This window comes from Brevundimonas albigilva (genome assembly GCF_023503965.1).
GTDB lineage: Bacteria > Pseudomonadota > Alphaproteobacteria > Caulobacterales > Caulobacteraceae > Brevundimonas > Brevundimonas albigilva.
This window is the reverse complement of record NZ_CP097298.1, coordinates 1,276,062-1,332,661: the sequence shown is the minus strand read 5'-3', so window position 1 is coordinate 1,332,661 and position 56,600 is coordinate 1,276,062. Positions and strand designations below refer to the sequence as shown.

Annotated in this window: 48 protein-coding genes and 8 pseudogenes (1 of these 56 only partly in view); 23 read left to right on the top strand and 33 right to left on the bottom strand. The window is 69.9% G+C overall.

Features of this window, described 5'->3' with window-relative positions; genetic code table 11:
• Positions 1-338 carry the 5' end (the start) of a sugar phosphate nucleotidyltransferase gene (locus MU852_RS06920; RefSeq protein WP_249751570.1) on the bottom strand. The gene continues 1,564 nt to the left of window position 1, outside the view, so only the first 338 of its 1,902 coding nucleotides appear in the window; it begins with the start codon at positions 336-338; its stop codon lies off the left edge, out of view.
• Between the two features lie 95 nt (positions 339-433).
• Here MU852_RS06920 and MU852_RS06915 point away from each other — a divergent pair, with 95 nt between their 5' ends.
• The 6 genes and pseudogenes from MU852_RS06915 (at position 434) to MU852_RS06895 (ending at position 5,350) form a co-directional block, all read left to right on the top strand.
• Positions 434-1,153, top strand: a complete 720-nt coding sequence (locus tag MU852_RS06915; protein ID WP_249751569.1) for a sulfotransferase family protein — start codon at positions 434-436, stop codon at positions 1,151-1,153.
• A 150-nt stretch (positions 1,154-1,303) separates the two neighbouring features.
• Positions 1,304-2,232, top strand: a pseudogene (gene argB / locus MU852_RS06910) (acetylglutamate kinase).
• Positions 2,229-2,888, top strand: coding sequence for a pyrimidine 5'-nucleotidase (locus MU852_RS06905; protein WP_249751568.1), 660 nt, complete (start codon positions 2,229-2,231; stop codon positions 2,886-2,888). Before argB ends, MU852_RS06905 begins: the two are co-directional and overlap by 4 nt.
• Positions 2,885-3,758 (top strand): annotated as a pseudogene (dapD, locus tag MU852_RS06900) (2,3,4,5-tetrahydropyridine-2,6-dicarboxylate N-succinyltransferase). The gene MU852_RS06905 and the pseudogene dapD overlap by 4 nt, the downstream one beginning before the upstream one ends.
• Positions 3,759-3,896: 138 nt before the next feature.
• Positions 3,897-4,091: pseudogene (locus MU852_RS17800) on the top strand (tryptophan 7-halogenase); the annotation flags it as partial.
• A gap of 92 nt (positions 4,092-4,183) precedes the next feature.
• A complete protein-coding gene (locus MU852_RS06895; protein ID WP_347342375.1) occupies positions 4,184-5,350 on the top strand; it encodes a tryptophan halogenase family protein in 1,167 nt (388 codons plus the stop codon).
• On the opposite strand, the gene MU852_RS17325 is transcribed toward MU852_RS06895, so the two are convergent.
• The 7 genes and pseudogenes from MU852_RS17325 to MU852_RS06870 form a co-directional block, all read right to left on the bottom strand.
• A complete protein-coding gene (locus MU852_RS17325; protein WP_283843813.1) occupies positions 5,326-5,757 on the bottom strand; it encodes a glycoside hydrolase family 9 protein in 432 nt (143 codons plus the stop codon). The genes MU852_RS06895 and MU852_RS17325 overlap by 25 nt on opposite strands.
• A complete protein-coding gene (locus tag MU852_RS06890) occupies positions 5,754-7,175 on the bottom strand; it encodes a glycoside hydrolase family 9 protein (RefSeq protein ID WP_283843812.1) in 1,422 nt (473 codons plus the stop codon). Before MU852_RS06890 ends, MU852_RS17325 begins: the two co-directional genes overlap by 4 nt.
• Positions 7,172-7,756, bottom strand: coding sequence for a hypothetical protein (locus MU852_RS06885; protein WP_249751567.1), 585 nt, complete (start codon positions 7,754-7,756; stop codon positions 7,172-7,174). The genes MU852_RS06890 and MU852_RS06885 overlap by 4 nt, the downstream gene beginning before the upstream one ends.
• Positions 7,757-8,112: 356 nt before the next feature.
• Positions 8,113-8,538, bottom strand: a pseudogene (locus MU852_RS18195) (cupin-like domain-containing protein); the annotation flags it as partial.
• A gap of 5 nt (positions 8,539-8,543) precedes the next feature.
• Positions 8,544-8,843: a cupin-like domain-containing protein gene (locus MU852_RS06880; RefSeq protein WP_249751566.1), complete on the bottom strand. Its 300-nt coding sequence runs from the start codon at positions 8,841-8,843 to the stop codon at positions 8,544-8,546.
• Positions 8,840-10,288 carry a tryptophan halogenase family protein gene (locus tag MU852_RS06875; RefSeq protein ID WP_249751565.1) on the bottom strand — a complete coding sequence of 483 codons (1,449 nt, stop codon included), beginning with the start codon at positions 10,286-10,288 and terminating at the stop codon, positions 8,840-8,842. Before MU852_RS06875 ends, MU852_RS06880 begins: the two co-directional genes overlap by 4 nt.
• Positions 10,289-10,342: 54 nt before the next feature.
• On the bottom strand, positions 10,343-11,857 hold the full coding sequence (locus MU852_RS06870) for a tryptophan halogenase family protein (RefSeq protein WP_249751564.1): 1,515 nt from the start codon (positions 11,855-11,857) through the stop codon (positions 10,343-10,345).
• 182 nt (positions 11,858-12,039) lie between these two features.
• Between MU852_RS06870 and MU852_RS06865 the strand changes: the two genes are divergently transcribed.
• Positions 12,040-14,442, top strand: a complete 2,403-nt coding sequence (locus tag MU852_RS06865) for a TonB-dependent receptor (RefSeq protein WP_283843811.1) — start codon at positions 12,040-12,042, stop codon at positions 14,440-14,442.
• Positions 14,331-15,260: a TonB-dependent receptor gene (locus MU852_RS17320; RefSeq protein ID WP_283843856.1), complete on the top strand. Its 930-nt coding sequence runs from the start codon at positions 14,331-14,333 to the stop codon at positions 15,258-15,260. The genes MU852_RS06865 and MU852_RS17320 overlap by 112 nt, the downstream gene beginning before the upstream one ends.
• 67 nt (positions 15,261-15,327) lie before the next feature.
• On the opposite strand, the gene MU852_RS06860 is transcribed toward MU852_RS17320, so the two are convergent.
• The 10 genes and pseudogenes from MU852_RS06860 to MU852_RS06820 all read right to left on the bottom strand — a co-directional run bounded on the left by MU852_RS06860 (position 15,328) and on the right by MU852_RS06820 (position 25,270).
• A complete protein-coding gene (locus tag MU852_RS06860) occupies positions 15,328-16,341 on the bottom strand; it encodes a cupin-like domain-containing protein (protein ID WP_249751563.1) in 1,014 nt (337 codons plus the stop codon).
• Positions 16,338-17,161: pseudogene (locus MU852_RS06855) on the bottom strand (substrate-binding domain-containing protein). Before MU852_RS06855 ends, MU852_RS06860 begins: the two are co-directional and overlap by 4 nt.
• A 154-nt stretch (positions 17,162-17,315) precedes the next feature.
• Positions 17,316-17,375, bottom strand: a pseudogene (locus MU852_RS17795) (LacI family DNA-binding transcriptional regulator); the annotation flags it as partial.
• A 337-nt stretch (positions 17,376-17,712) separates the two neighbouring features.
• Complete coding sequence (locus tag MU852_RS06850; RefSeq protein ID WP_249751562.1) at positions 17,713-18,378, bottom strand: aldose epimerase family protein; 666 nt, start codon at positions 18,376-18,378, stop codon at positions 17,713-17,715.
• Complete coding sequence (locus MU852_RS06845) at positions 18,375-19,229, bottom strand: SMP-30/gluconolactonase/LRE family protein (RefSeq protein WP_249751561.1); 855 nt, start codon at positions 19,227-19,229, stop codon at positions 18,375-18,377. The genes MU852_RS06850 and MU852_RS06845 overlap by 4 nt, the downstream gene beginning before the upstream one ends.
• Before the next feature lie 2 nt (positions 19,230-19,231).
• Entirely contained in the window at positions 19,232-20,674 is a 1,443-nt protein-coding gene (locus MU852_RS06840) for an aldehyde dehydrogenase family protein (RefSeq protein WP_249751560.1), read from the bottom strand.
• Between the two features lie 75 nt (positions 20,675-20,749).
• Positions 20,750-22,126, bottom strand: a complete 1,377-nt coding sequence (locus MU852_RS06835) for a sugar porter family MFS transporter (RefSeq protein WP_249751559.1) — start codon at positions 22,124-22,126, stop codon at positions 20,750-20,752.
• Positions 22,127-22,234: 108 nt separating this feature from the next.
• Positions 22,235-22,993 carry a D-xylose 1-dehydrogenase gene (gene xylB / locus MU852_RS06830; RefSeq protein WP_249751558.1) on the bottom strand — a complete coding sequence of 253 codons (759 nt, stop codon included), beginning with the start codon at positions 22,991-22,993 and terminating at the stop codon, positions 22,235-22,237.
• Positions 22,990-24,150, bottom strand: a complete 1,161-nt coding sequence (locus MU852_RS06825) for a fumarylacetoacetate hydrolase family protein (RefSeq protein WP_249751557.1) — start codon at positions 24,148-24,150, stop codon at positions 22,990-22,992. The genes xylB and MU852_RS06825 overlap by 4 nt, the downstream gene beginning before the upstream one ends.
• Positions 24,151-24,235: 85 nt before the next feature.
• A complete protein-coding gene (locus MU852_RS06820; RefSeq protein WP_347342374.1) occupies positions 24,236-25,270 on the bottom strand; it encodes an endo-1,4-beta-xylanase in 1,035 nt (344 codons plus the stop codon).
• A gap of 187 nt (positions 25,271-25,457) precedes the next feature.
• On the opposite strand from MU852_RS06820, the pseudogene MU852_RS17790 reads away from it, so the two are divergent.
• Together MU852_RS17790 and MU852_RS17785 are read left to right on the top strand one after the other, a co-directional pair.
• Positions 25,458-26,252: pseudogene (locus MU852_RS17790) on the top strand (glycoside hydrolase family 43 protein); the annotation flags it as partial.
• 113 nt (positions 26,253-26,365) lie between these two features.
• Positions 26,366-27,148, top strand: a complete 783-nt coding sequence (locus MU852_RS17785) for a beta-xylosidase family glycoside hydrolase (RefSeq protein ID WP_347342355.1) — start codon at positions 26,366-26,368, stop codon at positions 27,146-27,148.
• Between the two features lie 74 nt (positions 27,149-27,222).
• Here the strand turns inward: MU852_RS17785 and MU852_RS06810 are convergent, their stop codons facing one another.
• From MU852_RS06810 to MU852_RS18185, 5 genes are read right to left on the bottom strand one after another with little or no spacing between them, the layout of a single operon-like run.
• Positions 27,223-30,060 (bottom strand): glycosyl hydrolase 115 family protein, encoded by a 2,838-nt coding sequence (locus MU852_RS06810; protein ID WP_249751556.1) that lies wholly within the window; start codon positions 30,058-30,060, stop codon positions 27,223-27,225.
• Positions 30,060-31,988 (bottom strand): sialate O-acetylesterase, encoded by a 1,929-nt coding sequence (locus tag MU852_RS06805; RefSeq protein WP_249751555.1) that lies wholly within the window; start codon positions 31,986-31,988, stop codon positions 30,060-30,062. Before MU852_RS06805 ends, MU852_RS06810 begins: the two co-directional genes overlap by 1 nt.
• A gap of 5 nt (positions 31,989-31,993) precedes the next feature.
• Positions 31,994-32,284 carry a fibronectin type III-like domain-contianing protein gene (locus MU852_RS18190; protein WP_430641205.1) on the bottom strand — a complete coding sequence of 97 codons (291 nt, stop codon included), beginning with the start codon at positions 32,282-32,284 and terminating at the stop codon, positions 31,994-31,996.
• Positions 32,251-34,266 (bottom strand): glycoside hydrolase family 3 N-terminal domain-containing protein, encoded by a 2,016-nt coding sequence (locus MU852_RS06800; RefSeq protein WP_430641204.1) that lies wholly within the window; start codon positions 34,264-34,266, stop codon positions 32,251-32,253. The genes MU852_RS18190 and MU852_RS06800 overlap by 34 nt, the downstream gene beginning before the upstream one ends.
• Complete coding sequence (locus MU852_RS18185) at positions 34,230-34,421, bottom strand: hypothetical protein (protein ID WP_430641203.1); 192 nt, start codon at positions 34,419-34,421, stop codon at positions 34,230-34,232. Before MU852_RS18185 ends, MU852_RS06800 begins: the two co-directional genes overlap by 37 nt.
• 146 nt (positions 34,422-34,567) lie before the next feature.
• Here MU852_RS18185 and MU852_RS06795 point away from each other — a divergent pair, with 146 nt between their 5' ends.
• A complete protein-coding gene (locus tag MU852_RS06795; RefSeq protein ID WP_249751554.1) occupies positions 34,568-35,308 on the top strand; it encodes a FadR/GntR family transcriptional regulator in 741 nt (246 codons plus the stop codon).
• 66 nt (positions 35,309-35,374) lie between these two features.
• A complete protein-coding gene (locus MU852_RS06790; RefSeq protein WP_249751553.1) occupies positions 35,375-37,159 on the top strand; it encodes an IlvD/Edd family dehydratase in 1,785 nt (594 codons plus the stop codon).
• Between the two features lie 18 nt (positions 37,160-37,177).
• Here MU852_RS06790 and MU852_RS06785 read toward each other — a convergent pair whose 3' ends face one another.
• Positions 37,178-38,281 carry a hypothetical protein gene (locus tag MU852_RS06785; RefSeq protein ID WP_249751552.1) on the bottom strand — a complete coding sequence of 368 codons (1,104 nt, stop codon included), beginning with the start codon at positions 38,279-38,281 and terminating at the stop codon, positions 37,178-37,180.
• A gap of 86 nt (positions 38,282-38,367) precedes the next feature.
• Positions 38,368-39,306 carry a ribose-phosphate pyrophosphokinase gene (locus tag MU852_RS06780; protein WP_249751551.1) on the bottom strand — a complete coding sequence of 313 codons (939 nt, stop codon included), beginning with the start codon at positions 39,304-39,306 and terminating at the stop codon, positions 38,368-38,370.
• Between the two features lie 187 nt (positions 39,307-39,493).
• On the opposite strand from MU852_RS06780, the gene MU852_RS06775 reads away from it, so the two are divergent.
• The 4 genes and pseudogenes from MU852_RS06775 to MU852_RS06760 all read left to right on the top strand — a co-directional run bounded on the left by MU852_RS06775 (position 39,494) and on the right by MU852_RS06760 (position 42,993).
• Positions 39,494-40,348 carry an outer membrane protein assembly factor BamD gene (locus tag MU852_RS06775; RefSeq protein ID WP_249751550.1) on the top strand — a complete coding sequence of 285 codons (855 nt, stop codon included), beginning with the start codon at positions 39,494-39,496 and terminating at the stop codon, positions 40,346-40,348.
• A gap of 52 nt (positions 40,349-40,400) precedes the next feature.
• Positions 40,401-42,097, top strand: a pseudogene (gene recN / locus MU852_RS06770) (DNA repair protein RecN).
• Between the two features lie 163 nt (positions 42,098-42,260).
• Positions 42,261-42,461 (top strand): hypothetical protein, encoded by a 201-nt coding sequence (locus tag MU852_RS06765; protein ID WP_249751549.1) that lies wholly within the window; start codon positions 42,261-42,263, stop codon positions 42,459-42,461.
• Positions 42,462-42,618: 157 nt separating this feature from the next.
• On the top strand, positions 42,619-42,993 hold the full coding sequence (locus tag MU852_RS06760; RefSeq protein WP_249751548.1) for a host attachment family protein: 375 nt from the start codon (positions 42,619-42,621) through the stop codon (positions 42,991-42,993).
• Positions 42,994-43,059: 66 nt separating this feature from the next.
• Here the strand turns inward: MU852_RS06760 and MU852_RS06755 are convergent, their stop codons facing one another.
• The 5 genes from MU852_RS06755 to MU852_RS06730 are packed head-to-tail and all read right to left on the bottom strand — an operon-like array spanning position 43,060 to position 49,076.
• On the bottom strand, positions 43,060-44,187 hold the full coding sequence (locus tag MU852_RS06755) for an HlyD family secretion protein (RefSeq protein WP_283843809.1): 1,128 nt from the start codon (positions 44,185-44,187) through the stop codon (positions 43,060-43,062).
• A gap of 19 nt (positions 44,188-44,206) precedes the next feature.
• Positions 44,207-45,898 carry an MFS transporter gene (locus MU852_RS06745; RefSeq protein ID WP_249751547.1) on the bottom strand — a complete coding sequence of 564 codons (1,692 nt, stop codon included), beginning with the start codon at positions 45,896-45,898 and terminating at the stop codon, positions 44,207-44,209.
• Positions 45,898-46,449: a TetR/AcrR family transcriptional regulator gene (locus tag MU852_RS06740; protein WP_249751546.1), complete on the bottom strand. Its 552-nt coding sequence runs from the start codon at positions 46,447-46,449 to the stop codon at positions 45,898-45,900. The genes MU852_RS06745 and MU852_RS06740 overlap by 1 nt, the downstream gene beginning before the upstream one ends.
• Before the next feature lie 42 nt (positions 46,450-46,491).
• Complete coding sequence (locus MU852_RS06735) at positions 46,492-47,004, bottom strand: GNAT family N-acetyltransferase (RefSeq protein WP_249751545.1); 513 nt, start codon at positions 47,002-47,004, stop codon at positions 46,492-46,494.
• Positions 47,001-49,076: a S46 family peptidase gene (locus MU852_RS06730; protein WP_249751544.1), complete on the bottom strand. Its 2,076-nt coding sequence runs from the start codon at positions 49,074-49,076 to the stop codon at positions 47,001-47,003. Before MU852_RS06730 ends, MU852_RS06735 begins: the two co-directional genes overlap by 4 nt.
• 304 nt (positions 49,077-49,380) lie before the next feature.
• On the opposite strand from MU852_RS06730, the gene MU852_RS06725 reads away from it, so the two are divergent.
• Together MU852_RS06725 and MU852_RS06720 are read left to right on the top strand one after the other, a co-directional pair.
• Positions 49,381-49,569, top strand: a complete 189-nt coding sequence (locus MU852_RS06725) for a hypothetical protein (RefSeq protein WP_003168750.1) — start codon at positions 49,381-49,383, stop codon at positions 49,567-49,569.
• Positions 49,570-49,635: 66 nt separating this feature from the next.
• The gene (locus MU852_RS06720) at positions 49,636-49,833 is read left to right on the top strand and encodes a hypothetical protein (RefSeq protein WP_003168749.1); all 198 of its coding nucleotides are present in this window, start codon (positions 49,636-49,638) and stop codon (positions 49,831-49,833) included.
• Here the strand turns inward: MU852_RS06720 and MU852_RS17315 are convergent.
• The 3 genes from MU852_RS17315 to MU852_RS06710 form a co-directional block, all read right to left on the bottom strand.
• Positions 49,824-49,946: a hypothetical protein gene (locus tag MU852_RS17315; protein WP_003168748.1), complete on the bottom strand. Its 123-nt coding sequence runs from the start codon at positions 49,944-49,946 to the stop codon at positions 49,824-49,826. The genes MU852_RS06720 and MU852_RS17315 overlap by 10 nt on opposite strands.
• Complete coding sequence (locus tag MU852_RS06715) at positions 49,946-50,905, bottom strand: IS481 family transposase (RefSeq protein WP_026108399.1); 960 nt, start codon at positions 50,903-50,905, stop codon at positions 49,946-49,948. Before MU852_RS06715 ends, MU852_RS17315 begins: the two co-directional genes overlap by 1 nt.
• 283 nt (positions 50,906-51,188) lie before the next feature.
• Positions 51,189-51,746 carry a TetR/AcrR family transcriptional regulator gene (locus tag MU852_RS06710; RefSeq protein WP_249751543.1) on the bottom strand — a complete coding sequence of 186 codons (558 nt, stop codon included), beginning with the start codon at positions 51,744-51,746 and terminating at the stop codon, positions 51,189-51,191.
• Positions 51,747-51,833: 87 nt separating this feature from the next.
• On the opposite strand from MU852_RS06710, the gene MU852_RS06705 reads away from it, so the two are divergent.
• Genes MU852_RS06705 through MU852_RS17305 form a run of 5 tightly spaced genes read left to right on the top strand, consistent with a single transcriptional unit; the run spans position 51,834 to position 56,578 of the window.
• A complete protein-coding gene (locus MU852_RS06705; RefSeq protein ID WP_249751542.1) occupies positions 51,834-53,249 on the top strand; it encodes a TolC family protein in 1,416 nt (471 codons plus the stop codon).
• Positions 53,246-54,301 carry an HlyD family secretion protein gene (locus MU852_RS06700; RefSeq protein ID WP_249751541.1) on the top strand — a complete coding sequence of 352 codons (1,056 nt, stop codon included), beginning with the start codon at positions 53,246-53,248 and terminating at the stop codon, positions 54,299-54,301. The genes MU852_RS06705 and MU852_RS06700 overlap by 4 nt, the downstream gene beginning before the upstream one ends.
• Positions 54,298-55,461: an ABC transporter permease gene (locus MU852_RS06695; protein ID WP_249751540.1), complete on the top strand. Its 1,164-nt coding sequence runs from the start codon at positions 54,298-54,300 to the stop codon at positions 55,459-55,461. The genes MU852_RS06700 and MU852_RS06695 overlap by 4 nt, the downstream gene beginning before the upstream one ends.
• A complete protein-coding gene (locus MU852_RS17310; protein ID WP_283843808.1) occupies positions 55,458-56,222 on the top strand; it encodes an ABC transporter permease in 765 nt (254 codons plus the stop codon). Before MU852_RS06695 ends, MU852_RS17310 begins: the two co-directional genes overlap by 4 nt.
• Entirely contained in the window at positions 56,135-56,578 is a 444-nt protein-coding gene (locus MU852_RS17305; RefSeq protein WP_283843855.1) for an ABC transporter permease, read from the top strand. The genes MU852_RS17310 and MU852_RS17305 overlap by 88 nt, the downstream gene beginning before the upstream one ends.
• Positions 56,579-56,600: the final 22 nt, after the last annotated feature.

Here is a 56,600-nt window from a genome sequence, read left to right as displayed (position 1 = left end):
AAGATGTTGACGCCCATCGGGTCGCGGGCGTGGGTCCACAAGGCGGCGGCGGCCATGGCGGCGGCGGAATCGCGCGCCTGGGGCTCCAGCAGGATCTCCACCCGGTCCTCGACCCCGATCTCGGCCAGCTGGTCCATGATCCAGCCGCGATGGCCCACCCCGCCGACCACGATCAGCCGGCCGTCCTCCTGGGCCAGGGGGGCGACCCGAAGCGCGGTCTCCTGGAACAGCGAGCGGTTCCCGGCCAGGGGAATGAACTGCTTGGGGCGCGACGGACGGGAGGCGGGCCAGAGCCGCGTTCCGGCCCCGCCGCACATGATCACGGGATAGAGCGCCATGGACACTGTCTAGCCGCAGGTTGAGCGCCATTAAAGACTGTGATTTGCACGCCTGACGGCCTATGCGCGACCGACACGCCCCAACGGAGGTTCTCATGGGTCGCAGCGCCATCGTGGTCCTGGGCATGCATCGCAGCGGCACGTCGTCCGTCGCCGGCGCGCTGTCCATGCTGGGCGCCGCGCCGCCGCGAACCCTGATGTCCCCGGCCCAGGACAATCCGCGCGGCTTTTGGGAAAGCGTCGTCCTGGCGGATTTCAACGACCGTCTTCTGACCGCCGGCGGCTCGCGCTGGGACGATCCTCGGCCGTTCGACCTGGCGGCGGTTTCCGGCGTGGACGGCTTCGCCCAGGAGGCGGCGCATCTGCTGCGGGCGGAATTCGACGACCAGTCCCTGATCGTGATGAAGGACCCCCGCGTCTGCCGGCTGTTCCCGTTCTGGGGCGAAGTCCTGGAGGCGACCGGCCACGACGTCGCCGTGGTCAGCCCGCTGCGCGACCCGGCGGAGGTCGCCGCCTCCCTGACCCGTCGCAACGGGTTCCCGCCGCGCCAGGGACTTGGCCTGTGGTTGCGGCACGTGCTGGACGCCGAGGCGGCCAGCCGGGGGCGACCGCGGGTCTTCCTGCCCTGGTCCGATTTCCTGGCCGACTGGAGGGGGCTGCGGACACGCTCAGGACGCGGCTGGCCCTGCCGCTGGACGCGCCGCCCAGGGATCAGCCCCACGCGGTGGATGACTTCCTGTCGCGCGACCTGCGCCATCAGGCGGCGTGCGCGCCCGGCGACGATCCGCTGGCGGTCCGCGCCTGGCAAGCCCTGACGCATCTGGCGCGTCATGGCGAGGAGCCGGCGATCCACGGGGAACTGGACGCCGTGCGCGCCGAGTTCGACCGAAGGATCGCGGCGGACGTCTGACGCTTTCTCCCGGTTTCGCCGTGACAGCGCCCCGCGCGCCCGCTATGCGCGCGCCATGAACGAAACCGAACGCCAGTCCGAGGAACGCAGCTGGGAGACGGCGAAGACGCTCGCCGAGGCGCTGCCCTATATCCAGGTCTATGACCGCGAGAACGTGGTCATCAAATACGGCGGCCACGCCATGGGCGAGAGCGCGGTGGCCAAGCAGTTCGCCGCCGACGTGGTGCTGCTGAAGCTGATGGGGGTGAACCCGGTCGTGGTGCACGGCGGCGGGCCGCAGATCAGCGCCATGCTGGACAAGGCGGGGGTGAAGTCCAGCTTCGTGGACGGCCTGCGCGTCACCGACCCGGCGACGATGGAAGTGGCCGAGATGGTCCTGTCCGGCGCGGTCAACAAGGAGATCGCCCACTGGATCACCATGGCCGGCAAGGAGGCCGACGTGCGCGGCGTGGGCCTGTCGGGCAAGGACGCCGGCTTGCTGACGGTCGAGAAGACGCGCCGGACCAAGCGCGACCCCGACAGCATGATCGAGCACGAGGTGGACCTAGCTTCGTCGGCGAACCGACCAAGGTGGACCCCAAGCTGATCGCCGGCCTGATCGCCTCCGAGACCGAGGACTGGGTGCCGGTCATCGCCCCCATCGGCGTGGCCGAGGATGGCCAGACCTACAACGTCAACGCCGACACGGTGGCGGGCGCGGTCGCCGGATCGCTGAACGCCAAGCGGATGCTGCTGCTGACCGACGTGGCGGGGGTCAAGGGCGCCGACGGCGAGATCATCCGCCAGATGACCGTGCCCGAGGCGAAGCAGCTGATCCGCGACGGCGTCGCCACCGGCGGCATGATCCCCAAGCTGGAGACCGCCATGGCCGCGGTCGAGGCTGGGGTCGAGGCCGTGGTGATCCTGGACGGCCGCCGCCCGCACGCCATGCTGGTCGAGCTGTTCACCGAATTCGGCGCCGGCACCCTGGTGAAGGCGTCTTGAACGACCTGTCGCACGTGACCGCCTGGGTGTTCGACATGGACGACACCCTGTATCCGCCCGACCAGGGCCTGCTGGGCCTCGTCCAGGCGCGGATCAACGCCTATGTCGTCGAGGCCGTGGGGCTGGAGCCGCAGGAAGCCGGCGTGCTGCAGCGCCAGTTCCTGGACGAGCACGGCACGACCCTGGCTGGGCTGATGGCCAACTACACCATCGAGCCGGAGCATTTCCTGGAGATGGTGCACGACGTGCCGATGGACGGGCTGGAGCCCAATCCGCGGCTGGCCGAACAGCTGATGCGCCTGCCGGGGCGTCGGTTCGTCTTCACCAACGGCGCGCGCGACTACGCCGGTCGGGTGCTGGACCGGCTGGGGGTGGCCCACTGTTTCGAGGGCGTCTTCGCCATCGAGGACGGGGACCTGACGCCCAAGCCGGCGCCGTCGGCCTTCCGACGCATGATCGAGCGCTTCGACTTCGAGCCGCGCAGCGCCGCCTTCTTCGAGGACACGCCGCGCAATCTGGAGCCGGCCAAGGCGCTGGGCATGGCCACGGTGCTGATCGGCGACGGGCGCGGCAAGCCGCTTGGCGACCACATCGACCACCAGGCGCCCGACCTGCTCGACTTCCTTTCCGACCTGACCTTCAAGGACGCCGCATGACCGACCTGTCGCATCTGGAAACCGTCATCGAGGCCGCCTGGGACGACCGCGCCGACGTCTCGCCCGCCACGCACGGCGAGGTGCGCGACGCCGTCGAGACGGCGCTGGAACTGCTGGATTCGGGCCAGGCCCGCGTCGCCTCGCGCGGCGCCGACGGCGTGTGGACGACGCATCAGTGGCTGAAGAAGGCGGTGCTGCTGTCCTTCCGCCTGAACGAGAACCGCATCATGCGCGCGGGCGACCACGGCCCCGCCAGCCTGGGGTCCTTCTCCGGCGCGCCCGGCGTCGGGCCCTTCTGGGACAAGGTGCCCAACAAGTTCGGCGATTGGGCGGCCGCGGATTATCAGGCCGCCGGCTTCCGCTCGGTCCCCGGCGCCATCGTGCGTCAGGGCGCCTTCATCGGCCGCAACGTGGGTGCTGATGCCATCCTTCGTGAACATCGGCGCCTATGTCGACGAGGGCGCGATGGTCGACGCCTGGGCCACGGTCGGCTCCTGCGCCCAGATCGGCAAGAACGTGCACCTGTCGGGCGGCGCCGGCATCGGCGGCGTGCTGGAGCCGCTGCAGGCCAATCCGACCATCATCGAGGATGGCTGCTTCATCGGCGCCCGCGCTGAGGTGGCCGAGGGCGTGATCGTGCGCGAGGGCGCGGTCCTGGCGATGGGCGTCTATCTGTCGGCCTCGACCAAGATCGTGGATCGCGCGACCGGCGAAGTCTTCCGGGGCGAGGTGCCGGCGTACTCGGTCGTGGTGCCGGGATCCCTGCCGGACGCCAATGGCGGTCCGTCGCTGTATTGCGCCGTCATCGTCAAGCGCGTCGACGCCCAGACCCGCGCCAAGACCGGGGTCAACGAACTTCTGCGCGACTGATGCTTTCCGCCCCGACTTGGCCCCGCCGCGAAGCTGGGTCATAGATCGGAAAAAGGTCGGACAAATGGGGCGGGCGTGACGGGCGACAGGACGCGGATCGAGGACGTCGTCATCGTCGGCGGCGGGACCGCCGGCTGGATGAGCGCGGCGGCGCTGGCCGCCCTGGTCGCTCCGACGGGCGTGCGGGTGACGCTGGTCGAATCCAGCGAGATCGGCACGGTGGGGGTGGGCGAATCCACCCTGCCGCACATCCGCGATTTCAACCAGAAGCTCGGCATCGACGAAGCCGACTTCATGCGGGCGACCCAGGCGACCTTCAAGCTGGCCATCCGCTTCGACGACTGGGGCCGGATCGGCGATAGCTATTATCACCCCTTCGGCGACTACGGCGCGCTGGGCGGCGCGCGCCCTTCCATCACTACTGGCTGCACGGCGGCGGCGCGGATCGGGTCGGATCGATCGATGACTACGCCCTGCCGATCGTCGCGGCGCGGGAAGGGCGGTTCGCCCCGCCCGTCGACGACAGGCGCTCGGTCCTGTCGACGTACGACTACGCCTATCATTTCGACGCGGGCCTCTACGCCGCCTATCTGCGGCGGTTCGCCGAGGCGCGGGGGGTGACCCGGATCGACGGCCGGATCGCCTCGGTGGCGCAGTCGCCGGAGGACGGGACGATCCGGTCCGTGACCCTGGAGGACGGGCGAGAGATCGCCGGAGACTTCTTCATCGACTGCTCCGGCTTTCGGGGCCTGCTGATCGAGCAGACGCTGAAGGCGGGCTACACCGACTGGTCGCGCTGGCTGCCTTGCGACCGCGCCGTGGCCCTGCCGTGCGCCTCCGACGCGCCGAAGCGGGCCTATACCCAGGCCGTGGCGCTGGAGGCCGGCTGGCGGTTCCGCATCCCGCTGCAGCACCGGATCGGCAACGGCTATGTCTATTCCAGCGCCTTCCTGGACGCGGACAATGCCGAGACGCGGCTGAGGGGTCTGCTGGAAGGCGAGGCGCTGAAGGAGGCCAACCACCTACGCTTCCTGGCGGGACACGGGACCCGCAACTGGGCGGCCAACTGCGTCTCGGTGGGGCTGGCCTCGGGCTTCATCGAGCCGCTGGAATCAACCAGCATCTATCTGATCCAGGCCGCGATCACCAAGCTGACCGAGCTGTGGCCCGCCCACGCCCGCGACGCGCCGGCCGCGCGCGCGTTCAACCGGCAGATGGACCTGCAGTACGAACGGATCCGCGACTTCATCATCCTGCACTACCAGGCGACCCAGCGGGACGATTCTCCGCTGTGGCGGGCCGTGCGCGAGACGCCGCCGCCCGACAGCCTGGCCGAGAGGATCGCGCTGTTCCGCGAGAAGGGCGTGGTCCAGGACTATCGCGAAGGCCTGTTCCAGCACCCGTCCTGGATCGCCGTGCTCCTGGGCCAGCACGTGACGCCGGCGCGGGCGCACCCCCTCGTGGCCGCCGAGGATCCGGTCCGCCTGCGGGCGGGGCTGCAGCGGATGCGCGACGCCATCCGCCGGGCCGCCGACAGCCTGCCGACGCAGGACGCCTACATCGCCCGCTACTGCGCGGCCGAAGCCGTCTGAGCCTCCGCAGGGACAGGGTCGGGGTCGACGAAGGCCGCGACCCAGACCAGGGGCGCGTTCCAGTTGATGGCGACCTCGTTCAGCGCATACGCGTCGATGTGGTCGGCCCAGCAGGCCAGCGGGGCGCAATGGCCGCGCATCGGCCTGGCGATCTCGTCCGACATGGCGGTGTTGTTGGGGCCGCCCGACAGGGCGCCGGCCGGCGGTTCGGGCCAGCCGGGACCGGATCCGGCCGCCCAGAAGCGATGGTGCGGATGACGCATCGGCCGCTCGCCCCAGCCCGAGACATAGGACTGATCCAGCGGATTGCGGCCCAGCAGATAGTCCAGACTGTCCACGACGCCCTGGCGGAATGCGGGCTCGCCGGTGAAGTCATGAGCCAGGCCCAGGATCATGGCGCGGTTCATAAGGGCGCCGTTGGATCCCCATCCGAACCGGTCGCCGCCGCGCGCAGGGCGTAGCCCTGGGTTTCGCCCTCGGCCAGATAGGCGCGTGCCGCGGCCGTCAGAGCGTCGCGCGCGGCGCGCCGCTCGGCCTCCGGGAGCGCCGGTGCGGAGGCCAGGGCGATGGTCCCCAGCGCGCCGACCTGGCCCCAGGAGATGTCGCCGGTCGACGACGCGCCCGCGCCCGGCGCGCCCAGCCAATAGGCCGAGGCGCGCGCGTCGGCCGCATAGGCCGCCTCTCCGGTCGCAGCCCACAGCTCGGCCGCCGCCCAATAGAATTCGTCCGCGACCTGGTCGTCGCCATAGGCGCCGCTGCCGTCGAACCGGTTGTCGGCGAGCAGGCCGGGGCGGGCCTTGGCGGCGGCGTAGGCGCGCCGTGCGGCGGTCAGGCAGCGATCGGCGAAGGCGGGGTCGACGTCCCGCCACACCCGCGCGCACTGGCCGGCGACGGCGGCCAGGTTCAACGTCGCGGCGGTGCTGGGCGGATAGAGCAAGCGCGGCTGGGGATCGTCGGCCGGCGCCATCGGCAGGGCCGTCCAGGCGCGGTCGGCGACCTTGTGATGGACCAGGCCGCCCGCGTCGATCACGCGGGGCGCGCCGTCGACCAGCACCGCTGTCCGCGCGCCGTCCGGAACCTGCATCGCCAGCAGGAACTCCAGCTCGTAGCGCGCCTCGTTCAGCAGATCGTCGACGCCGTCGCCGGCCTCGGGAATGTCGGCGGCGCCATCCGCGAAGGGCGCAAGGTCCCGCCGGCGTCCGCGCTCATAGGCGTCGACCAGGGTCCAGACGGCGATGCCGCCGTTGACCACGTACTTGCCGTGGTCGCCGGCGTCGTACCAGCCGCCGGTGACGTTCAGCCGATAGTCGCAGCCCGGCCAGTCGGCGCCCCGCTGGTCGCGTCCGGAGAAGCAGGTCACCACCTCTTCGGGATGGCCGGCGGCGCGCGCCAGGTCGGGACGTTCGACATGCCGGGCCAGGATCGGGACCCCGGCGCGGTTCTGATAGAAATAGGCCAGGGCGTCGCGCTTCAGCGTCGCGAACGGGCGCGGCGCGACGCGGAAGGCGCGCCGGCGGCCATCGACGGCCACGCTGTAGTCGCCCGCCGGCAGGGCGTCGATCCGGACCTGGTGGACACGCTCGCCGGACGCCGCATCGGCGCCGAACGGCCGGGTCAGACCCTCGGCCCGGACCGTGCCGGCCTCATCCGTCACCCGCCACGGAAGCGGCGTCGCGTCGTCGGCCGCGATCGTCATGCCGATGCGCCCGCCCGCCTCGTAACCCGCCTGGTTCAGGCGGATGGCGGGGCGGTCCTCCGCCTGGACGGGCGACGCGGCGGCGATCAGGGCCGCGGCGGCGACACAGGCGGACAGGGCGGTCTTCATGGCGTGTTCCGGGGCAGTTTGGACGCGTCGTAGTCCTGGCCGAAGTTCAGCAGCAGCGCCGGCCCAAGCTCCACGGTCTGGTCGGCGCCCGCCAGGTGGACCGCCAGGTTGGCCGCGCCCGGCGCATAGTCCTTCGTGGCGACGCCCGAGGCGTAGATCATGGTCCATGTCGATCCCACCGTCCCGGCGTCCTCGGCCAGGGCGGCGTAGGGCGGCGTGCTTTCCTGCACCCGCAGCGGCAGGCGGCTGGTCTCGGCGCCGGGCGGGGCGACGGCCAGGCGGGCCCAGACGGCCAGCAGCACGGTGTCGCCCTGTTTGACGGCGCCGGTGACGGGCATCTGCGCGGCCACGGTCCAGGGCTGGTCAGAACGCCGCGCCGCGATGCGGATCGCCCGCTCGCCCAGAACGCCCTCGGCATGCTGGGGCCGGGGCGGGCGGTTGACGCCCAGCACCTGCCAACTGGCGACGTTGGGGTTGTTGATGAGGTTCTTGAGGATGTCGTCGTCCTGCGCCCGCGGCGCGGTCGAGGGAACGATCGCAAGCAGGACGGCCGCCGCCGCCCCGAGGATTCTGTTGAGCATGTCGCCTCCCGATCGGCGTCTGCGCGCCGTCCGCGAATACTCAGACAATAATCGGGCGTTTGGCAAGGCCTCAGCGACGCGCCAGCCCGTTCATCACGAACCGCTTGATGCGCTCCAGCATCACCGGGGTCGATTCGCCCAGGACGCCGCGCCGCTCGGGCGGCAGGTGGGCGTGGGTGCGCGCGTCCGTCTCGAAGACATAATGGTCGAAGGCGGCCCCAGGCGCGTCGGCGTTCCGGCGGCAGATCGCCCAGGGCGCCGATGGCCAGCACCAGGGCGTCGAAGGGCGACGGGGCGCCGGGACGGCCCACGGTCCACCAATAGTTGACCAGCATGCTCAGCGGCGCCGTGGCCTGGACGTGATGCCACCAGAGCGACGGGATATAGATGGCGTCGCCCGGCTCCAGCACCGCGTGGCGGGCGGCCTCGGCGGCGGCGTCGAACCTCGGCCAGTCCTCTCGCCAGTCGCCGCGATCGAACGGCACCAGACTGATGGGCTGGCCGGCCGGGGTGAAGTCCAGCGGGCCGACATAGAGGTTCGCCACCTGCTCGGGCGGGAACAGGGTGAAGACCCGCTGTCCGCCGACGGCGCAGGCGACGTTGTCCGACTGGTCATAGTGGGTCTGGATGGTGGTGGCGTTGCCGATCCACAGCCGGGGCTCGACGCCGGCGGGCGTGCCGGGCGCCGGGTTGGCGGCGGAAAAGTCGGGCGTCAGGGCCGAGGCCGGGACCGATCCCATGTACATGGTGGGCGGACGCGCCTGGTCCGCCGCCGCCTCCAGCGCCGTCAGCAGCGCGGCGAGGGGGCGCGCGCGCGTTCGAAGTTCAGCCCCGAGAGGTCCGCGTTGTAGAAGGGCCGTCCCTCGATCTCGGGGCCGCCCAGGATCACGTCGCCGCCCCCGCCCCGGTCCAGGCTGCGCAGATAGTCGGCCAGTCGGTTCTCGCGCGCCGCCCGGACCGCCGGCCAGTCGCCGACCAGGCCGCGCAGCACCGTGGGCCGCCCCTCGGCCGCGCAGGCGACGACGTCGGCGGGCGTGGCGGCCGCGACTTCCGGCAACGGGCGGCCCAGGCGGACGGGCGCGCTCATGCGGCGCAGTTCCGGCGGATGAATTCGGCGTGCGGGGGCATCTGGTCGGCGCAGGTGCGCATCACCCGCCGAACCTCGGCCAGCCGCCGCTGGGTCTCGTCCAGCGACAGCACCTCGGCGACGGGATCGAAGCGCTTGGGCCGCATCCCCTGGCCGATCATCACCGCGAACCAGCTGGTGTCGTTGAACAGTTCGTCGTTCTCGCGGAAGATCCGGCCGGTCGTCTCGAACAGGCGGTATTTCTCCTTCAGCGTTTCAGGCACGTCCATGTCGCGACAGTGGCGCCAGAAGGTCGTGTCGTCCCGTTCGCTGAGATTGTAGTGCAGGATGATGAAGTCGCGGACCTGCTCCATCTCCAGCCGGGTGGCGCGGTTGAAGCGGTCGATGTCGGCCTGGGGGAAGGTGCGGTCGGGGAACATCTGAAGCAGCTTGGCGACGCCGCTCTGGATCAGGTGGATGCTGGTCGATTCCAGCGGCTCGATGAAGCCCGACGCCAGGCCCAGGGCGACGCAGTTCTTGACCCAGGCCTGCTTGCGCCGCCCCGTGACGAACCGCAGGAAGCGGGGGTCGGCCAGGGGCCGTCCGTCCAGGTTGGACAGCAGGACGCCCGCCGCCTCGTCGTCTGAAATATAGCGGCTGGAATAGACGTGGCCGTTGCCGGTGCGGTGCTGCAGCGGGATGCGCCACTGCCAGCCGGCGTCCCGGGCGGTGGAGCGGGTGTAGGGCGTCAGCACCGGCGCGCTTTCGCACGGCGCGGCCACCGCCCGGTCGCACGGCAGCCAGTGGCTCCAGTCCTCGTAGCCGGCCTTCAGCGTCTGCTCGATCAGCAGGCCGCGGAACCCTGAGCAGTCGATGAACAGCTCGCCCTCGATCCGCTCTCCGCTTTCCAGCGCCACCGCCTCGATGAAGCCGTCGGTCGCGCGCTGGTCGACGCGGACGATCTTGCCCTCCTGGCGACGCACGCCGCGCGCCTCGGCGAACTGGCGCAGGAAGCGGGCGTACAGGCCGGCGTCGAAGTGGAAGGCGTAGGCGATCTTCGACAGCGGCGACTTGGGCCCGGCGTCGACGGCGCGCATGAAGCGGTCGTCCTCGGCCGCGACGGCCTGGAGCGAATAGTCGGTGATGGGATGCGGCGCGCCCGCCTGCGCCAGCCGCAGCCAGAAGGCGTGGAAGGAGACGCCCTCCATGTCCACGCCGAACGGGCCGAACGGGTGGAAGTAGGTCTGGCCTTTGCGGCCCCAGTCGACGAACTGGATGCCCAGCTTGAAGCTGCCCTTCGTCTTCCTGACGAAGTCGTCCTCGTCCAGGCCCAGCATCCGGTTGAACATGCCGATCTGGGGAATGGTCGCCTCGCCGACGCCGACGATGCCGATCTCGTCGGATTCGACGACGACGATTTCGGCGTAGTCCGGACCCAGCAGCTTGCCCAGGGCGGCGGCGGTCATCCAGCCGGCGGTTCCCCCCGACGATGACGATCTTGCGGATGCGCAGGTCGTCCATCACGCGGCCTCCGGCGCGGCGCAGAAGCGCGCGATCACCTCGGCCTGGGGCGGCATGGCCAGGGCGACGGCGCAGACCCGATCGCGGATCTCGCGCGCGGCGGCGTCCAGCGCGGGCAGGGGCAGGGCGTCGGCCAGGGGGTCGTGGCCCTGGGGCGTCACCGCCTGGCCCAGCAGGACGGCCAGCCAGCTCGATTCGGCGAACAGTTCGTCCTCGTGCCGGAAGAGGCGCCCCTTGTGGCGGAACAGGTTCATGCGACGCTCCAGGCTCTCGGGAACCGTCATGGCGCGACAATGGTCCCACAACGGTTCGCCGACGCGGCCGTTGGCCTTGTAATGCAGGATGATGAAATCGCGGACCTGTTCGATCTGCAGGTCGGTCAGGCGGTTGTATTCGGCGATGTCGCGCGGGTCGAAGCCGCGGTCCGGGAACAGGGCCAGCAGCTTGGTGACGCCCGCCTGGATCAGATGGATGCTGGTCGATTCCAGGGGCTCCAGGAAGCCGGAGGCCAGGCCCAGGGCGACGCAGTTCTTCACCCACGCCCGCTTTCGTCGCCCGGTGGTGAAGGTCAGGCGCCGGGGCTCGGCCAGCGGCTCGCCCTCAAGATGGTTCAGCAGCAGGGCGCGCGCGTCTTCGTCCGAGACGTGGGCGCTGGAATAGACATGGCCGTTGCCGACGCGGTGCTGCAGCGGGATGCGCCACTGCCAGCCCGCCGTCCGGGCCGTCGCGCGGGTGTAGGGGTCCAGCACGCCCGGATCCCGATGGGCGCAGGGGACGGCGACGGCGCTGTCGCAGGGCAGCCAGCGGCTCCAGTCCTCGTAGCCCGCCTTCAGGGTCTGTTCGATCAGCAGCCCGCCGAAGCCCGAGCAGTCGACGAACAGGTCGCCCTCCAGCCTCCGCCCGTCTTCCAGCATGACCGCGCTGAGGAAACCGTCCTCGGGCCGCTGCTCGACCGAGACGACCCGGCCCTCATGACGAACCACGCCGCGCGCCTGGCTGTAGCGGCGCAGATAGGCGGCGTAGAGACCGGCGTCGAAATGATAGGCCCAGGTCGTGCGCGTGACCGGATTGCGCGGGTCGCCCGGCCCGAACCGGCCGGCGCGGGCGGCCGCCTCGCAGATGTTGTAGTCGCCGAACGGCCCGGCCAGGCCCTTGTCGTGAAGGCGACGCCACGCCTGGTGGAACTTCACGCCTTCCAGGTCCGCGCCGAAGGCGCCGAACGGGTGCATGTAGGCGTGCCCGGGCCGGGTCCAGCCGACGAACTCGATCCCCAGCTTGAACGTCCCGCGCGTCTCGCGGACGAAGTCGGCCTCGTCCAGGCCCAGCATGGCGTTGAAGGTGCGGATCGGCGGAATGGTCGCCTCTCCGACCCCGACCGTGCCGATGGCGTCCGACTCGACCAGGACCACCCGGGTGACGCCGTTGCCGGACAGCCGCGACAGGGCCGCCGCCGCCATCCAGCCTGCGGTTCCCCCGCCGACGACGACGATGTCGCGGATCGGTCCGTTCGCCATTCGACTGCCTCCCCTTTGGCCCTCTCCGGGGCGATTTCCGCCCGACCTTCCGCCCGCAGACTGACGAAATCAACGGGCTTGCGCGATGCGAAAGACTGCGATATCGAGATTACTCAGACATTTCCATGCTGCCAGATGGTAGCGCTAACAAAAGAAATGCTGACTTGGGGAGGTTAAACATCATGCGTGTCGTCACGCCCGCAATTCGTCCTGCGTTCACGAGGGGGAGCTTCCTCAAGGGAGGCGTTTCCCTGATCGCCGTCGCGGCGGTCAGCGCCGCCGCGCTTCCGGCGTTGGCCCAGGAGCAGACCGACGAGACCCAGGCTTCCGAGGTCGAGGAAGTCGTCGTCACCGGCATCCGCTCCAGCCTGCGTTCCAGCCAGGCGATCAAGCAGAACTCCGACGTCTTCGTCGATTCGATCACCTCGGAAGACATCGGCGCCCTGCCGGACCGATCCGTCACCGAGGCGTTGCAACGCGTGCCCGGCGTGGCCATCGACCGTTTCGCCGCCGGCGTCGACCCCGACCACTTCTCGGTCGAAGGCTCGGGCGTGGTCGTGCGCGGCCTGACCTTCGTGCGGTCCGAACTGAACGGGCGCGACACCTTCACCGCCAACAACGGCCGCTCGCTCAGCTTCGCCGACGTGCCCGCCGAGCTGATGGGCGGCGTGGATGTGTTCAAGAACCCCTCGGCGGACCTGATCGAGGGCGGCATCGCCGGCACGGTCAACCTGCGCACCCGCGTGCCCTTCGACAGCCCCGGCCGCGTCGTCGCCTTCTCCTCGGAAGCCAGCTACGGCGACTTCGTCGAGGAGGTCACTCCGACCTTCTCGGGCCTGATCAGCGATCGCTGGGAAACCAGCTTCGGCGAGTTCGGCCTGATGCTGAACGCCGTCTATTCGCAGCTGAAGTCGCGCGGCGACGGCCAGCAGATCTCCAACTACGGCCCGCGCACCCTCTATTCGAACGGGGACGTGGTGCCGAGCGACGGCGCGACCGAGGTCGCCGACGTCTGGTTCCCGCGCGGCGCGGCCTTCCGGTCCCAGACCTTCGATCGCGAACGCCGCGGCTATGCGGCCGCGGGCCAATGGCGCAGCAACGACCGCACCATGATCGCCACGGCCCAGTTCCTGCGGTCCGACGCGACCCAGGCCTGGACCGAACACGCGATGGAGATCGCGACGGACAACGTCACCTCCAACGGCGACTCCCAGGCCCAGGGCGGCACGACCCTGGATTTCGGCGAGGACGGCCTGTTCACCAACGGCGTCATCACCGGCACCACCGGGTGGCGCGCGGACCAGAACGGCCCCGATCCCCGCACGCCGATCAACGGCCTGCAGAGCAACAACCAGCGCCGCGACGTCTATCAGCAATCGGTCACGACGGATTACGGCTTCAACTTCAAATGGACGCCGACCGATCGGCTGTCGCTGAACTTCGACTACCAGCACGTCGATTCCGAGCTGGACAATCTGGACGCGGCCCTGTGGAATTCCACCTACCAGAACGCCGCGATCGAGATCCGGGGGTCGGACGTCCCGGTCGTGACCTTCCTGCCGCCGTTCCTGAACGGCACGCCCTGCGAGGGGCCGGCGACGGCCGCCTGCCCCGGCTACTATCGCGGCGACAACGCCAATTTCTCGTCGCCCTATAACAGCTTCTCGCGCGCGGCGATGGACCACAAGGAGATGAGCGAGGGCCAGTCCGACGCCTTCCGCATCGACGCGGACTATTCGTTCGATCAGGACTGGGTCCGGTCGATCCGCTTCGGCGCGCGCTACAACAAGCGTGATCAGGTCGCGCGCTTCACCACCTACAACTGGGGCGTTCTCTCCGAGCAGTGGGGCGACAATGGTCCCGTCTGGCTGAGCGACCTGGTCGACGGCGTGCCACAGGCCGACGGGGCGCCGGGGACGACCGGCTTCAACCCCATGGACTACAACGAGGTGTTCTCGTTCGAGAACTTCATGCGCGGACAGGCGCCGGTCCCGACCGGCGACCAGCCCCGCCTGTTCTACAACCAGAACATCATCGACAACTATCAGGCCTATGCCGACTACGCCCTGGCCTATGGCGACGAGTGGCGGTCGCGCAACGCCGCCGGCGCGGCCTGTCCCCAGAACTGGGTCCCGCTGGGGCTGCGTTGCGACGCGGACGCCGACGGTTTCCTGCCGCAGGAAGTCAATCCGATCCAGGAAGACACCACGGCCTTCTACGTCATGCTCCGCTACGGCAAGGAGTTCGACAACGGCTGGAATCTGAGCGGCAACTACGGCATCCGCTATGTGAAGACCGAGCGGGCGGCGCAGGGCTTCACCGCCTTCAACCTGGGCACCTTCCCGACCGAGGAGACCTGCCTGGAGCCGGTTCCCCCGGGCAGGAGGTCAGCCCGTTCTGCGCACTGGCGCCGGACGTGCGGCAGGGCGCGCGGAACTTCGCCAACGGCGCCCGCCAGGAGACGTCGGCCGAAATCGAATACGACTACTTCCTGCCGAGCTTCAACGCCAAGCTGGAGGTGGGCAACGGCCTGCAGTTCCGCCTGGGCCTGTCGCAGGCCATCACGCCGCCGGACCTGGGTCTGACGCGCAACTACTACAACATCTCGCTGTCGGCGAACGCGCAGGACATCGTCGACGGTCGTCCGACGGGCCGCTTCTCGGTGGGCAATCCCTATCTGAAGCCGATCTTCTCGACCAACTACGACGCCTCGGTGGAATGGTACTTCGCCGATGTGGGCCAGCTGACCCTGTCGCTGTTCTACAAGGAGCTGGAAGACGTCATCACCAACGGCGTCCAGCGCCTGAGCTTCACCAACAACGGGGCCACCTTCGACTCGGTGGTGACGACGCCGGTCAACTCGGACGAGACCGGCAAGATCAAGGGCTTCGAGGTCGCCTATCAGCAGACCTACGACTTCCTGCCCGCCCCGTTCGACGGCTTCGGCGTCAACGCCAACTACACCTACATCGACTCCGAAGGCGTGGCGCAGAGCACCCTGTCGTCGACCGATCCGGACGTGGCGGCCGGCCGCGTGTCCAACGTCGACACCAGCCTGCTGCCGCTGCAGAACCTGTCGAAGCACACGGTCAATCTGGCGGGCTTCTACGAGAAGGGTCGGATCTCGGCGCGCCTGGCCTACGCCTGGCGTTCGGAGTTCCTGATCACGCCGCGTGACGTCATCGTTCCGTATGCGCCGATCATGAACGAGGACACGGGCCAGCTGGACGGCTCGATCTTCTACACCGTCAACGACAACTGGAAGGTCGGCCTGCAGGCGGTGAACCTGACCAACGAGATCACCCGCACCAGCCAGGTCCTGAACAACGACCTGCTGCGCGCGCCGCGCTCGTGGTTCATGAACGACCGTCGCTTCACCCTGATCGCCCGCGCCACCTTCTAGGCCGGCCGGTTCTCCGCCTCCCCGGGGACGTGTCGCTTGCGCGCGGCGCGTCCCCTTCTTTTTGCGCTCAGGCCTGGGACAGGGTTCGGATCAGCATGTCGCGCAGCCGCTGTTGCGCCGCGGCGTCGAGCGGGCCCTGGACGCCGCGGCGTTCGGGCGGCAGATGGCGGCCGGGCGGGGTCTCGGCGTCGAACACCAGGGCCTCGAACAGGCCGGCCCAGGCCCGGCGCTGGCGCGCGGGCAGGTCGCGGACGGCGGCGATGGCGTGGATCACGGCCGCCATCGCGCCGCGATCCGGCGTGGCGTTCCACCAGAAGTTCGCCAGCACGCTGACCCGGTCCAGCGACTGGACGTGGTGCCACCACATGAAGGGGATGAACAGGGCGTCGCCGGGCGCCAGGTCCGCGACCTGGGCCGCCGCCCAGGCCGTCGGAAAGCGCGGGAACCGCTCCAGGTCGGGGGCGTCCAGCCGCACCATGCTGACCGGCGCCCCGGCCGGCGTATGCTCCAGCGGGCCGAGGTACAGGTTCGGCGCCTGCTCGGGCGGAAACAGGATGAACCGTCGCCGCCCCGAGACCGCGCAGGCGATGTTGTCGTAGAGGTCGTAGTGGGTCTGGACCACGGCCTGGGTGCTGATCCACAGCCGGGCGGGCACGTCGTCGTCGACCAGGGGCGAGGGGTTGGCCGCGCTGAACCCGGGCAGGATGTCGGGCGCCGTCACGGCCTGGGCGGCGAAGGCGGATCCGTCGGACGGCGCCAACAACCGGGCCAGCACCTGCGACACCGTCCCCTCGTGCTTGCGGAAGTTCAGCCGAGTCAGGGCGTCGTCATAGAAGAAGCGTCCGTCCTCGGACGGGTCGGTGACGATCACCCGCACGGGCCGGCCCTGATCGAAGGCGCCGAGGTGGTCGACCAGCGCCTGGGGCGACTGGCGGGCGGCGCGGACAGCGGGCCAGTCGCCGACCAGTCCGCGCATCACCACCGGCCGTCCGGCCGGGACGATCTCGTCGAAGAACTGCGCGCGACCCACCCGCGTCAGGACGGGGCAGGCCGTCTCGGGCGTGGGGAAGCCAGGCGTCACGACGCCGCCTTGCGGCCCCTGGCCGGCGGCGCCCCCGGCTCGGCCGGCGGATGGCCGTCCGACTGGCGACGGATCAGGGCGAAGCCCATCAGCTCGCGCGCCGCCAAGGCGGGCTGGCCGTCGGCCTTGCGGCGGATCGCGTCGACCAGCACGCTGACGGCCTCGCGCGACATTTCGGCGACCGGCTGGCGGATGGTGGTCAGGGGCGGCCAGACGGTGCTGGCCAGGGCGGTGTCGTCGAAGCCGACGATGGTCAGGTCGCGCGGCACGTCCAGGCCCTGGCGGTGAGCGACGGCGATGGCGGCGGCCGCCATGTCGTCGTTGCTGGCGAAGAGGGCGGTCGGGCGGCGGCGCAGGGTCAGCAGCTGGTCGGCGGCGTCCAGTCCCGAGTGGTAGGTGAAATAGCCCTGGGCCACCAGCCGGTCGTCCACCTCGATCCCGTGGGCCTTCAGCGCCTGGGCGTAACCTTGAAGCGCAGCCCGCTGGCAGTCTGGTTCGGGTGGCCGCGCACGAAGGCGATGCGACGGTGCCCCAGGCCGATCAGATGCCGCGTCATGGCCTCGGCCGCCGCCTCGTCGTCGATCCGGATGGCCGAGACGCTGGGCATGGGTTCGCCCGAGGCCACGGCGACGGCGGGCAGGCCGGCCGCCTCCAGCCGGTCCACGACCAAGGCCGAGTCGCACAGCGGCGGCGGCAGCAGCACGCCGTCGACGCCGGCGGTCAGCATTCGTTCGATGGCGACGGTCTCGCCGGCCTCGGGTTCGCACTTCTCGACCACCAGCTGGGCGCCGGCGCGGCTGCACTGGTCCAGCCCGCCCAGCAGGAATTCGCTCAGATAGGCGGCCGAGGGGTTGCTGTAGAGCAGGCCGATCTTCAGCGTCTGGGCGCTGGCCAGGCTGCGCGCGGCCTGGTTGGGCGCGTAGCCCAGTTCCCGGATCGCCTCGGTGACGCGCAGGCGGGTGGTCGCGGACGTTGCGTTCGCCGTTGATGACGCGCGAGACGGTCATGGGCGAGACGCCGGCGTGACGCGCCACGTCGTCGATCGTCCGGCCGCCGCCCTTCCGCCTGGTCGACTTGCGTTGCACGCTGATCCTCCAATGGCGCAACCGGCGCCGCGAACCTCCTGCCTAAGGCCCTGCGGCCGACGGGGAAGGGCGGCGGCGCCAGTCATGGGCCTCAGGCATGGGCTCAGGCGCGACGCCGATCCTCATCGAAAGGGAAACGCTGTGACCCGGCTGCAGGACGACGAGCCCGGACGCTTCTCCCCCGGGGCGTTCAGCGCGTCGGGGCGATGGGTGACGGGTTCGATGCAGACGAAGTCGGCGCCCTTGGGAGCATAGACATGGACGCGGTCGACGCCCGGCGCGTCGATCACCGCGACGCCGTCCGAGGACGCCAGCCGCGCCTCTCCGGTCCAGCCGTCATAGGCGTTGTCGACGAAGGGGGCGTCGGCGACCCTGGGCCCCGGCTCCAGTCGAACAGGGCGTCGGCGGGGGCCAGCTCTTGCGGGATCAGGTCGGCGCTCAGCCAGACGCGCGGGGCGGCCAGCGTAAGCCGCGCGTCGAACGGCCGATGAAAATAGGGATGCAGGCCCACGCCCGCCGGGGCGGGACGATCGTCGCGGTTGGTCAGCGACAGCGCGATCGACAGGCCCTCGTCCGACAGGACCAGCCTCTGCTCGGCCTCGAACGCCCAGGGCCAGTCGGCGCCGGCGGCGTGGCGCAGCGTCAGGACGGCGGCGCGCGCATCGACCTGCGTCGCCGTCCAGGCCGTCCGCCAGCCGACGCCGTGCAGGGCGTGCGGCTCGAACCCCGGCGTGGCGCCGACATCGTGGGCCTGGCCTTCGAAGCGGAAGCGGCCGTGGTCGATGCGGTTCGCATAGGGAACCAGGGGGAAGCAGGCGGTCTGAAGCGGGTCGTCCGCCCCCTGGGGCGTCGGACGCAGGATCGGGCGGCCGCGGTATGTCAGGTCCAGGACCGCGCCGCCCAGCCGCAGCTCCAGTTCGGCGCGCCAGTCGCCCGCTTCCAGCCGGATCACAGTCGGATCAGGTTCTGGGGCAGTCCGGGCGTCTCGACCCGCACGCGATAAAGGCCCCCCAACGTCGGCTGATCGCCCCGCTTGTCGGCGTTCCCCAGCCAGGCGGTGGTGCAATAGAGGTCGCGAAGATCGTCGCCGCCGAAGGCCGCCTTGGTCACCGTCTGGACGGGCAGGCGGATGGCGCCGATGCGCTCGCCCTCCGGCGAGAAGCGCGCCACGCCCCAGCCGTTGAACAGGCCGACGTGCAGCACGCCCTCGGCGTCCATGCTGGGGCCGTCGGCGAAACCGTCCTCGGTCACGGCGAAGACGCGCCGGTTGGACAGGACGCCGTCGTCGTGATCGAAGGCCAGGACCGTCTTCTCCAGCGTATCGTGGTGATACAGGGTCTTGCCGTCCGGGCTGAGGCACGGGCCGTTGGTGACGCCATAGCCGTCGTCGTGCCGCGTCAGTTCGCCGTCGGCCCAGCGATACAGGGCGCCGGTCCTGACCTCTTCGCTGTCGTCCATCGAGCCGAACCACAGGGAGCCGTCGGGGGCGACGAAGCCGTCGTTCAGCCGGTTCTGCGGACGGTCGGTCTCGACCGGCAGGATCAGGGCGAAGACGCCGCTGTCCGGATCGAACCGATGCAGGCCGCCGCGCACGCCGCAGACCAGGGCGCCGTCCTCGGCGGGCAGGGCGAAGCCGATCTGGTCCGGCGCGTCCCACGACGCCTTGTCGCCGGTCGCGGGGGTGTAGCGATGCAGCCGCCGACCCTTGATGTCGACAAACCACACCGCCTTGCGGGCGGCGTCCCAGACCGGACCTTCGCCCAGCTCGGCCTGGACGTCCCAGACCAGTTCGGCCTCGCTCATGCTCACCCCGCCGAATAGCTGGTCTTGATCTGGGTGTAGAACTCGACCGCCGCGAAGCCCTGCTCGCGCGCGCCATAGGACGACTTCTTCGAGCCGCCGAACGGCACGTGGTAGTCGACGCCGGCCGTGGGCAGGTTGACCATGGTCATGCCGGCCTTGGCGCGGCGCTGGAAGTCGCGCGCATGCTTCAGCGAAGAGGTGACGATGCCGGCCGACAGGCCGAATTCGACCCCGTTGGCGACCGACAGCGCCTCCTCGTAGGACTTAACCCGGATGGTCGAGGCGACCGGGCCGAACACCTCCTCGGTGTTGATCCGCATGTCCGGCGCCGTGTCGGCGATCAGGGTCGGCTGGACGTACCAGCCGGGCTTGTCCAGCGTCAGCCGGTCGCCGCCGGTGACGATGCGGCCGCCCGACTCCCGGGCGATGTCGATGTACTTGTAGGAGGTGTCCCGCTGGGCCTCGGTCACGGCGGGGCCCATCTGGGTGTCGGGATCCAGGGCGTCGCCGACGCGAAGCGCCGCGACCTTCTCGGCCAGGGCGGCGACGAACCTGTCGTGGATGCCGTCCTGCACGATCAGGCGGCTGGAGGCGGTGCAACGCTGGCCGGTGGCGAAGAAGCTGCCGTCCAGGGCGATGTTGACCGCGCGGTCCAGGTCGGCGTCGTCCAGCACGATCAGCGGGTTCTTGCCGCCCATCTCCAGCTGCACCCGGGCCTGGCGCTTGACCGCGCCCTCGGCCACGCCGGCGCCCACGCCCTGCGAGCCGGTGAACGAAATGCCGGTGACGCCCTCGTGGGCGACGATGGCGCGGCCGACGTCGCCGTCGCCGATGATCATGTTGACCACCCCCTTGGGCAGGCCCGCCTCGTGCAACACGGCGATCAGGGCCTCGGCGGTCGCCGGGGTCGGGCCGGCGGGCTTGATGACCACGGTGTTGCCGAAGGCGATGGCCGGGGCGATCTTCCAGGCCGGAATGGCGATGGGGAAGTTCCACGGCGTGATCAGGCCGAACACGCCGACGGCCTGGCGATAGGTCTGGACCTCGACGCCCGGGCGGGTGGAGGCCAGGTTCTGGCCGTGGGCGCGCAGGGCCTCGCCGGCGAAATACTTCAGGATGCGGGCGGCGCGCACGGTCTCGCCGATGCCTTCGGGGACGGTCTTGCCCTCCTCGCGCGACAGCAGGCGGCCGATCTGCTCGCGCCGCTCCATGATCAGGCTGCCAGCCTTGTCCAGCACGTCGAAGCGGACCTCGGGCGAGGCTTCGGACCAGGCCTCGAAGGCGTCGGTCGCGGCGACGACGGCCTGGTCGACCTCGGCGGCGCCGCCCTTGGGCGTGCGGGCCACGATGTCGCGCGTGTCGGAGGGGTTGTGGCTTTCGCCCGGACGGTCGCCCGCGACCTTCTCGCCGCCGATCCAGTGGGAGAGTTCAAGCGTGTCGGTCATGGGGGCGTCCTTTCGGTGTGGAAACGGGCGGCGGGGAGCGCCGCCCGTGAGGGATAACTCAGACTATTAGATAGGTCAGCCGGTCATGTCTTCCAGTTCCCGGCCGCGGGTTTCCTTCAGCCAGGCCTGGACCAGGAAGAAGGAGATCAGGGCGCTGACGGCGTAGAAGCCGTAGGTCACCACCAGGCCCAGGCCGGCGGCCATGGCCGGGAAGCTGACCGAGATGCCGAAGTTGGCGATCCACTGGGCGAAGCCGGCGACGGCCAGGGCCGAACCGCGCATCTGGTTGGGGAACATCTCGCCCAGCATGACCCACATGACCGGGCCCCAGCTGAAGTTGAAGAAGACGACATAGGCGTTGGCCGCGATCAGGGCGATCAGGCCGGTGGTGTCGTCCAGGTGCAGCGACCCGTCGACCAGGGCGGCGCGCGAGAAGCACCAGGCCATGACCGACAGGGTCACGAACATGCCGGCCGAACCGATCAGCAGCAGCGGCTTGCGCCCGATCCTGTCGATCAGGCCGATGGCGGCCAGGCAGGCGGCGATCGACAGGACGCCGGACAGGATGTTGATCTGCAGCGCGTCGTTCTCGGAGAAGCCCACCGACTGCCACAGCACCGCGCCGTAGTAGAAGACGATGTTGATGCCGACCAGCTGCTGGAAGACGGCCAGGATCAGGCCGGCCCAGACGATGGGGCGGACCTTCTTGGTCACGGGATCCAGCAGGTCGGAGAACTTGGGCTTGTGGTCGGCGGCCAGGGAGGCGCGGATTTCCTGCACCTTGCGCCCGCCGGCGCCGGCGCCGAACAGCTTGGTCAGCACGGCCTCGGCCTGGGCGTCCTTCTTCTTGACGACCAGGTACCGCGGGCTTTCCGGGATCACCAGCAGGGCCAGCAGGTAGATGGCGGCCGGGATGACCTGCAGCCAGAACATCCAGCGCCAGGCCGGATAGCCCATCCAGAACTCGGCGGTCGATCCGCCCGCCGTCGCCGCCAGGATGTAGTTGGCCAGGAAGGCGCCGGTCAGGCCGGTGATGATCATGATCTGCTGCACCGACGACAGCCGGCCGCGGATCGAGGCCGGGGTCACTTCGGAGATGTAGGCCGGCGACAGCACCGAGGCCGCGCCGACGCCCAGGCCGCCGATGAAGCGGGCGATGATGAAGTGGGCCGAGGTGTCCGCCGCCCCGGCCCAGACGGCCGAGATGATGAACAGGACGGCGGCGATCTGCATCACCGTGCGGCGGCCGATGGCGTCCGCCAGACGGCCGGCGGCGAAGGCCCCGAAGGCGCAGCCCAGCAGGATGGCGCCGACGTTGAAGCCGGTGCCCAGCGCCGACAGGTTGAAGGCCGCCTCCAGCCCGTCCTGGGTGCCGTTGATGACGCCCGAGTCATAACCGAACATGAAGCCGCCGATGGTGGCCACCGCCACGATCAGGGCGATGAAGGCCATGTTGACGCGGTCGCTCCCCGCGATGTCGGGGCCCGAGCCCCCGTCGGTCCTGCCATTGAATACCCTCCCGAAGCCCGTCTGACGCGGGCGTGAAAATCCTAGGAAACCCTATCGCCAGCCGGCGTCCACGAAATACTCGTGGCCTGTAATCAAACGTGCGTCGTCCGAGGCCAGGAACAGGCCCAGCGCCGCGACGTCGGCGGGCTGCAGCCGTCCCTTCAGGCATTGGGCGGCGACGATCTCGGCCTCGCCCTCGGGCGTGTACCACTTCATCTGGCGCGGGGTCTGGACGTTGCCCGGCACGATGCAGACGACGCGCACGCCGTCGACGCCCAGTTCGCGCGCCAGGGCCCGGGTCATGCCCTCGATCCCGGCCTTGGCCGTCTCGTACAGCGACAGGTCCGGCAGCCCCAGGTGCCAGCTGATGGAGCCCAGGTTGATGATCACGCCCGCGCCGCGCTCGCGCATCCTCGGCGCCACGGCTTGGGCGGCGAAATAGAGATGACGCAGGTTCACCGCGACGCGGTCGTCCCAATAGGCGGGCGTGACCTCCGTCAGGCTGTGGCGGTCGTCGTTGGCGGCGTTGTTGATCAGGACGTCGACGTCGCCGTACTGGCTCGCGATCTCGGCGAAACAGGCCTGCAGGGCGGCGATGTCGATCAGGTCGCATCGCTTGAACGCCGGCGCCGGCGACAGGCCGGACAGCGATGCGGCCAGGGCCTCCGAGTCCTCGACCGCGACGTCCAGGAAGACCACCTGCGCGCCCTGCCGGGCGAATGCCTCGGTGAAGCCGGCGCCGATGCCCGATCCGCCTCCGGTGACGACGACCAGCTTGCCCTTCAGGGACGGATAGACGGCGGCGCTCAAATCGATCGCTCCTGCAGAAGGCCGCGACCGGCCAGATTGTACATCAGTTCGACCACGCCCACGGTCCACGGCGGGGCCCGGTCGGTGGTGGTCACGCGGTTGCGCAGCGTTCCCAGGCGTTCGGATGACACGGTCACCACGTCGCCCGGCTTGTGGGTGAAGCCCTGGCCCGGCGCGTCGCGATCCTTGATCGGGGCGAACATGGTGCCGAGGTAAAGGATGAAGCCGTCCGGATACTGATGGTTCTCGTTCAACGTCTGGCCGATCAGGTCCAGCGGGTCGCGGCTGATCAGCCGCATCGAGGACGAACCCTCCAGCACGAAGCCGTCGTCGCCGCGCACCTCCAGCGACACCGTCGCGTCGCGCACGTCGTCCATGCCGAAGCCGTCGTCGAACAGGCGCACGAACGGGCCCAGGGCGGCCGAGGCGTTATTGTCCTTGGCCTTGCCCAGCAGCAGGGCGGACCGGCCCTCGATGTCGCGCAGGTTGACGTCGTTGCCCAGCGCCGCGCCGACGGGACGTCCCGCCGGATCGCACAGAATGGCGACCTCGGGCTCGGGGTTGTTCCAGGCGCTGTCTGGACGCACGCCGACCAGTTCGCCCCAGCCGACCGAGGCCAGGACCGGCGCCTTGGTGAAGATCTCGGCGTCCTTGCCGATGGCGACTTCCAGGTATTGCGACCACAGGCCGTCGGCGATCAGGGCGTCCTTCAGGGCGTAAGCCTGGTCCGAGCCGGGCTTCACGGCCGAAAGGTCCGCGCCGACGCGATCCGCCAGCGCCTCGCGGATGGCCAGCGCCTTGTCGGCGTCGCCGCGCGCGCGCTCCTCGATGACGCGCTCGACGGCCGAGATCGCGAAGGTGACGCCCGAGGCCTTGATGCATTGCAGATCGACGGGGGACAGCAGGCGCGGCGCGACGTCGGCGTCGTTCCACGCGGGGCTCAGCGCCAGCGTTTCCAGGTCGCCCAAGTCCCGGCCCGGCGCGTCGGCCAGGTCGGGGCGGGCGGCCGCCTGGGCCGAGGTGGGCGCCCAGGCCGAAATGTCGTGCACCCGGCCCTTGCGGACTAGGACCGGCGTCGGTCCCTCAGGCAGCGCCAGCCGGCCGAGGAAGACGCCCTCGCGCCAATCGCCGGGCAGATCGTGGATAAGCGTCGTCATTTCCCCCGCCAGCTCCGTCAATGCGAAGCGGTTCTTGAGTGTTAGCGCTATCATCGCGGGCGGACGCCCGAGCGTCAAGGGCGGCTCATGCGGGTCTTGGCGGGGCCGCGCGGAAGGCGTCCGCGATCGCCGTGCGCAGCGGCTTGGCGCGGCCCTCGGCGTCATAGGGGGTCGGCCGTTTGGGCAGGCCGTCGGCGCGGGGCCAGTTGCCCTGAAGCCAACTGTGGGAATCCGCCATGCCCCAGGCGACCACGCCCGTCGTCTGCGGGTAGGCCAGCATCTGATCTAGGTACCGCCGGCCCAGTTCGGCGACGGCGGCGTCGCGCGAGGGGATATCGGCGGGCAGGTTCTTGTCGTGGACGTCGAACTCGGTGATCACGACCTCCAGCCCCATGCCCACGACCTCGTCCATGAAGGCGCCCCATTCGCGCTCCTGGGCGGTGTCGAAGCCGACCGAGTCGTCGCTGTTGCCCGAGCCGATGTGGCTCTGCACGCCCAGGGCGTCGATCGGGACGCCGCGCGCCTTCAAGCCCTCCAGCAGGCGCAGCACCCCGGCCCGGTGCTTCTCGTGCCCGGCCTCCCAGCTCATGTAGTCGTTATAGACCAACTGGGCCTGGGGCGCGGCCTCGCGCGCGGCGTGGAAGGCCACGTCCAGCACCGACTGCCCCATGGCGCGCGACAGCGGCGTCTCGCGCAGTTCGCCGGTCTCGGCGTCCACCGTCTCGTTGACCACGTCCCAAGAGCGGATCTGCGGATACCGACCGGCGACGCGCTGGATGTGATCGACCACCATGGCCTCGGCCGCCGTGGCGGGCTGGGGCCCGAAGTCGTGCTTCGCCACCCAGGCCGGGAACCACTGCGGATGGTGCCACAGCAGGGTGTGGCCGCGCAGGTCCATGCCGTTCTCGCGCGCGAAGTCGGCGATCCGATCGGCGCGGGAGAAGTCGAACGTCTGGGCGTCGGGCCGCAGCACGTACCACTTCATTTCGTTCTCGCAGACCAGCAGGCCGCACTCGCGCGTCAGCAGGCGGCGATAGGTCGGATCGCCCAGCGACGCCGTGACGCCCGCGTCGCCGGCGCCGACCGCGCTGCCGAAGAAGCGGCCGTTGGCGCGCGCCAGATCGTTCAGGCTGGGCTCGGCGGCGAAGGCCGGCGCGGCGGCCGGGGCGATCGCGACGCGCCGGCGGCGGCCATCAGGTCGCGACGGGTCAGGCCCTGGGTCATCGTCTTCCTCCTTGTGGTTGCGCTAACAAGAGCCGAATGCAAAAACTCAGACAAGTGAAAAATAATCGCGGGAGGACAATCGGATGAGGAGGACAGGCAGCGCGGCCCTGGCGGCCCTCGCCCTGGCGGCGGTCGCGGGCGGGGCGACGGCGCAGGAGGCGGTGTTCGACCATTTCGTCTATCGCGGAACCGACGCCGCGCATCAGGGCGCCGAACCGACGGCCGACCAGTACCGCAACCCGATCCTGCAGGGCTTCTATCCCGACCCGTCGATCACGCGCGTCGGCGACGACTATTATCTGGTCACCTCGACCTTCGCCTACTTCCCGGGCATCCCGGTCTTTCACAGCCGCGACCTGGTCAGCTGGACCCAGATCGGCAACGCCATCGACCGGCCGGATCAGCTGGATTTCGGAACCCTGGGCCTGTCGCGCGGCGTGTTCGCCCCGACGATCGAGCATAGGGACGGGACCTTCTACATCCTGAACACCTGCGTCGATTGCGGCGACAACTTCCTGATCACCGCCAGCGGTCCGGCCGGTCCCTGGTCCGATCCGGTCTGGCTGCCCGATCTGAAGGGCGGCATCGACCCAGGCCTGTTCTTCGACACCGACGGCTCGGCCTGGATCGTCAACAACGGCCCGCCGGAGGGAACGCCCCGCTACGAGAGCCACCGCGCCATCTGGATCCAGCGCTTCGATCCCGTCGGGAAAAAGACCGTCGGGCCGCGCAAGGTGCTGGTGGACGGCGGCGTCGATCCCTCGACCAACCCGATCTGGATCGAAGGGCCGCACCTCATCCGCAAGGGCGACTGGTATTATCTGGTCTGCGCTGAGGGCGGCACGGCCGAGGGCCACTCCCAGGTCGTGCTGCGCTCGCGCAAGCCCGACGGCCCCTACGAACCCTGGTCCGGCAATCCGATCCTGACCCAGCGCGCGACCTGCCGCGCGATCGGCCCAATCCCATCACCTCCGCCGGCCACGCCGACCTGGTGCAACTGCCCGACGGCGCGTGGGCGGCGACCTTCCTGGCGGTGCGGCCCTATGAGGGCGACTTCTACAACACCGGGCGCGAGACCTTCCTGCTGCCGGTGGACTGGTCGGGCGACTGGCCCGTGATCCTGAAGCGGGGCGAGGCCATTCCGTATGTCGGCCAGCGGCCGAACCTGCCGGCCCAACCCGCGCCGGACGTGCCCACGAGCGGCGATTTCGAGGTCGTGGACGCGTTCGACGGGCCCGCCCTGCCGCCCTACTGGATGATGCTGCGCAATCCGCGCGAGGCCTGGTTCGACCTCGACAGCCATCCCGGCGCCCTGACGCTGAAGGCGCGGCCGGTCGGCCTGGGCGACAACGCCAACCCCTCCTTCCTGGCTCGCCGCCAGCAGCATCAGAACGCGCAAGCCCAGACCGTGCTGCGCGCCGCGCCGACGCGCGAGGGCGACCGCGCCGGCCTCGCCGTGCTCCAGAGCGACGACTACTGGTACGCCCTGTCCGTGGTGCGCCAGGACGGCCGCGCCATCGTCGAACTGCGCCGCCGCGCCGGACCCGACCAGGCGAGCGGGGGCGAACTGCTGGCCAGCCGGCCGCTGGCCGGCGAGGGGCCGATCCGGTTCCGCATCGCCGGACGCGGCGACGCCTACGACTTCGCGGTCGCGCAGGGTGACGGCGACTGGTCCACCGTCCTGGCGGGCGCGGACGGCACGCTGCTCAGCACCCGCACGGCCGGCGGCTTCGTCGGCGCCGTCTTCGGCCCCTTCGCCCAGTCGGCGTTCTGACCTGGACCCAACCGACATTGAAGGGGCCGGTCGCTGGCCACCGCTTTGGTCCCGGAACCGGATGTCGATCGAACCTAGTCCGCCCTCGCGCTGTTGGGCGGTCCCATATAGCTGTCGGGCAGGGGCTTCGTCGCCACCACCAGCCGCTGGAACACCAGGCCGGAATCGACCAGCCAGACCTTGACCGTGTGCGGTCCCGGCGTCGCGACCCGATGGCGCGACACCGTCCGCGCGAGATTGTCCGAGACGGCGCGGTCCCAGTCCGCATTCTCTCCGGCGCCGGCCGCAAGCAGGTCCAGGGTCACGACCTGGGCCGGGCCGTCGTCGATCGACACGGCGTAGCGCAAGCCGTCGCGCCCACGGAAATCCAGCGTGGGCGAAAGCCACAGCTGCACCTCCGCCTCGCCCGCCTCGGTCAGGTGGATGTCGTACTCCAGCCGGGGCCCGTCGCCGCCCGGCGTCAACCCGACCGCGTCCGACGACGCCGTGGTGACCGCCGATCCCGTGCGCCCCAGGCCAGGCGCCGCCTGCCAGTCCACACCCGGCCCGCCGATCGCGCGGGTGTAATCCACGGCCTCGACCGCCACCGCCCCGTCGCTCTCGACGAAGCGTCCCGCGGCCGGGGGCTCGGCGGGCCTGGTCACCACGGCGGTGACGACGACGGCGCCGTCCGGCCCGGTCACGGTCACCGGGACCTCGTGCCGACCGGCGGGGACGGCGGCCCAGTCGGCCGACACCGCGATCCGCGTCGTCTCTCCCGCGCGCCCCTCCGTCCGCGACAGCCTCAGCCACGGCGCCCCGGCCTCGATGCGGAAATCCGCCGGCCGGTCGCCCCGGTCGAACACCTCGATCCAGCGGGCGGCGCTGTAGGGCGAAAGCTCGGGCAGGCGCGCCCCGGCGCCCGCCGCCACGGCTTCGGCCCGGCCTTCCACCGCCACGCCCAGCCGGGCCCCGCGCTCGGCCCGCGCCGTCGCCAGCTCGGGCAGGACGTCCCGCTCCGGCTGCTGCCAGTCGTCATAGCTGATGTGGGTCTGGGACATCATGTGGTCCCACTTGCCGCCCTTCAGCCCGTGGTAGATCGCCTCCAGTTCCACGTCCCGCGCGAAGCGGGCGCGCACGGCCTCGGCCGCCGCCTGCGCCGCCTGCCAGCGACCCTGGGCGGCGTACAGCCGGTTGCGACCCGTCTCGATATGCAGGGCGGTGACATTGCCGCTGGCCTGGATCGGGAACCAGACCAGCTGGACGAAGGCGTCGTCGTATTCCGCAGGCAGGCTCGCCCGGACCCTGTCCGCCCGCGCCGCCAGTTCGGCCCATTCGGCCTCGATCCGGTCGGCCTCGCCGTGGTTGACCAGGCTGAAGGTGTCCGGCCCGATCAGCTCGGGTTTCCGGCGGCTGTTGTAGCGGGTGTAGAGGTCGATCAGCTCCGCGATCTCGTCCGCCTGCGCCTCGCCGAACTGCGCCCGCGCCCAGTCGCGCGACCACCCGGCCATCCGCTCGACCGTCATGCCTTGCGGGTCCCACGCCTGGTCCAGGAAGAAGTCGATGGGGACCTCCATCGGCTTCAGGTCGCCGACGTTGACCACCCACAGCCGATCCGCCCCCGCCTGCCACGCCAGCCGCATCTGCTCCCACGTCCGCTCGTTCTGGGTCGTGTTCAGCCACTTGTAGTTCCGCGGCCCGCCGACATAGTCGAAGTGATAATAGACCCCCGACCCGCCGGCCCGGTCGCCGGGCGCGGGCAGGCGGCGGATGTTGCCCCAGTTGTCGTCCGCGAACAGCAGGGTCACGTCGTCCGGGACCCGCATGCCCTGGTCGTAATAGTCCTGCACCTCCTTGTAGAGGGCCCAGACCTGGGGCGTCTCGGCAGCGGGCCGTCCGGTGACGGCCTCGATGATCCGGCGCTGCGAACGGACGATGTCTTCCAGCAGGGGGATGGCCGTGTCCTCGCTCATCGCCTCGTCGCCGTCGCCGCGCATGCCGATGGTGACCAGGCTTTCGGTGGTCCCGCGTCGTCTGACGCCATCGCGCCAGAATCGGCTCAGGACCTCGCGGTTGGTCCGCCAGTCCCAGGCGCCCTCGCCATAGCGCTCCCATTCGACATGGGCGCGGGCCAGGGGCTCGTGGTGCGACGTGCCGATGACGACCCCGTATTCGTCGGCCATCACGGCGTTCAGCGGGTCGTCGTCGTAGAAGGCCTTGCCCCACATGGCCGGCCACAGGACATTGCCCTTCAGCCGCAGGATCAGCTCGAACACCTTCTCGTAGAAGGCGTGGTTGAAGCCGCCGAACGTCTGCCGCACCCAGTCGCCCAGCGCCGGCTCCTCGTCGTTCAGGAAGACGCCGCGATAGCGGACGGCCGGCGCATCGGCGCGCCGGCCCGGCGTCAGCGACAGGTCGCGGCGCACCGCGACCGGCACGTCGGCCCACCACGCCCAGGGCGACACGCCTGCCCGTTCCGAGATGTCGTAGGCGCCGTAGATCGTCCCGCGCTTGTCCGCCCCGGCGATCACCAGGGCGCGGGCGACGCCGTCCATAGGCCGCTCGACCACCGCCTGGACAAAGCCGTCCCAGCCGGTCGGGGCGGGCAGGCGGCCCTCGGCGATCAGCCGGTCGATGACGGCGTTGCGCCCGGCCGTCCCGACCAGCACCACCGGCCCGTCCTCCGCCGGCGCGCCGCCGCCCGAGACGCGGCCCAGGTCCGCCTGCAGGTCGTGGGCGGCGCGGATCACGCCGGGCCAGTCGCCCGGATCGGTCAGCACCCGCGCCGGCCGTCCTCCGACGATCAGCGACGCGCCGTCCGCCGACGCCTGTTCGCACACGGCGACCAGGCCCTGGCAGGCGACGGCCGGCGCTCCGGCGCAAAGGACCAGGGCGGCGGCCGCGACCGCGACAGACAGGCGGGACCGTCGCATCAGCGGACCTCCATCCGAAACGGCCCGGCGGGCAGGCCCGCGGCGTCATAGAGGTTGCACACCGGACTGTCGGCCCAGCAGAAGCGGACCTCCGACACCGAATCTCCGGCGGGCGCGGCCAGCCGCACTTCCGCGCCCGAGGCGGCGGCCGAGGCGGCGTAGCGGCAGGCGTCGCCGTCGCACAGTTCGAAGCCGATGGCCTGGGCGCCGCTCAGCGTCTTCAGCGTCCCGGTCACGTCGTCGAAGGCCACGACGATCTCGCCGCCCTCGCGCCGGACGGAGGCGGGGACCGGCCCCGATGGCGGCGCCGGGTCGCCATAGACGACGTGCCGCGCGGCCCGCGCCAGGCGCCGGCCCAGCTCCTGCTTCTGCGCCGGGTGGATGTCCCAGCGGTCGCCCAGGTCGATGGCCACCGCCAGGCCGGCGTTGTCGTCCGCCGCCACCGCCAGCCGCTGGCTCTCGCGCAGTTCGGCCCAGCCCGAGGGGCCGGGCGCCGACGGCGGCGCGCCGAAGTTGGCCAACTGCACCACCAGGAACGACAGGTCCGGCCCGAACCGCTCGCGCCAGTCGGCCATCAGTCCGGTCAGCAGCGCCTGGTACTGTTTCCCCGCGCCGGTGTTGGACTCGCCCTGGTACCAGAGCGCGCCCCGCAGCCCATAGTCGTGCAGCGGCGCGATCATGGCGTTGGCGATGGTCGTCAGGCCCGAGGTGGACGACCACGGCCCTCTCGGCGGCGCGGCGGTCACGTCGCCGGCCACGCGATAGCGCCATCCCGCCGGGTCCAGCGGCACGCGCCCGCCGTCGGCCAGCACCAGGGCCCGCTTCTCGGCCGGCCCGTACAGGCCGCCGACCTCCCAGGTGTCATAGGCGTTGACGACCACGGTGTTGCGTCCGGCCTTCAGCAGGCCGGCGGGCAGGGCGTACAGGCGGTCGCCCGATCCGGACGCCCCCACCGCCACGCCGTTGACCCAGGTCTGGTCCGCCTCGTCGACGCCGCCCAGCGACAGGGTCCGCCCCGCCGCCGCCTGGTCCGCCGCCAGGTCGATGTCCAGCCTATACCAGACCATGCCGTTGTAGTTCGCCAGCGCCGGGACGCCCCAGCGTTCCCACGGCTCCATGACGGGAACCGGCGTCCATTCGCCGGCGTCATCCGGCGACCAGGGCCTGTCGGTCGCCAGGCCTTCCCACCACGCCTGCCATCTCAGACCCCACCGGCCCTGGGCCGCGACGGGATCGGTCGCCATCTCCGACAGGATCGACAGTTGGTCGCCATAGCCCTGCGCCGCCAGCGCCTTGGGCGACATCCAGGTCTCGATGTTCGAGCCGCCCCAGTTGCTGCTGATCAGGCCCGTGGGCACGTCGTGGTCGCGCCTCAGCTCCTGGGCGAAATAATAGCAGGCGGCCGAAAAGCCGCCGACCGAGGCGGGCGACGCCGCCGCCCAGGCCAGGGGATTGCGGAACGTGTCCTGCGCCGCGACGTCGAAGTCCTTCTGCACCGTGATCAGCCGGATGCCGTCGTCATTGGCCGCGCCGATCACGCTGGGCGCGTTCAGCGTCCGCTCGACCGGCAGCTCCATGTTCGACTGGCCCGAGCACAGCCAGACGTCGCCGACCAGCACGTCGCCGGCCGTCGCCTCGCCCCCGGCGCCCCGGACGCGCAGCTCATAGGGGCCGCCCGCCGCATGGGCCGGCAGTTCCGCGCGCCAGCGGCCGTCCGCGCCGACGACGGTCCGCGCCGTTCGGCCGTCCAGCTCGACGGTCAGCGCCGCCCCCGGCGTCCCGGCGCCCCAGACCGGGATCGGCCGGTCGCGCTGCAGCACGGCGTGGTCGGAAAAGAGGGGCGCCAGACTGGGGGCGGCGGGCGTCTGGGCGACCGCCGGCGTCGCCGCCAGCAGAAGGGTCACGGCGGCGACGACAGGACGCGGCATCGATCCTACTCCGTCACGGTCAGGGTCGTGGACTTCAGCTCGGCCGAGTTCGGGCCGGCGCTGATGGTGAAGGTCCCGGGCTCGACCACCCGCTCCATGTCGATGTTCCAGAACCACAGGTCGGACGGCCTGATCTCGAAGGTCACCGTGGTTCGCGCGCCCGGCTCCAGCGTCACGCGCTTGAAGTGCTTCAGCTCCTTGACCGGACGGGTGACCGAGGCCTGGTCGTCGCGGATGTACAGCTGGACCACCTCGTCGCCCTTCACCCCGCCGGTGTTCCGCACGTCCACGGACACCTGGACGCTCTGGCCCATGCCGATGGAGGAGCGCGCGCCAGGCGCGGCTCGGACATTTCGAAGGTGGTGTAGCTGAGGCCGTAGCCGAACGGATAGAGCGGCGCGGTGGTGTCGAACAGATAGCCGCGCCGCGCGCTGGGCTTGTAGTTGTAGAAGATCGGCAGCTGGCCGACCGACCGCGCGATCGACACCGGCAGCTTGCCGCCGGGGCTGACGCGGCCGAACAGCACGTCGGCGACGGCGTGGCCGGTCTCCTGGCCCAGATACCAGCCCTCGATCAGGGCCGGCGCGTTCTCGGCCAGATAGTTGACCGACAGCGGGCGGCCGTTCAGCAGCAGCACCACGGTCGGCTTGTTCAGGGCGAAGATCGCCCGCGCCAGGTCGTTCTGCTGACCCAGCAGTTCCAGCGAGTCGCGGTCGCCCAGGTGCTGGTCGGCCCAGGCCTCGCGGCTGGTCTGCTCGTTGTCGCCCAGCACCATCACGATCACGTCGGCGTCGCGGGCGTCGGCGACCGCGCGTTCGATCAGCCGGGCGTTGACCGCCGGATCGACCAGCGTGACCTCGTCGGCGGCCCAGACGCGGCTCTCGGTGATTCGCACGGCCTCGGAATAGACCACCTCGAACTTGCCGCGCCCCTCGGCCTGAAGGCCTTCCAGCACGCTGACGACGTGGCGCGGCACCTCGGAATAGCCGCCGATCGGCGTATCGCGCGCATGGGTTCCCAGGACCGCCAGCTTGCGGATGCGGTCGGCCTTGAGCGGCAGGACGCCCTGATCGTTTTTCAGCAGCACCATCGCCCGCTGCGCCGTCTCGCGCGCCAGGGCCACGGCGTCCGGCGTGGCTTCCTTGGCCTCCGCCGCCGCCGCATCGACATAGGGGGTCTCGAACACGCCCGACAGGAACTTCATGGTCAGCAGGCGGCGCACAGCCTCGTCGATCTGGGCCTCGGTCACCTGGCCCGACCGCACCAGTTCCGGCAGGTGGTTGTAGCCCTCGCCGTCCGGCAGTTCGATGTCGACGCCGGCGTCCAGCGCGCGCATCGCCGCCTCCTGGATCGAGCCGAACATCTGGTGGCGGGTGTTCAGCTCGCGGATGGCGAAATAGTCAGACACCACCGAACCCTTGTAGCTCCATTCCCCGCGCAGCACGTCGTGCAGCAGCCAGCGGTTGGCGTGCGACGGCAGGCCGTCGATCTCGTTGTAGGAGGCCATCACCGCCTGCACCGGCAGTTCGGTCACCGCCCGCTCGAACGGCGGGAAGAAGTTCTCGCGCAGGGTCCGTTCGGAGATGTCGGCCGGGCCGACGTTGGTGCCGTTCTCGGGCTGGCCGTGGCCGGTCATGTGCTTCAGCGTGACCAGCACCTTGTCCGGCGCCAGCGGCAGGGTCTCGCCCTGGAAGCCGCGGATGGCGGCCAGGCCCATTTCCGAGACCAGGTGCGGATCCTCGCCATAGGTCTCCTCGATCCGGCCCCAGCGCGGATCGCGCGCCACGTCGACGACCGGGGCCAGCGCCAGCTGGGCGCCGCGCGCCCGCATCTCGCGCGCCGCCACCGAGAAGACGCGGGTGACCAGTTCGGGGTCCCAGGTCGAGGCGAGGGCGATCGACTGCGGGAAGCTGGTCGCGCCGCGCGCCACATAGCCGTGCAGCGCCTCCTCGTGCATGAGGATCGGGATGCCCAGGCGGGTCTGCTCGACCGCCCAGCGCTGGGCCGCATTGATGTAGTCGGCGGTCTGGCGCGCGTCGCGATTGACCGCCTCGCCCGAGGCGCCGGCCGCGCCGTTCTGGCTGGGATCGACGCCGCGGAAGTCCGACGGACGGGAGATCTGCCCCAGGCCGTGCGGGAAGGCTCGCGAGGCCTTGTCCGGCGCGAAGTCGCCGTTGGCCGTCTGGATGTCGCCCTTCTTTTCCCAGATGCCGACCATCTGGGCGACCTTCTCCTCCAGCGTCATGCGGCGCAGCAGGTCCTCGACCCGCGCGGCCACGGGCTGGGCGGCGTCCTTGTAGAGGGCGCCCGCTTCCGGCCGACCGGCTGGGCGCGCGCCGGCCCGGCCAGGGGGGCCGCCGCGACGGCGCCGAGCAGGCCCGTGACGAAGGTGCGGCGAGCAAGCGTGATGGTGCGGCCATCGGCGATGGTCATGATCTTCTCTCCCTGTGCCCCGCCGGTTCCGACGTCCGTCCAGCGATGATAGCGCTACCATTCACGATAGGTCGGATATGCTCTAGCCGTCAATCGGCGCCTTGTGTCGCACCGTGCTAGATGTGAGCGATTCACGGAAGGTTTCGATGTCAGCATCTCCAGTTCAGGCGCGGCCGGGTCGCCGCAAGGCGGGCAAGGAAAGGCTGCACGGCTCCATCGCCCATCAACTTGGCGTCGAGATCGTTTCCGGCCGCCACCAACCCGGCGACATCCTCACCAACGAAATCGAGTTCAGCGAGCGGCTTCAGGTGTCCAGAAGCGCCTATCGCGAGGCCGTGCGGATCCTGGCGGCCAAGGGGCTGGTCGAGAGCCGCCCCCGGGTGGGGACGCGCGTCACCGAGATGAACCGCTGGAACCTGCTGGACCCCGACGTGCTGGCCTGGTTCTTCGAGGCGGAGCCCGCGCGGGCGCTGGTCGAGGGTCTGTTCGAACTGCGCATGATCGTCGAACCGGCCGCCGCCGCCCTGGCCGCCGAACGCCGGACGGGGCCCCAGATCGAGGCCATGCGCGAAGCCCTGCAGACGATGGAGCGGGCGGGGCTGAAGACCGAGGCCGGTCAGTCGGCCGACCGCGACTTTCACCAGCTGGTGCTGGACGCGACCGGCAACGCGCCCCTGGTCAGCCTCGCCTCGACCATCGGCGCGGGCGTGCGCTGGACGACCTTCTACAAGGGCCGCAAGCACAAGCTGCCGCCGGACCCGATGCCGGAGCACTGGGCCGTCTTCGACGCCATCGCGGCGGGAGACGCGGGCGGCGCGCGAAAGGCGATGGACGTTCTGGTGGCCAATTCGCGCGCTCAGGCGGCCGAGGCCCTGGAGGATCGCTAGCGGCATTGCCAAGGCGCATCGGGGGCGTCTATTTGTCTGAGTAATCTTCGCTTGCCCGAGTGACTCATGACCAAGCCTCTGCGTTCCCGTGCGTGGTTCGACAATCCGTCGAACCCGGACATGACGGCGCTCTATCTGGAACGCTATCTGAACTACGGCCTGACGCTGGAGGAGCTGCGCTCAGGCAAGCCGATCATCGGCATCGCCCAGACCGGGTCGGACCTGTCGCCGTGCAATCGCCACCATATCGAGCTGGCCAAGCGGGTCCGCGAAGGCGTCCGCGAGGCGGGCGGGATCGCGCTGGAGTTTCCCGTCCACCCGATCCAGGAAACCGGCAAGCGCCCGACGGCGGGCCTGGACCGCAACCTGGCCTACATGGGCCTGGTCGAACTGCTTTACGGCTATCCGATCGACGGGGTGGTGCTGACCATCGGCTGCGACAAGACCACGCCGGCCTGCCTTATGGCGGCGGCGACGGTGGACATCCCGGCCATCGCCCTGTCGGTCGGGCCGATGCTGAACGGCTGGCTGAAGGGCGAGCGGGTCGGTTCGGGCACCATCATCTGGAAGGCCCGCGAGATGATGGCGGCCGGCGAGATCGACTACGAGCAGTTCATCGATCTGGTCGCCACCTCCGCGCCTTCGGTCGGCTATTGCAACACCATGGGCACGGCCAGCACCATGAACAGCCTGGCCGAGGCCCTGGGCATGAGCCTGCCCGGATCGGCGGCCATTCCCGCGCCCTACCGCGAGCGGCCGCAGGTGGCCTACAAGACCGGCCTGCGCATCGTCGACATGGTGCGCGAGGATCTGAAGCCTTCGGACATCCTGACCCGCGAGGCGTTCGAGAACGCCATCGTCGTCAACTCCGCCATCGGCGGCTCGACCAACGCCCCCATCCACCTGACCGCCTTGGCGCGCCACGCCGGCGTCGACCTGCCGCTGCAGACCTGGGAGGCGGTCGGCCACAAGGTGCCGCTGCTGGTGAACCTTCAACCGGCGGGCAAATATCTGGGCGAGGACTATCACCAGGCGGGCGGCGTGCCGGCGGTCGTGGCCCAGTTGATGAAGCACGGCCTGATCCACGAGGGCGCCCTGACGGTGAACGGCCGGTCGATGGGCGACAACTGCCGCGACGCCGGCATCGTGCTGCCCGACGTCATCCGCACCTTCGACGACGCCCTGGTCGAGGACGCGGGTTTCCTGGTGCTGTCGGGCAATGTGTTCGACAGCGCGGTGATGAAGACCAGCGTGATCTCGCCCGAGTTCCGCGACCGCTACCTGTCCGATCCGTCCGACCCTGAGGCCTTCGAGGGCGCGGTGGTCGTGTTCGACGGTCCAGAGGACTATCACCGCCGCATCGACGATCCGGCCGAGGCCATCACCACCGACAGCATCCTGGTGATGCGCGGGGCGGGGCCGGTGGGCCACCCCGGCGCGGCCGAGGTGGTGAACATGCGTCCGCCCGCATACCTGATCAAGCAGGGCGTGCACGCCCTGCCATGCGTCGGCGACGGCCGCCAGTCGGGCACTTCGGGCAGCCCGTCCATCCTGAACGCCTCGCCGGAAGCAGCGACCGGCGGGAACATCGCCCTGCTGAAGACCGGCGACCGCCTGCGCATCGACCTGAAGACGCGAAAGGTCGATGTGCTGATCGACGCCGAAGAACTGGCCGAACGTCGCCGGGCCTTCGACGCGGCGGGCGGCTACAGATACCCGGCGTCCCAGACGCCCTGGCAGGAGATCCAGCGGTCGATGGTGGGCGAGCTGGAGACCGGCGCCGTGCTGGAGCCCGCCGTCAAATACCACCGCATCGTCGACACCCTGGGCCTGCCGAGGGACAACCACTGACCGGGCGAGAGACGCCCGTCAGTTCGAGGGAGCGGGCGTCTGCGTCGGGGCCGGGGTGACGGCGACGGCGGTCTGGGCGGCGCTGGCGGCCGGCGTCACGCCCGTCTCCTGCGGGTCGCCCACGGTGATGATCGGCGACAGGACGGCGGTGGTGGTGCAGCTGGCCACGTCGCGCACCACGTGGCGGCCCAGGCAGAACATGTCCTCATAGCTGGGGCGCGAAGCCGCCAGGCACTGGTACAGCATCAGCTTGGACATGTTCAGGCAGAACTCGTTGTTGGTCTCCACCGTCAGCGCCTCGGTATTGGCGCGCGCCTCGTCGCCGGCGGCGCCGAGGGCGGCCAGCGCGGCGATGGCCAGCGACCGGGTCACCGCCGGGGTGTAGGGCGGCGCCTTGCGCGACGGCGTCACGCCCAGGCCGGATCCGGACGAGGCGGCGGTCAGCAGCCGCGCGGAATCCTCGGCCGACGGCAGCATCTGCGCCGCCGAAAGGGTCTTGGCGCCCTCCAGCCGCTCCTCGCGATTCTGGATGTGGGCGACGGCCCAGCGACGGCGCGGGTCGCTGCGCTCCTGGATCGTATAGGCGTCCTGCTCGATCGCTTCGCCGATCACGCGCACCGCCAGGGCGTCCTTGCTGATGGCGTCGGTGATCAGGCCCGCGGCCGCGTCGGCGCCGGGGAAGGTGGCGGCGTAGGCGGGGTCGGCCACGATCTGGGCCACGATCTGCTGGCGCTGGGCCGGGTCGATCGCATACTGGCGCACGCCGGCGACGAACTCGGGCGATTGCAGCGCCAGGATGGCGCCATAGGCGATCAGGCCGCGCGACAGCTGGGCCGGGTCGTAGGCCACGCCCTTGCGCAGGGCGGACTGGATAGCCTCGGCGCTGTCGAAGCCGCCGGGCTGGATCGTGCCCGCCTCGCGCAGATAGGCGACGTAGATGGAGGCGGCCTGGGCCACGCCGTCGTTCAGCGCGATGGGCGGTGGTTGACGGGCGGCGGCCTCCGCGGCCAGGCGCTGGGCCTCCAGTTCGGCCTTCGACGGACCGCTTTCGCAGGCGGCGAGAACGGAGACGGCGGCGAGGGCGGCGAGGGTCAGGCCGCGGCTCACGAAACGCTGGGTCATCGGCTAAGCTTCCAGTTACACGGGGACGCGGGGGAACGTCAGGGTTACGGAAGTCTTATAACGCGCAAAAAGTGGTTGTTCGAAGGTTAATCGAACAGCTTGGAAACCGATTCCTCGTTTGCGATCCGACGGATAGCTTCACCAATCAGCGGAGCCACGGAAACCGCTCGGATTTTCTTGCAGTTCAAAACTTCGTGGGGCTGCTCGATCGAGTTGGTGATGACCAGTTCCTTCAGCGGCCCGTCGGTGATGCGCTGGACCGCCGGGCCCGACAGGACGCCGTGACTGATGTAGGCCGACACCTCGGTCGCGCCCTGGTCGATCAGCGCCTTGGCGGCGTTCACCAGCGTGCCGCCCGAATCGACGATGTCGTCGAACAGGATGCAGCGACGCCCCTCGACGTCGCCGATGATGTTCATGACCTCGCTCTCGCCCGCCTTGGGCCGGCGCTTGTCGACGATGGCCAGGTCGGCGTCCAGGCGGCTGGCCAGGGCGCGCGCGCGCACCACGCCGCCGACATCGGGCGAGACGATCATCAGGTCGTCGCCGCGCGGATAGTTCTCCTTGATGTCCTGCGCCAGCACCGGCGTGGCCACCAGGTTGTCGGTCGGAATGTCGAAGAAGCCCTGGATCTGGCCGGCGTGCAGATCCATCGTCAGAACCCGGTCGGCGCCGGCGCGGGTGATCAGATTGGCCACCAGCTTGGCCGAGATGGGGGTCCGCCCGCCGGTCTTCCGGTCCTGCCGGGCGTAGCCGAAATAGGGCATGACCGCCGTGATGCGCCGGGCCGAGGCGCGCACCAGCGCGTCGGTCATGATCAGCAGTTCCATCAGGTTGTCGTTGGCCGGATAGCTGGTCGATTGCAGGATGAAGACATCCTCGCCGCGGACGTTCTCCTCGATGACGGCGAAGACCTCGTTGTCCGCGAAGCGCTTGACCTGGGCCTTGGTCAGCGGGGCGTCCAGGTGGTCGGCGATGGCCTGGGAAAGCGCGCGGTTGGAGTTGCCAGAAAGCAGCAGCTTCATCGGCCGGTCATCTTTCGCCGTCATCCGACCCCCAATGACGGACGTCGGTTGGCGCGCTCTTTACCAGCGAGGCCGGGCGGGGCAAGTCGTGCACGGCGTTTTTGTCGGCATGGCGCGTCTCGGTCACGGGTGCTAGAGATCGCCGCGTTGTTCCACAGGCCGCCGGGGTGCGCGCCTTGCGCTGGTCATGAGGTCGTCCTTGCTCGCTTCCAAGTTCCGTTCCGGCGTGGTGCTGATGGCCGCCGCGCTCGCCGCCATGACGATCTCGGGCTGCGCGGGCCGCGAGCGGCCGCGGCTGGCCTATGAGGAGCGGCCCGTCGAGGCGCTCTACAACACCGGCTACGAGCGTCTTCAGCAGCACCGCTGGAGCGACGCGGTGGACTATTTCCAGGAGGTGGAGCGCCAGCACCCCTATTCGGACTGGGCCCGCCGTTCGATCCTGATGCAGGTGTACGCCTACTATCAGAACAACAACTACGCCGAGGCCATCGCCGCGGCCGATCGCTTCATCCAGCTGTTCCCGGGCAATCCGTCGGCGGCCTACGCCTTCTATATGCGCGCGGTGTGCAATTTCGAGCAGATCACCGACGTGGGCCGCGACCAGGGCTACGCCAACGCCGCCCTGACGGGCCTGCGCGACGTGGCCCGCCGCTATCCCGGCACGCCCTACGCCACCGACGCGGCGGTCAAGATCGACATGGTCAACGACCAGCTGGCCGGCAAGGAGATGAACATCGGCCGCTATTACCAGCGCGCCAACCAGCCGCTGGCGGCGATCAATCGCTACAAGGCCGTCATCGCCAACCCGGACTTCCAGCGCACCTCGCACACGCCCGAGGCCCTGTACCGCCTGGTCGAGGTCAACCTGCAGCTGGGGCTGAAGGAAGAGGCGACCCGCAACGGCGCGGTGCTGGGCTACAACTACCCCGGCAGCCCCTGGTACGCCGAGGCCTACGCCCTGCTGACCGAAAACGGCCAGCGGCCGGAGACGGCGCCGGGCGCCAAGCGCGAAAGCTGGCTGCAGCGCATCATCCCGGGCTGATGCCGGCGGGCGAACCCCGCTAGGATCGAGCCAAGCGAATCGTTCCGAGCCCATGCTGACCGCCCTATCCATCCGCGACGTCGTCCTGGTCGACGCGCTCGACCTCGAGGTCGAGGGCGGGCTGACGGTGCTGACTGGCGAGACGGGCGCGGGCAAGTCGATCATCCTGGACGCGCTGGGCCTGGCCCTGGGCGGGCGGGGCGACGCGGGCCTGGTGCGCAGCGGCGCGAAGCAGGCCGTGGCGACGGCGGTGTTCACCGCGCCCGACGATCCGGACCTGATCGCGCTGATCGCGGAGCGCGGCTTCGAGATCGAGCCGGGCGGGGAGCTGATCCTGCGCCGGGTGTTGTCGGCCGACGGCCGCAGCCGCGCCTATGTCAACGACCAGCCGGCGGGCGTGACGGCGCTGCGCGAGATCGGCGCCGCCCTGGTCGAGGTGCACGGCCAGCACGAGACCGTGGGCCTGCTGACTGGCGCACCCACCGCGGCCTGCTGGACGCCTACGGCGGCCTGAAGCCCCAGCTGGACGGGGTCGCGGCGGCGTCCGTGAAGCTGAAGGCGGCCGAGGCGCGGCTGGCGGAGCTGAAGGCCGAGGCGGCCGATGCGGCGGCGCGGGCCGAAGAAATCGCCTTGAACCTGGCCGAGCTGGACGCGCTCGATCCCCGCGCCGACGAGGAGACGGAACTGGCCGGCGAACGGGCCCTGCTGGGCGCGGCCGAGAAGGCCATCGCCGACCTGGCCGACGCGCGCACCCAGCTGGGCGGCGACAAGCTGAGCCAGAAGCTGGGCGCAGCCCTGCGCGCCGTCGAACACGCCCGCCAGCGGGCCGGCCAGGCGGGCGCCGAGGGCGACCACCCGGTGATCCAGAAGCTGTCCGCCGCCGTCGACGCCATCGACCGCACGATGGTGGAGGCCGCCGAGGCCATCGCCGCCGTGGACGCCGCCGCCGACGCCTTCGACTACGAGCCGGGCCGGCTGGACAAGGCCGAGGAGCGGCTGTTCGCGCTGCGCGCGGCGGCGCGGAAACTGAACACCACGGTCGACGCCCTGCCGTCCTTGCGCCAGCGTCTGCGCGAGCAGCTGCGGCTGATCGAGGACGGGGCCGACGCCCTGGCCCAGGCCGGGCGCGACGCGGCCGCCGCGCTGGAGGCGTACGACCTGGCCGCGACCCTGCTGACCTCGGCGCGCGAGGCGGCGGCCGAGCGGTTGACCGAGGCGGTGATGGGCGAACTGGGCCCGCTGAAGCTGGAGCGCGCGCGCTTCCGCGTGGCGCTGGAGCCGATCGAAGGCCGGCGGGGCCCCGAGGGGGTGGAGACCGTCCGCTTCCAGATCGCCACCAACGCCGGGACCGCCTTCGGCCCGCTGGACGCCATTGCGTCCGGTGGCGAGTTGGCCCGCTTCGCCCTGGCCATGAAGGCGGCGCTGGCCAGCCGGCAGGAGCTGCGCCAGCCGGTGATGATCTTCGACGAGGTGGACCAGGGCGTCGGCGGCGCCGTGGCCGAGGCGGTGGGAACGCGGCTGCAGCGGCTGTCGGGCGGCGCCCAGGTGCTGGTCGTGACCCACAGCCCCCAGGTGGCGGCGCGCGGCCACGCCCACTGGAAGGTGATGAAGGCCGACCGCGACGGCCTGACCGCCACCACCGTCGTCGCCCTGGACGACGCGCGCCGCCGCGAGGAGATCGCGCGGATGCTGTCGGGCGCCGAGATCACCGACGCCGCCCGCGCGGCGGCCGAGGCCCTGATCGGATAGAGCCCGGCTTCTTCCTCCGCGCTGGGGAGAGAGGGCGCCCGTTCCACCCCGCGCTGCAATCCACACGCGTCAAGCGGTCGCCCACAGGGCGGGCGCGGATGTGTGTTCCCTTTTCGTTCTGGTTCTGCTTTCTGGTCCCGTCGGCGGCGCGACGGAGGATCAGATGAACGACCGAGCCCTTTCAGACATGGTGAGCCAGATGGACGCGGAACTGGCCCCCCGCGCCGAACCCGACCTGCCCCTCCACCCCGAGGAGACCCGCCGCCTGGAGATCCTGCGCGCCCTGGCGCTGGGGCTGGGCAATTTCGAACGGATGCGCGCGCACGAGGTGCACCTGCTGGCGGCGCGGATGGGGAGGCGGTGAGGGGTGGATGGACCCCCGCGCCTTGCCCGCGGTCCGGCGTTTGTCATCCGGTCGGGATGCGGCGATCTGGACATTGAGGGCAACCGCGGCGGCTGCGGATCGTTTCAGGCGGCCACAGTTACGGAGTCCACTCATGAAACTTGCACAAAACGCCCTCGTGGCCGTCGTTGATGGCGAAAAGCTCGCCCTGTTTCGCAATACGGGCCAGCAGGACGTCCGTCTCGAGGCGGTGCCGACTCCGCCGATCGAGGACCGCGTATCTGGCGCGGCGGGCCGCATTTCCAGCGAAGCCAATCCCGATAACGACACCCAGGCCGAAGACGGCTTCGCCATGGGCGTGGCTGAAGTTCTCAACAAATGGGTGTTGACCAACAAGGTCGAGCACCTGCTCGTCATCGCCGCGCCCAAGACCCTGGGTCAGCTCCGCAAGGGTTGGCACAAGGAGACTGCGTCACGCCTGGTCGGAGAGGTCGCGAAGGACCTGACCGGGCACTCCACCGACCAGATCGCGGCGGCCATCGAAAAGGCGTGACGCCGGTCGCGCGCGTTGCGAGGCGTGACGTGAGGGGCGTGCTCCCTGATCAACCGCCCCGGCTCCTCATGCGCCCGTATCGATCCTGACCACCACCGACATCCCCGGCGCCAGGCGCTCCGCCGCCGCCTGGCCCGGATCGATGGCGATGCGCACGGGGATGCGCTGCGCCACCTTGGTGAAGTTGCCGGTGGCGTTGTCGGGGCGGATGACGCTGAACTCGCTGCCGGCGGCGGGCGCGATGCGCTCGACATGACCGCGCAGGGTCTGGCCGCCTAGCGCGTCGACCGAAAGTTCGACGGGCTGGCCGACGCGGATGTCGCGCATCTGCGTCTCCTTCATGTTGGCGGTGACCCAGATCGTGTCGGGGACCAGGCCCATCAGTTGGGTTCCGGCGGTGACGTATTGGCCCTGGCGGACGCCGACCTCGCCCAGGCGGCCGGCGCGGGGGGCGACGATGCGGGTGTTGGCCAGGTCGATCTGGGCCAGGCGCACGGCGGCGCGGGCGTTCTCGACCTGGGCGGCCAGGGCGTCGCGGTTGACCACGGCGCTCTCGACGCCGGTCTCGGCGATGCCGCGCTGGGCGCGGGCCTGGGCGACCTGGGCCTGGGCGCTGCGAAGCGCCGCCTCAGCGATATCGACATTGGCCTGGGACACCCAGCCGCCTTCCTTCAGCGTGCGGGCGCGGTTCGCGTCGGCCTGGGCGCGGGCCAGGGTCGCCTCGGCCCCGGCGATGGAGGCCTGGTACTGCGCCACCGAACCGCGCGCCGAGGCCTGGGACTGCGCCGAGTTGGCCAGGGCGGCCTCGGCGGCGTGCAGGGTCGCCTCGGCCTGTTCGACCCGCTGGCGGTAGATGCGGTCGTCGACCTGGGCCAGCAGCTGGCCGGGCTGGACCGTCTGGAAGTCCTTGACCGGGACGTCGGTGACATAGCCGTTCACCTGGGGGCTGATCAGGGTGACCTGGCCGCGGACATAGGCGTTGTCGGTGCGCTGGATGTCGCCGGTGAAGGGCGGCAGGCGCCAGGCGTAGAGCACCAGCAGCACCCCCAGCACGGCGACGGCCCCGGCGACCACGGTCCACAGGACGCGCTTCTTCGGCTCGGAGGCGGGCGCAGCCGGCGCGGCGGCGGGCGGAGGCGCGGCGGCCGGTTGGGGCGCGGGCTGGGAGGCGATGGGGGGCGGGGTGTCGGTCATGATCGTTTCTTCTGGGTCTTCAGTCGACGGCGGCGGAGACGACGGAGGCGTCGGGGGTTCGAGCGGTGCGACGGGCCTCGGCGCGGGCGCGCCAACGGGGCCTGAGATGGGTGACGGTGACCCAGGCGCAGCCCAGGGCCGCCAGCACGGCGATGATGCGGAACACGTCGTCATAGGCCAGGACGTTGGCCTGCTGGGTCACCTGGCGGCTGAGCAGGGCCACGCCCTCGGCGCGCAACAGGGCGGGGTCGGTGATCGTGTGGGAATAGGCGCCCGACAGCTGGGCCAGGCGCTGGGTCACCTGTGGATCCGAGGCGACGATGTCGGCGGCCAGCTGGTTGGAGTGATATTTCTCGCGCACGATCTGCAGCGTGCCGGTCAGGGCGCCGCCCGCCAGGCCGCCGACGTTCTGAAGCACGCTGAACATGACGATGAAGCTGATCAGGTTCTGTTTGCCCTGCTGCAGGACGCGGGAAATGCCGATCATCAGCGCCGGGCCGATGAACATGGCCGAGGCGAAGGCGATCATCGCCTGGCTGAGATAGAGCTGGGCCGGGCGGGTCAGGACCGTCGCATGGCTGTCAATGAAGGCGCCGACGGCGATGAGGCCGAGGGCGATGGCGATGGGCTTGTTCAGCTTCTCCATGTTCAGGGTGAAGGCGCTGACGGCGGTGCCGGCGATCATGGCCAGCAGGATGACGACGAACAGGCCGTGCAGCTGGTCCGGGCCCAGGCCCACGACGGTCAGGAAGCCCACGGCGCCCGACGTCTGTTCGCTGAGCACCATGCGGATCAGCAGGATGGCCCCGAACAGGCGCAGCATGTCGGCGCCGGTCAGCCAGCGGGTGTTGATCAGCGGGTTGGTCCGGTTGTGCTCGACGGTCAGGGCGGCGGTCAGCAGGACGATGGAGCCGACCAGGGCCCAGCCGATCCACGCCGCCTCGGTCCACCAGACGATGCGGCCCAGGCCCAGCACGGCGGTCAGCAGGGCGACGCCGGGCGCGAACAGGGCGAAGGTGACGAAGTCCAGCCGGTCGAACACCTTCAGCCGCTCGGACGGCGGCAGCTTCAGCACCTGGACGGCGGCCCAGGCGACCAGGGCGAAACCCAACTCGAAGATGTAGAAGCCGCGCCAGCCGTCCAGGTCCAGCAGGGTCGGCATGACCAGGCGGCTGATCGGCACGGCGAAGCTGGCCAGGCCGATGCCGATGATCAGCCCCTTCAGCCGGTGCGCGGCGGGAAAGGCCTGGATGATGTAGAGGAAGCCCAGGCTGGACAGGCCCGCCCCCGCCATGCCGGCGACGGCGCGGACCAGCAGGGTGGACTCATAGTTGTCGACCAGCAGGTGGGCGGCGCAGACCAGCACGAATACGCCCAGGAAGATCTGGGTGAACAGGCGCAGGCCGTACTGCATGCGGAACTTGACCAGGATCAGGTTCATGCAGGCGTTGGTCATGACGAAGACGACCGGCAGCCAGGCGGCCTCTGTCGCCGTGATCCCCAGCGCGCCCTGCAGGTTCTGGATGTTGGCGGTGACCGCCGCATTGCCCAGGCTGCCGACCAGGGCGACCAGCACGCCGGTCGCGGCGTACTGCAGGCGGCGGGGCCAGGGGTGGTCGGGGGTCGCCGGGCTGCCGGGCATCATCGGCCGCTCGTGCGGCTTCAGCGTCTCGACGTATTCTTCCCAGGGCAGATGCCAGTTGCGGGCCATCAGCGGCTTCTCAGTCCGTACAGGACGATCAGGCGGGTGCGGGCGGACACGGCGCGGCGCTCGGCCTCGTCGGCGCCCTGGAAGCCCGAGCCCAGCAGGGTGGCGATCAGACGCACGTCCATCGGCCCCAGGTCCTTTCGCACCAGGCCGGCCGCCTGGGCCCGCGCCAGCGGACCGGCGCCCGCCTCCATCAAGCGTTGCCGCAAGGGCGTAAGCGCGTCGGGCGAGCGGACGTTCCGCAGCACGTCGGACCAGCCGGCGTTGCGCATGACCAGATCGGCCAGCTCCTCGACGAACCAGAAGAAGACCTGCGGATCATCGCCGCGCGCGCGGGTGCGGGCGTCCAGGTCGTCGACGCCGTCGATCAGCACGGCCAGGGCCAGTTCGGTGCGGTCGGCGAAATGGCGATACAGGGTGCCGCGCCCGACGCCGGCGCGCTCGGCGATCAGCTCCAGCGGCGCGTCGAGACCGTGCTCGGACAGCACCTCGCGTGCGGCCTTCAGCAGGGCGGCGCGGTTGTGGACGGCGTCTTTTCGGGTGGGGCGCGACATTCTGTCCCGCTAAATGGACAGTCGTGTCCGTTTTGCAAGGGGTCAGGCCAGCCCCTTCTCCAGCACCATGAAATCCAGCTCCGGGCGAGGCGGGTCGACGGGGAAGGGGCGGCGCTCGCCGGTGGGGGCGTAGCCGCGCCGCTCGTACCAGGCGATCAGCTCGGCGCGACGATGGATGACGGTCATCTCCATGCGCCGGGCGGCGAAGCGGGCCACGGCTTCCCGTTCGGCGGCGGCGAGGATATGGCGGCCCAGGCCCGAGGCCTGCAGCGCCGGATCGACCGTCAGCATGCCCAGATAGGCCCGGTCCGGACCCGCGCGGGCGACCTGGACGCAGCCGATCAGGCGGTCGTCGCGGCGCGCCAGCAGGATGACGCGGTCGGGATCGGCGATCAGGGCGGACAGTTCGTCGGCGCTGGTGCGATCGTCGAACAGCAGGTCGGCCTCGTGCGTCCAGCCGGCCCTGGCCGTCTCGCCGCGATAGGCGCGTTCGATCAGGGGATGGAGCGCGGCGACGTCGGAGGGCGTCGCCGCGCGGAAGGTCAGGTCGCTCACTGGCTGACGCCCAGCTCCTCGACCAGGTGGTCCATGCCATAGACGTCGCGCAGGGCCACGGTCACCGCCTGGGTGGTGACGATGACGCTGCGATTGACGGCGCGGTCGTAGCCGTAGGCGTTCCTCTGGGTCAGGACGGTGGAGTCGAAGTTGGCCCCGATGATCTGGCCCCGCGCATTGATGGCGGGCGAGCCGGAGGAGCCGCCGATGGTGTCGGTGGACACGGCCATGTCCATCACCGCGTTCGGGTCGATGCGGTCCTTGGCGGCCAGCAGCTTGGGCGCGACGGCGAAAGGCTCGGCGCCGGTGGCGCGGTCCCACAGGCCGGCGAAGGTGGTGAAGGCGGAAAACCGCTGGCCGGGCACGTCCGACCCCTCGACCAGGCCGTAGGTCAGGCGCAGGGTGCCGGTGGCGTCGGGATAGACGCTGTCGCCATAGGCGGCGAAGCGGGCGGTCGCGAGTTCCTCGGAGGCGCGGTCGGTCGGGGCCTGGACCTTTTCCTCCCATTCGGCGCGCACGGCGCGGGCGTCGGCGTCGACGGCCAGGGCGTAGCGGATCATCGGGTCGGTGGAGGCCTGGACGGCGGCCAGGCCGCCTTCCCAAAGGGCGCGGCGCACGGCGGGATCGGCCAGTTTCGTGCTCTCGACCAGACGGGCCGACAGGCCCTCGGGGCTGTCCTTGCCCAGCAGCGTGGCGACGTAGGGATTGTCGACCGTCAGCCACTCGCGCGTCTTGGACAGCCACCATTCCAGGCGGATCTGCTCCAGCTCCGGATAGGTCGGGCGCTCGGCGAACAGGCGCGACTGGACGCCGGACAGGCGGCTGTCGGCGAACTCGGGCAGGCGCTGGTCGGACGGCTTGGCCCGCTCCTGGGCGCCGCGCACCAGGGTGCGGGCGTAAGCGAACAGCTGCGACCCGCCGGCGACCGAGGTGGTCCCCAGGCCCGTGCCGCCCTCCAGCAGGGCCATGGCGGGATACAGTTCGCGAGCGGTTGGCTGGATCGCCTCCAGGGCGCCCCACGGGTCGGGCCCGTCGCCGTTGGCGGCGGCGTAGCGCTGCATGAAGTCGGCCTCGCCCGCGGCCTTGGCCGTCATGAAGCCCGGGTCGATCAGGGCGGCCATGCGGCCGCGCCCGCGCTTGTAGGTGTTCTCCAGGCCCACGATCGGGTCCATGGCGATGAAGGCCTGTTCCTCGCCCTCTTCCGAATAGCGGATCAGCCGGCCGCGCAGTTCGGAGGCGATCAGCTGGTCCAGCGGCAGGACCACGTCGCGGATGGTGGCCAGCTGGTCCATCGTCAGCAGGCGCTGGGTCGCGCCGGGATTGCCGGAGACGAAGACGGCCTCGCCCTCGGTCGGCTTGTCGGCGTTCCAGGCGAAGTGGATCGGGGTCTCGACCGGGCGGCCGTCCTCATAGAGGCGGATAAAGGCCGCATCGATGGCGAAGCGCGGGAAGGAGAAGTTGTCCAGGTCGCCGCCGAAGGTCGCGGCGCGATCCTCGGGCGCCCAGGCCAGGCGGACGTCGTCGTACTTGCGGAATTTATAGAGCTTGAACTGGCCGCCGCGATACAGGCTGACGACCTGGCAGCGGACCTTGGCGTCGTCGCCGCAGGCTTCCGTCTCGATGCGGCCCGCCTCGGCGTCGCGCGCCTGGGTGAAGGCCTGGCCTTCGAGCCCTTCGCCGGCCTTGCGCATCCGTTCGGTGACGTCGGAGATGTCGGTCAGGATTTCGGCCGAGGCGCCGGGGCATTTCAGCTCTTCTTCGCGCGACTTCGGGGTGAAGCCGGTCTCGGCGTAGTTGACCTGGGGCGTGGACAGGTTGGCGACGCAGGTGGCGACGCAGTGATTGTTGGTCATCACCAGGCCCTGGCCCGAGACGACGCCGGCCGAGCAGCCGCCGAACTTCACCGACGACAGGCGGACGCGGTCGAGGAAGGCCTGGTCGATGTTTGTCCCCAGCGTCTGGTTGGCGCGGGCGATGGGGAAGTTGTCGAAGGTCCACATGCCCTCCTCGGCGCGCGCCGAGGAGGCGGCGAAGGCGAGGACGGCGGCGGAGGCGAGAAGGGCGAGGCGCATGGGAAAACTCCTAATCCTTCTCCCCTTGAGGGAGAAACCCTCAGCGGCGAGAAAGTCGAATAACTCGCGACAAATCAATGCCATGAGTTTCTCGTTCAGTGCTGTTGCGAATACACCTTCGTCGCTAAACCACCGATGGAACCACCTCCTGGGAAATGCCCCTGGTGGGCACCCCAGCAAGTTAGCTGCGCAAGCCAATAATGTCACTTGCCGTCGGAAAGCGGTGGTGACGTGGATGTTTTCGGGCGGTTGATAAGGCGCTGGGCGGCCTTCAGCGCTGGGGGGTGATAAACGGAGTTCGCCCATGCGCAGCCGCCCCCATTATATCCACTTCCGTCGTGGCCGTCAGCTTTTCGGCGTCCGGCGCGTGACGGCCGGAGACCGCCTCCAGTTCGTCGGTTCCCTGAACGGCATCGACTGCGGCACCTGGCCCACCAAGGAGGCCGCTGTGCAGGCGCTGCTGCGGCGCGCGGCGTCGAACGTGCCCTACTAGTCCTCTCGTGCTAAACTTGCGCCAGATGCTGTCACCAACCCGAGAACCCTCGTGAGCCGTCCTCCTTTGGACGAAGACGACGATGCGGTCGCCGCTGACGTCGCGCGTGCGATCCGCAGAATCTTGGTGGATCACGATCACCCGCTGACGCGGGATGAGGCGAAGGAACTGGAGGCTTTGAAGGCCAAGCTTCCGCGTCCGTCGCGTAAAACTATGCGCGACCTCGGTCGACGCCTGGCTATGCCCGAAGACCCTCAGGACTGACCGACTCCATCCGCGTGCTGGACCAAGGATGCGGTCGCCGGGTCATACTCATAGGCGGTGATAGTCTGGTTGGTGATCCGCTCCACCACCTCGTCGATGACGTGTAGCGGCACTAGGTGTTCAGTCCAGGCATCTGGTGGATCGGATTGACGATGAACCGGTCAGGCTCTGACGTCCAGATTCTGGCGATGTATTCGTAAGGCGTGAGACCGTTGAGGGTCTTGAGCCTTCGGGCGAAGTTGTAGGCGGCCATAAAGTCGGCGAGGTGCGTACGCAGTTCGTCGTGGCTGTCGTAGTGGAAGCGTTTGACGGTGGCGTCCTTGATGGTGCGGTTCATCCGCTCGACCTGGCCATTGGTCCACGGATGGTTCGGCTTGGTCAGCCGGTGCTCGATGTCGTTGGCTTCGCAGATCATGTCGAAGCGCATCTGTCGCGAGAAGGCGGTGTTGCGGTTGCGAGGCTGCTCGGCGAACTGGATGCCGTTGTCGGTCAGGATCGTGTGGATCTTGTACGGCACGGCCTCCAACAACTGTTCGAGGAACTCCCAGGCGGTTCGTCTGTCGGCCTTGTCGACCAGCTGGGTGACAGCGAACTTGCTGGTGCGATCAATGGCGACGAACAGATTGAGCCTGCCCTCGGCCGTCTGCAGCTCGGCGATATCAACATGAAAGAAGCCGATCGGGTAACGCTTGAAACGCTGCCGCTTCGGCTTGTCGCCTTCGACATCCGGCAGGCGTGAGATGCCGTGTCGCTGCAAGCAGCGGTGCAACGCTGAGCGCGTCAGGTGCGGGATGGACGGCTGCAGGGCGTAGAGGCAGTCGTCCAGCGGCAGCAGCGTGTGCCGCCGGAACGCGACGACCATCGCTTCCTCGGCTTCCGTCAGAACCGTCGAGCGCGGCTCCTTCGGCCCGGTCTTGCGATCCTCGACCGAGGTCCGCTTACGCCACTTCGCCACCGTCTTGGGGTTGATCCCCAACTCCCGGCTCAGCGTCGCGAGCGAAGCCTGCGATCGCTGTATTGCTGCTCGGACGGCGTGCGTGGTCGTGGCGCTCCCGTGACGAACCTGGCCCATATGGCTTCCTTCCATTCCAACGAAAGGATCACACCATCTAAGCCTGGGACCAAACACCTAGTCGGGCCGGGTGGACGCTATATCACCGGCGCCACAATCGACGTCAACGCCGGGCGCACCGCAGCGAGCGTGGTGTAGGTGAACTCTCAGGTTCTTTAGAATAGGCCGGCATTGTGCGTGATCGGCTCACGTCCCTGAGGACCGGTCGCCGGGACTGTTCATGAGTTGATCGCGGATTTCGAGAACAGAAGATCGGCGAAGAGGGTCAACAATTCGCCGTCCTTTATTGTGGACGGTTCCAGTAGGCGCTGGAACATGGCGCCTTCGTGGACCGCCAGAATGAGGCGAGCGACGCGGGAAGACGCGTGGGGGCGGCTCGGCTCGATTCCCCTCCAGACACGGCCGACAGCCTCTTCGATAATACCGAGAGGATGCGATTCTGCCGCGCGGCGTAATGGCTCGCCACCGCAGGGTTTCGTAGGGCGTGCAGACCGAAATCCGCCTGCAGCAGATACCAACTGCGGTCGAAGGCGTAGTCGGCGATGAACGCCCTGACGAAGTTCTCCGCCGCGGGTCCCGGTCTGGACAGGGCCGACGCAATCGAGATCTCGAGATGCCGTTCCAGCCGTTCGATCGTCCGATCGTAGATGGCGAAAAACAGCTCCTCCTGGGACCGGAAATTGGAGTTGTACGCGCCCCGGCTCAATCCGACCCGATCGCAAATGTCCTCCTGTGTCGCCCCCTGGAAACCGCGTTCGGCGAAGGCTTCCAGGGCGCCGTTGAGGATACGCTCGCGCGTCTGGGCACGCGTGGGACGGCTCCGGACAAGCCTTGGGCTCAAGAGAGCAGTCTTCTGAATCATTCGATACAGGTATGTATTGAGGTGGATCCATGCCAACGCTACGGTCGGCCAAGGAGAACCTCGCTCATGACCTTGCGACCTTCCATCCTGCTGGTCCTGCTGATCTCGTCGACCTGTGCGGCCGCCTACGCTCCCGCATCCAAGGCCCAGATCTCTGACGCCAAAACCTCCGGCCTCCAGACCGTTGGTCCTTTGCCCCTGACCTATCGCGACGCGCAGGCCAGGCTCCTGCAACGCTCGGACGCCATCGAGGCGTCGGACGCCGATGTCCGCAGCCGGGAAGCCCAGGAAAACGCCGTAAGGACGCTGCGGCTGCCCACGGTGGAGTTCGAGGGCCAGATGATGCGGTATCAAAAGACCCTCTATCTGCCGCTGGGGCCCTTGGCGGATGTCGCTCAGGACTACGCCATCAGCGATCCGTTGCAGTTCCAGATGGAACGCGACAGCACGCGGCCGATCATCACCGCCACCGTCCCGCTTTATTCCGGCGGCCGGATTCCGGCCGCCCAGGCGGCCGCTGAGGCTCAACTCGGCCAGTCCCGGGCTGAGCGCCAGATCGTCGTCGATAACGCCCTGTTGCAGATGACCGAACTCTATTTCGGGCAACAGTTGCTCACCCGGGTTCGGGACGTCCGCCGCGACGTCCTGGCGGGCCTCGAACGCCACCTGGCCGATGCGACGATTCTGGAGCGCGGCGGGTTCATCAGTCGCGCCCAGCGCCTGCAGGTGGAGGTGGCGCGTGACGACGCGGCGCGCGAGCTGGAGACGGCCGAAGCCAATCTGGCCAGCGCGGACACGGCGCTCTCTGGGACCTTGAGGGCGCCGTCGGGGATCGATCCGGCTACGTCTCTCTTCGTGCTTCTCCGGCCGCTCGAGCCGCTGGAGACCTATCTGCAAGCCGCCTATCGCGCCCACCCGCAGCTGGAGCGGCTCCAGGCCCTGGAAGACCAGGCGGAAGCCGGGGTCACCGCCCAGCGCGCCGAGCTTCTGCCGACGGTCTATGGCTTCGCCCAGTACAACTTTGATCGTCAGGACACCTTGTTGACCGATCCGGACTGGTCCGTGGGGGTCGGTCTCCGTTACACCCTCTTCTCCGGCGTCGATCGCTCGCAGAATGTCCGCGCCGCGCGCGAGAAGGTCGCCCAGGCCCAGGCGGGGCTGCGCGAGGCGCAAAGCCAGATCGAGATCGGCGTGACCCGATCCTGGAACGACGCGGAAGCGGCCCGGCGGCGGTTCCAGAGAACCGACAGCGCCATCGTCGCCGCCGAGGAGAACCTGCGCGTCCAGATGGTCGGCTACCAGGTGCAGCAAACCACCTCGCTCGACGTCATCGACGCCCAACTCGGCGTCGGACGCGCGCGGATCCAGCGCGCCCAGGCCGCCCATGACTTCGTGGTCGCGCTCGCCCGCCTTCTTCATGTCAGCGGCCGGATCGAGGACATGCCCGACTATATCGACCAGGGCGAAAGGATCGCGCCATGACCGACACCCAGGACACGCCGACGCCGAACACGGAGCCGGGCGGGGAACGGGGCGACGCCGGACCGTCTCGACGGCGCCGAAAACTGCTGCCCCTCGGCATCGGGGCGCTGATCGTGGCGGGGCTCGGCGTCGGCCTCTGGCTCAGCTACCGACCCGTTCCCGATCAGCTTCAGGGGATGGTGGATGCGCGGGAGCTTCGGATCACCAGCAAGGTGACGGGGCGGATCGCCGACTTCCATGTGGAGGAGGGGCAGCCGGTCCGGGCCGGCCAACTGCTCTACACCCTCGACAGTCCCGAGGTCGCGGCACGTTCAGAACAGGCGGGCGGCGCCCTCGTCGCCGCCGAGGCCACGGCCGACAAGGCCGACGAAGGTGCGCGTCCGGAGGATATCCGGGCCGCGGAAGCGCAATGGCGGCGCGCGCAGGCGGCGGCGGATCTGGCCCAGACGACGTATGCCCGCACCCAGGAGATGTACGATCAGGGCGTGATCGCGGGGCAGAAGCGCGACGAGAGCCGGGCCAATGCGGTGGCCTCGACGGAGGCCGCCCGCGCCGCTCGCGCCCAGTATGACCTGGCGGCGCTGGCCGGGGCGCGCCGACAGGATCGCCAGGCGGCCGGGGGACAGGTGCGGCAGGCGCGCGGCGCCGTGGCGGAGGTCGAGGCGGCGGAGCGCGAAACCCGGGTGCTGGCGCCGTCGTCCGGCGAGGTGGGCCGGCGGCTCGCCCAGCCCGGCGAACTGGTCCCCCAAGGGTTCCCGGTCTTCATGCTCACGGACATAGAGCATCCCTGGGTGACGCTCACCCTGCGCGAGGATCAGTTCAGCGGGATTCGACGCGGACAGACTCTGACGGGTCGTATTCCCGCTCTGGAGAACCGCACGGCCCGGTTCCGGGTGACCTTCATCGCTCCCGCCGGAGATTTCGCTACCTGGCGTGCGACCCGGCAGTCGAGCGGCTTCGACGTCAAGAGTTTCGAGGTGCGCGTCGCACCGGTCTCGCGCGTCGACGGGCTGCGGCCGGGCATGACCGTCCTGTTCGACTGGCCGCAATGATCGCGGCGTTTCTCGCCGGCGCCCGACGCGAGATCGCCTTTCTGCGCGGGAGCTTCTGGGATCTGTTCCTCGTCGTCTGGCTACCGCTGGCGCTTCTCGCCCTCGTCGCCGTGCAGATGTCGGCGGGGGTTATGCGCGATCTGCCGGTCGCCGTCGTCGACGCCGACGGCGGAAGCGTCGCTCGCGATCTGGTTCGTCGTCTGGACGCCTCGCCCGGCCTGCACGTGGCGGCCCGCCCCAAGGATATGGCCGAGGCCGAGAGCGTGGTGCGGTCCAACCGCGCCTATGCGATCGTCATGCTGCCGCAAGGGCTCGAACGCGCGGTGCTGCGCGGCGAGGCGGGCAGGGTGCTGGTCTTCTACAACGCCAGCTACTCCACGCCCTCGGGGTCAGTGCTGCGCGAGGTCGGCGCCGTGATCCAGAGCCAGGCCCGGACCCTGGCCGCGCAACAGAGCGCGGCGATCCTCGGCCCGGGCCGGGTGCGGCCGGCGCCGATCCAGGTCCAGAGCCGCATCCTCTACAATCCCCAGGCCAGCTACGAGCTGCAACTGGTCGCCCTGATCCACCCGGCCTTGCTGCATCTGCTGTTCATGGTGGCGGTCGTCAGCGCCCTGGGACGCGAACTGCGAGACGGGACGATCGGCGGCTGGCTGGCCGGGCCGCCGCGCGAGGCCGTTGCGGCGGTCGTGGGCAAGATCGCGCCCTATGTGGCGATCTTTCTCGTCTGGGGCGCCCTGGCGACCATCTATCTCGCGGCGTTTCGCGGCTGGCCGGTTGAAGGCAGCGTCGGCCTGCTCCTGGCGGGCTATGTCGGCCTCTATCTCGCTTATGCGGGTATGGCCACGCTGATCGTCGGCCTGACGCTGTCCATGGGGCAGGCGCTGTCCATGACCGCCCTCTATGCGGGCGCCTCCTTCGCCTTCGCCGGGGCCGTCTTTCCAATCGAATCCGCTTCGGCCTTCGCGCGCGTCTGGAGCGCGCTTCTGCCCTACACCACCTTCGCCCGTCTCGTCGCCGAACAATGGATGATGGGCGCGCCCGCGGCGATGTCGGTCAACCTGCTGCTGATCCTGATGACCTTCGCGGTCGTGGGGTTCGGGCTGGGCCTGCCGCAATATCTGGCCGCCTCCCGCAAACCCGATGTCTGGGGGCGACGTTGATCGGCCGGGCCTTCATCGCGACGTTTCGCGCGGTCCTCGCCGACCGGTCGGCCTTCATGCTGATCGTGGTGTCGACGATCCTCTATTCCTTCTTCTACCCTTCCGCCTATTCCGGCGAGGTCGCCGTCCGGATCCCGGTCGCCGTGGTGGATCTGGACAACACCGGGGCCAGCCGTTCGCTGGTGCACAAGCTCTCGGGTCTGCAGCAGGCGGATCTCGTCGCCCGCCTGCCGTCGCCCGAGGCGGCGGACGACTGGTTGCGGACGAGAGGGGCGGGGGCGATCGTCGTCGTGCCTGCGGGGTTCGAACGTCGCATCCTGACCGGCGGGCAAGGGACGGTGGCCCTCTATGGCAACGGCGCCTATCTGCTGCGCAGCAGCACGGCGCTGGCCGGCATAGGCGCGGCGATCACGGCCGAGGCGGGCGAGGCCGCCGTCGATCAGGCGATGGCGCAGGGCGCGCCGGCGCCGCCGGCCCTGTCGGTGATCGCGCGCCCGCTGTTCAACACCCGCGAAGGATACGGCAGCACCGTCTTTCCGGGCGTCGGCTTCCTCATCATTCATCAGACGCTGCTGATGGGACTGGCGATGCTGGCGGCCACCCTGCGTGGCGAGGGGGGCGGCTTCGGTTTGCGTCCCGTCGTCTCCTCGGCGTCGCGCTCGCCTTCTTCGTCATCGGCTGGATCGACGTCGCCTACTACGCCGGCTTCGTCTTCTGGTTCCAAGACTATCCACGGGCCGCCGCCGCGCCCGGAACGCTGATCGTGGCCGGCAGTCTCTTCGTGGCGGCGACGGTTGCAGCGGCGCTCGCCCTTGCGAGCGTCTTCCGCACCCGCGAGCGGCCCCTGCAACTGCTCATGGGCACCTCCCTGGTCATCTTCTTTCTCGCTGGACTGTCCTGGCCCGCGGAGGCGACGCCGACCTGGCTCGCCTTCCTCGCCCGACTGCTGCCCACGACGCCCGGAATCCATCTCATGGTCGGGGTGAACCAGATGGGGGCCGGCCTCGTCGAACAGGGGCGGGAGGTTCTCAACCTCCTGGGCCTCATCCTCCTTTACGGCGGCGTGGCGTGGTGGCGCTTCACCCGGCCGTCCGGAGCGCCCTCGACCGGAGCGTGAGCCACGGCGGGGAATGATCGCC

Excerpts from the sequence above, each read along its gene's own strand:
- MU852_RS06725 (WP_003168750.1), top strand. The coding sequence starts at position 49,381 with ATGCGCAGCCGCCCCCATTATATCCACTTCCGTCGTGGCCGTCAGCTT.
- MU852_RS17325 (WP_283843813.1), bottom strand. The coding sequence starts at position 5,757 with ATGAACCGCGCCATGATCCTGGGCCTGGCTCATGACTTCACCGGCGAG.
- MU852_RS06700 (WP_249751541.1), top strand. The coding sequence starts at position 53,246 with ATGACCGACACCCAGGACACGCCGACGCCGAACACGGAGCCGGGCGGG.
- MU852_RS06835 (WP_249751559.1), bottom strand. The coding sequence starts at position 22,126 with ATGGCCTTCATCGCCCTGATCGTGGCGGTGGCCACCATCGGCGGCTTC.
- MU852_RS06730 (WP_249751544.1), bottom strand. The coding sequence starts at position 49,076 with ATGCGCCTCGCCCTTCTCGCCTCCGCCGCCGTCCTCGCCTTCGCCGCC.
- MU852_RS06805 (WP_249751555.1), bottom strand. The coding sequence starts at position 31,988 with ATGCCGCGTCCTGTCGTCGCCGCCGTGACCCTTCTGCTGGCGGCGACG.
- MU852_RS06765 (WP_249751549.1), top strand. The coding sequence starts at position 42,261 with ATGAACGACCGAGCCCTTTCAGACATGGTGAGCCAGATGGACGCGGAA.
- MU852_RS06755 (WP_283843809.1), bottom strand. The coding sequence starts at position 44,187 with ATGACCGACACCCCGCCCCCCATCGCCTCCCAGCCCGCGCCCCAACCG.
- MU852_RS06840 (WP_249751560.1), bottom strand. The coding sequence starts at position 20,674 with ATGACCGACACGCTTGAACTCTCCCACTGGATCGGCGGCGAGAAGGTC.
- MU852_RS06705 (WP_249751542.1), top strand. The coding sequence starts at position 51,834 with ATGACCTTGCGACCTTCCATCCTGCTGGTCCTGCTGATCTCGTCGACC.
- MU852_RS06915 (WP_249751569.1), top strand. The coding sequence starts at position 434 with ATGGGTCGCAGCGCCATCGTGGTCCTGGGCATGCATCGCAGCGGCACG.
- MU852_RS06780 (WP_249751551.1), bottom strand. The coding sequence starts at position 39,306 with ATGAAGCTGCTGCTTTCTGGCAACTCCAACCGCGCGCTTTCCCAGGCC.
- MU852_RS06890 (WP_283843812.1), bottom strand. The coding sequence starts at position 7,175 with ATGAAGACCGCCCTGTCCGCCTGTGTCGCCGCCGCGGCCCTGATCGCC.
- MU852_RS06695 (WP_249751540.1), top strand. The coding sequence starts at position 54,298 with ATGATCGCGGCGTTTCTCGCCGGCGCCCGACGCGAGATCGCCTTTCTG.
- MU852_RS06795 (WP_249751554.1), top strand. The coding sequence starts at position 34,568 with ATGTCAGCATCTCCAGTTCAGGCGCGGCCGGGTCGCCGCAAGGCGGGC.
- MU852_RS06785 (WP_249751552.1), bottom strand. The coding sequence starts at position 38,281 with ATGACCCAGCGTTTCGTGAGCCGCGGCCTGACCCTCGCCGCCCTCGCC.
- MU852_RS06825 (WP_249751557.1), bottom strand. The coding sequence starts at position 24,150 with ATGACGACGCTTATCCACGATCTGCCCGGCGATTGGCGCGAGGGCGTC.
- MU852_RS06740 (WP_249751546.1), bottom strand. The coding sequence starts at position 46,449 with ATGTCGCGCCCCACCCGAAAAGACGCCGTCCACAACCGCGCCGCCCTG.
- MU852_RS06790 (WP_249751553.1), top strand. The coding sequence starts at position 35,375 with ATGACCAAGCCTCTGCGTTCCCGTGCGTGGTTCGACAATCCGTCGAAC.
- MU852_RS06845 (WP_249751561.1), bottom strand. The coding sequence starts at position 19,229 with ATGAGCGAGGCCGAACTGGTCTGGGACGTCCAGGCCGAGCTGGGCGAA.
- MU852_RS06880 (WP_249751566.1), bottom strand. The coding sequence starts at position 8,843 with ATGAGCGCGCCCGTCCGCCTGGGCCGCCCGTTGCCGGAAGTCGCGGCC.
- MU852_RS06745 (WP_249751547.1), bottom strand. The coding sequence starts at position 45,898 with ATGGCCCGCAACTGGCATCTGCCCTGGGAAGAATACGTCGAGACGCTG.
- MU852_RS06810 (WP_249751556.1), bottom strand. The coding sequence starts at position 30,060 with ATGCGACGGTCCCGCCTGTCTGTCGCGGTCGCGGCCGCCGCCCTGGTC.
- MU852_RS06875 (WP_249751565.1), bottom strand. The coding sequence starts at position 10,288 with ATGACCGCCGCCGCCCTGGGCAAGCTGCTGGGTCCGGACTACGCCGAA.
- MU852_RS18185 (WP_430641203.1), bottom strand. The coding sequence starts at position 34,421 with ATGACCATCGCCGATGGCCGCACCATCACGCTTGCTCGCCGCACCTTC.
- MU852_RS06715 (WP_026108399.1), bottom strand. The coding sequence starts at position 50,905 with ATGGGCCAGGTTCGTCACGGGAGCGCCACGACCACGCACGCCGTCCGA.
- MU852_RS06885 (WP_249751567.1), bottom strand. The coding sequence starts at position 7,756 with ATGCTCAACAGAATCCTCGGGGCGGCGGCGGCCGTCCTGCTTGCGATC.
- MU852_RS06775 (WP_249751550.1), top strand. The coding sequence starts at position 39,494 with ATGAGGTCGTCCTTGCTCGCTTCCAAGTTCCGTTCCGGCGTGGTGCTG.
- MU852_RS06870 (WP_249751564.1), bottom strand. The coding sequence starts at position 11,857 with ATGGCGAACGGACCGATCCGCGACATCGTCGTCGTCGGCGGGGGAACC.
- MU852_RS06865 (WP_283843811.1), top strand. The coding sequence starts at position 12,040 with ATGCGTGTCGTCACGCCCGCAATTCGTCCTGCGTTCACGAGGGGGAGC.